Here is a 49,815-nt window from a genome sequence, read left to right as displayed (position 1 = left end):
CGGCACACCCGCGACACAAACGGTCACAGATCCAAACCCAACGGACAACAACCAAACCAAAAAATAAGGCCCACCAACAACGTAGCCGCAAAGGTCTCGCCCGCCGGGCGGGACGCGTAGTGCGGGGTGAGGAGGGAATCCAACTCCTCGTAGGTGAAGGCCTCCTTGGCCGTGTCGAACTTGGCCGACACCTTCGGCCGGTCCACGACCGCCACCATCCCGCCGTGCACGACGAGCAGTTGCCCGTTGACCCCGGATGCCGCCGGGGACGCCAGATAACCGACCAGCGGTGCCACGTGGTCCGGGGACAGCGGGTCGAGCTCCCCCTCCACCGGCTCCCCGAAGCCCGCGAAGACGTCCTCGGTCATCCGGGTCCTGGCCCGCGGGCAGATCGCGTTGACCCTCACCCCGTACCGGGCGAGCGCAGCCGCCGTCGAGGTCGTCAGGCCGACGATGCCGCCCTTCGCGGCCGCGTAGTTGGGCTGGCCCGCGGAGCCCGCGAGGAAGGCCTCCGAGGAGGTGTTGACGATCCGCCCGTAGACCTCGGGCTCCCCCGCCTTGGCTCGCCCCCGCCAGTGCACCGCTGCGAAGTGGATGGTGTTGAAGTGGCCCTTGAGGTGGACGCGCACGACCGAGTCCCACTCGTCCTCGCTCATCGAGAAGACCATCCGGTCGCGCAGGATGCCCGCGTTGTTGACCAGCACGTCGAGCTTCCCGAACTCGGTCACCGCCAGGTCGACCAGGGCCCGCGCCGTCTCGAAGTCGGAGACGTCGCCGAGGTGCGCCACCGCCCGGCCGCCCGCGGCCCGGATCTCCGCCGCGACCTCCTCGGCGGGCGCGGCGGAAGCCTCGCCCGAGCCGTCGCGGCCGGGCTGCCCGTAGTCGTTGACGACGACGGAAGCGCCCAGGCGGGCCAGTTCCAGGGCCTCGGCACGGCCGAGACCGCGCCCGGCACCGGTGACGATCGCGCTCAGTCCTTCGAGCGGACGGGACATCGCGGCTCTCCTCAGATCTCGATGCAGGTGCGGAGGGCGGCGCCCGTACGCATCTGCTCCAGGGCTTCGTTGATGCCCGACAGGGGCACCCGGTGGGTGATGAGCGACTCCAGGTCGATGCGGCCCGCCCGCCAGAGGGCGATGGCCCGCTCGTACGAGCGGAGCACGTCCCCGCCCCCGTACATGGACGGCAGGATCCGCTTCTCGTCGAAGAACAGCTCGAACATGTTCAGCTGGAGGAAGTCGTCGAGGGCGCCCGCGCCGACGACGCAGAGGGTGCCGCCGCGCCGGGTCGTCTCGTAGGCGGTGCGGGCGGTGGCGGACTTGCCGACGACTTCGAAGACGTAGTCGAAGCCCTCGCCGCCGGTGATCCGCTGCTTGGCGTCGGCGAGGGCGTCCGGGGCGACCGCCTCGGTGGCGCCGAAGCGGAGGGCTGCCTCACGTCGGGATTCCACCGGGTCGACGGCGACGATCTGGGCGGCGCCCTGGAGCCTGGCCCCCTGGATCGCGGAGATGCCGACGCCGCCGCAGCCGAGCACGACGACCGACGAACCCGCCTCCACCTTGGCCGTGTTGACGGCGGCGCCGAGTCCGGTCGTGACGCCGCAGCCGATGAGGGCGGCGATGTCGAAGGGCACGTCGTCGGGGATGGGGACGGCGCAGCCCGCGTCGACGACGACCTCCTCAGCGAAGGTGCCGGTGCCGGCGAAACCGAAGACGTCGCCGCCGGGGCGCTTGAAGTTGGGCGTGCCGGCGTTCATGAAGCCGGCGAGGCAGAGCTGGGTCTGGCCCCGCCTGCAGGCCGGGCAAGCACCACAGGCGGGCAGCCAACAGAGCAGCACCCGCTGCCCCGGGGCGAGGCCGGTGACCCCGTCGCCGACGTCGAGCACCTCGCCCGCGCCCTCGTGGCCGGGGACGAAGGGGGCGGGCTGCGGCAGGACGCCGCTCATCGCGGAGACGTCGGAGTGGCACAGACCGGTGGCCCTCACCCGGATCCGCACCTTGCCGGGGCCGAAGCCCACCGCCTCGACGTCGTCGAGCACTTCGAGCTTGTCCTGGCCGATCTCGTGCAGTACGGCTGCGCGCATGGTGCGGCTCCCTCCGGGACGGATGGACGGGATCTACGAGTGTTCGACGAGGGTGTCGGCGAGCACCGGGGCGTCGTCGCGCTCCACCACCGTCACCGCCACCTGGACACGGTCGTCCCCGGTCCACATCCGGATGCGCAGGGTCTCGCCGGGGAAGACCACTCCGGTGAAGCGGGTGCGGTACGAGCGGACCCGGGTGACGTCGCCGCCGAGCGCCGTGTCGACGACCGCCTTGAGGGTCATGCCGTACGAGCAGAGTCCGTGCAGGATCGGCCGGTCGAAGCCGGCGAGCTCGGCGAACTCCGGGTCGGCGTGGAGGGGGTTCCAGTCCCCGGAGAGCCGGTAGAGCAGCGCCTGCTCCTCGCGGATCGCCCGCTCGACGGTGACGTCGGGCTCCCGGTCCGGCAGTGCGAGGCGCTCGGAGGGGCCGCGGTCGCCGCCCCAACCGCCCTCCCCCCGCACGAAGATCGAGGCGTCGCTCGTCCACAGCGGGCCGTCCTCGTCGGCGGCCTCGGCACGCAGGACGAGCACGGCGGCCTTGCCCTTGTCGTAGACGGCGGCGACGCGGGAGGTGGAGACGGCCCGGCCACCGGCGGGGAGGGGACGGTGCAGGGTGATCGACTGGCCGCCGTGCAGCACGGCGGCGAGGTCGATGTCGATGCCGGGGGCGGAGAGTCCGCCGACCACCCCCATGCCGGCGCCGGCGACGGTGGCGAAGCTGGGCAGGACGTGGAGCCGGGACTCCAGGGTGTAGCGGAGCTCGTCGGGGTCGGTCGCGGGCACGCCGGCTCCGAGGCCCAGGTGGTAGAGCTGGACGTCCTTGTGGTTCCAGGAGATCTCGGCGCTCCGGGGTTCGGCCGCGACGGCCTTTGCGGGGTCGATGGGCATCGGGCTGCTGCTCCTCGTGGCGGTGGAGACCTCGGTGCGGCCGTCCGCACCGTCGGCCGCACCGAGGCCGTGCGGGAACCGTCCCGTACGCGGCCGTTCTAGAACGCGTTCTAGGTCGGTGGACCCCATGTATAGCCCAGCCGGAAAGAGTTGTGAACCCTCCGGGGGCCCGTACCTGACGATACGTCAGACAAGGGGGCCGGGACATTTGTCACGGCCAGGTCCGTACGTCCGCGCCTGCCGGACCAGGGCCCCGCTCCGTAGCGTCATGGCCATGAAGAACGAGACAGTGGTCGCCTGCACCGGAGTCACCCGCTCCTTCGGAACGGTCCGCGCCCTCGACGGCATCGACCTCACGCTCCGGCGCGGCGAGACCGTCGCCCTGCTCGGCCGCAACGGCGCCGGCAAGTCCACCACCATCGGCCTGCTGCTCGGCCTCGACGAGCCGGACGGCGGCGAGGTGCGGCTCTTCGGCGACGGCCCCGCCCGTGCCGTCGCCGCCGGCCGCATCGGCGCGATGCTCCAGGAGGGCCGCGCGGTCACCCGGGTCACCGTCCGCGAACTCGTCGCCTTCGTCGCCCGGACCTACCCCGCGCCGCTGCCGGTCGACGAGGCGCTGGCCCTCGCCGACCTGACCCCACTCGCGGACCGCCGGATCGACCGGCTCTCCGGCGGCCAGGTCCAGCGGGCCCGGTTCGCCGTCGCCCTCGTCGGGAACCCGGAGCTGCTCGTCCTGGACGAGCCGACGGCCGCCCTCGACGTCGAAGCCCGCCAGACGTTCTGGGACTCGATGCGCAGCTACGCCCGGCGCGGCAACACGATCCTCTTCTCCACGCACTACCTGGAGGAGGCCGATGCGAACGCCGACCGGATCGTCGTCATCGACTCGGGCCGCGTCGTCGCGGACGGGACCGGCGAGGAGCTCAAGCGCGCGGTCGGCGGCAGCCTCGTCTGCTTCGACCTGGCCGGCGCCCGCAGCGAGGACCTGTTGCGGCTCCCCGGGGTGACGTCCGTCGAGATCCGCGGCGACCGCGCCCGGCTCCGCAGCGACGACTCCGACGCGACCGTCCGCGCACTCGCCGCACGCGACGCGATCCGCTCCCTCGAAGTCGCCCCCGTCTCCCTCAACGACACCTTCCTCGCCCTCACCTCGCCCACCGCCCACCCCCTGGAGACGACCCGATGACCACCGAGTACGTGCGCCTCGAAGTCCGCCGCACCCTGCGCGACACCGGCTTCGCCCTCACCAGCATCGGCATCCCGGTGATGATGTACCTCCTCTTCACCAACCTCGGCGGTCAGGACGGGGCCGCCTGGAAGGCGACCGCCATGGTCGGGATGGCGGCCTACGGCGCGCTCGGCGCGGCCCTGTCGGTCGGCACCGGCGTCGCCGAGGACAAGTCGTCCGGCTGGCTGCGCCAACTGCGGATCACGCCGATGACCCCGCGCCAGGTCGTCACCGGCCGGGCCCTCACCGGCTCGGTGGTGGTGCTCCCCGCGATCGTCGCCGTGCTCCTCGCCGGCGGCCTGCTCAACGGGGTCCGGCTGGCGCCCTGGCAGTGGGCCGCGGTCGCCGGCGTGCTCTGGCTCGGCTCCTTCCCCTTCGCCCTCCTCGGCATCGGCAACGGCTACCGGCTCACCGCACAGACGACGGGCGTCGTGAACGTCGCCTGCAACCTGGGGCTCGCGGTGCTGGGCGGCCTGTGGTTCCCGGTCGAGCTCTTCCCCGACTGGCTGCGCTCCCTCTCCTCGTACACCCCGACCAACCGCTTCGCCGAGCTCGGCGTCTCGGTCTCCGGCGGACACGTCCCGGGCACGGCGGCGCTCCTGGTCCTCGCGGCCTGGGCGGCCCTGTTCGGCGGGTACGCGGCGATCTCGTACCGTCGTTCGGCACGGACCGCATAGGCAGGCAGGAACGGGGGCACGGGATGCAGGTCGTCCGGGGAGGAGCGGTGGCAGACGCGAGACGCTGCGCCGGGGAGCGGATCCGCTACCTGCGGCAACGGGGGCCGAGCGGTCTGAGCCTCATCCCCTGGGTGCTCATGAGCCTCGGTGCGCTCTCCCACCTCACCAGCGGCGCTGCCCCCCACCCCTGGCTGGGCTGGCTCGGTCTGCTCGCCTTCAACGCCCTCTACGTCGCGATCATCCTCCGCGCCTTCGACCAACGGCGGCGCGAGTCCCTCGCCACCCGGACGCTGCTGGTCGTCTTCGGGGGGCTGACCTTCGCCCTCGCCATCGGCTACGGCCGCGAATGGCTGCTCCTCTTCCCCCTCGTCGGCCTCGCGGTCGGTGCGGCGGTGCGGGGCCGGGAGCGGCTGCGGTTCATCGTCCCGCCCCTGGTCGTGGCCGTGGGCGTGGTGACCGTCTGGCGCGACGGCTGGGACTCCTTCAGCGTCGTGTACGGCACGCTCATCTCCGTCATGGTGACGTCGGCCATCATCTCCCTGGACGAAACGGTCCGGAAGCTGCGGGAGACGCGCGAGGAGCTGGCCCGCTCGGCGGTCGAGAAGGAACGGCTGCGCTTCTCGCGCGACCTGCACGACCTCCTCGGCCACACGATGTCGGTGATCGTGGTGAAGTCGGAGGCCGCCCGCCGGCTCGCCCCGCGCGACCTGGACGCGGCCCTGGTACAGGTCTCGGACATCGAGTCGGTGGGCCGACAGGCACTGGTCGAGATCAGGGAGGCGGTGACCGGCTACCGGGAGGGAAGCCTCGGCACCGAGCTGGACCGGGCCCGCGACGCACTGACCTCCGCGGGCATCGAACCGGTGGTGCGCCGCTCGGGCCCGCTACTGGAGCCGGGGACCGAGGCGCTGCTGAGCTGGGCGGTGCGGGAAGCCACGACCAACGCCGTACGACACAGCAGCGCGTCCTGCTGCGTGATCGACCTCTCCGGCTCCGCCGAGCGGGTCCGCCTCACAGTCACCGACGACGGTCGGGGTCCCGCGACGGGGCCGCCGGGGAGCGGTCTGCACGGTCTGCGCGAGCGACTCGCAGCCGCAGGGGGCACCCTGGACTCGGGACCGGCCCCGCGGGGCGGATTCCGGGTCACCGTGGAACTCCCCGCGGAGACCCCCGTACAGCACCAGGGGGAGCCCACGGAATGATCAGGCTGCTGCTCGCCGAGGACCAGGGCATGATGCGCGGGGCGCTGGCCCTGCTGCTCGGCATGGAGCACGACATGGAGGTCGTGGCACAGGTCGGGCGGGGGGACGGGATCGTGGACGCGGCGCTCGTCGCCCGCCCGGACGTGGCGCTGCTCGACATCGAACTGCCCGGCCGTTCGGGCCTGGACGCGGCGGCGGAGCTGCGGACCGAGGTCCCGGAGTGCCGGGTGCTGATCCTCACGACCTTCGGCCGACCGGGGTACCTGAGGCGGGCGATGGAGGCGGGCGCGGCGGGCTTCCTGGTGAAGGACGGTCCCGTGGAGGAACTGGCCGAGGCGGTCCGCCAGGTGCTGCGGGGCGAGACCGTCATCGACCCGGCCCTCGCCGCGGCTGCCCTCAGCGCCGGCCCGAACCCGCTGACGGGCCGGGAACGGGACGCCCTGGCGGCCTCGGTGGACGGCGCGACGATCGCGGACATCGCCGCCGCCCTGCACCTCTCGGAGTCCACCGTCCGCAACTACCTGTCCTCCGCGATCGGCAAGACCGGCACCCGCAACCGGATGGAGGCGGTGCGGGCGGCGCGGCAACAGGGGTGGCTCTAGGACTTCCGCAGCAGCGTCACCACGGCCGCCCCGCCCAGGCCGATGTTGTGGGCCAGCCCCACCCGGGCCCCGGCCACCTGGCGGGCCCCCGCCTCTCCGCGCAGTTGCCAGACCAGTTCGGCCGCCTGGGCGAGGCCGGTCGCACCGAGCGGATGGCCCTTGGAGATGAGGCCGCCGGAAGGGTTCACCACCCAGCGCCCGCCATGGGTGGTGGCGCCCGACTCGACGAGCTTCCCGGAAGCACCCTCCGCGCACATGCCGAGCGCCTCGTAGGTGAGCAGCTCGTTGATCGAGAAGCAGTCGTGGAGTTCGATGACGTCGACGTCCTCGATGCCGAGGCCGGAGCGTTCGTAGGCCAGCCGGGCGGCGGCCCGGGACATCGGACGGCCGACGGCGTCGATGCAGGAACCGGAGGCGAAGGACTCCTCGGTGTCGGTGGTCATCGCCTGACCGGCGATCTCCACGGCCCTCCCCCGCAGTCCGTGTTCGTCGACGAAGCGTTCGGAGACGACGACGGCGGCAGCCGCGCCGTCGGAGGTGGGTGAGCACTGGAGCTTGGTGAGCGGCCGGTGGACGGTCTTCGCGGCGAGGACCTCGTCGACCGTGTGGACGTCCTGGAACTGGGCGTTGGGGTTGTTCGCCGAGTGCTGGTGGTTCTTGGCGCCGACGGCCGCGAGCTGGACCTCGGTCGTCCCGTACCGCTCCATGTGTTCGCGGGCGGCGTTGCCGAAGATCTGGGCGGTGGGCGGGGACGCCTCGAAGCCGTGGGCGGCGGCCATGACACCGTAGTGGCGGGCGACGGGGGAGGTCCTGAAGTCACCGGCCCCGGCTCCGCCGCCGAGCGCGCCCCGCGTCATCTTCTCGAAGCCGAGGGCGAGGACGCAGTCGGCGGTGCCGCCCTCGACGAACTGTCGGGCGGTCATGAGGGCGGTGGAGCCGGTGGCGCAGTTGTTGTTGAGGTTGTAGACGGGGATGCCGGTGAGGCCGAGTTCGTAGACGGCGCGCTGGCCGGCGGTGGAGGGCTGGAAGCAGTAACCGACGGCGGCCTGTTCCACGCGCGCGTAGGGGACGCCCGCGTCGGCGAGTGCGGCCGTGCCCGCCTCGCGGGCCATGTCCCAGTACTGCCAGTCCCGGGTCTCGGGCTTCTCGAACGCCGTCATGCCGACGCCGATGATGTACGCCTTGGTGGTCATCGCGAGTATCCCTCGGTCTCTCGGTCTCAGTCTTTCGGCAGGCCGAGCAGGCGCTCGGCCACGACGTTGAGCTGGACTTGCGTGGTGCCGCCCGCGATGGTGAGGCAGCGGGACATGAGGAGTCCGTGGACGGCCCGCTCGGCGGGTCCTTCGCGCACGGCGCCTTCGGGGCCGTGCAGTTCGAGGCCGAGCTCGGCGAGCTTCTGCTGGTGGACCGTCTGGACGAGTTTGCGGACGCTGGCGCCTGCGCCGGGTTCGAGCCCGGACACCTGGAGCAGGGTGGTGCGCAGGCCGATGCACGCGAGCGCGTGCGCCTCGGCGAGGAGCGCCCCGATCCGCGCGCGCACGGAGTCGTCCTGCGGCCCGGACGCCTCGATGAGCGCTTCGAGGCCGGTGTCGAAGGCGACCTGGTCGGCCATGTGGACGCGCTCGTTGCCGAGGGTGTTGCGGGCGACCCGCCAGCCGTCGTCGACCTCGCCGACGACGGCGTCGGCAGGCAGGATCGCATCGTCGAACCAGACCTCGTTGAAGAGGGAGTCCCCGGTGATCTCCTTGAGCGGTCGGATCTCGATCCCGGGGGTGTTCCGCATGTCGACGAGGAAGTAGGTGAGCCCCCGGTGTTTGGGGGCGGCGGGGTCGGTGCGGGCGAGCAGGATGCCGTGGTGGGCCCATTGGGCGGCGCTCGTCCACACCTTCTGTCCGTTGATCCGCCAGCGTCCGTCCTCCGTGCGCTCGGCGCGGGTGCGGAGGGAGGCGAGGTCGGAGCCGGCGCCCGGTTCGGAGAAGAGCTGACACCAGAGGCGTTCGCCCCGCAGGGTGGGGCCGAGGTGCTCGGCCTGTTGCTCGGGGCTGCCGTGGGCGAGCAGCGAGGGGACGACCCAGGTGGCGATGCCGAGTCCGGCGACGGTGATCCCGGCCTCGTCCAGCTCTCTCTGGACGGCGAGCTGTTGGAGCGGGCCCGCGCCGAGCCCGTACGGCTCCGGGAGGTGTGGGGCCGCGTAGCCGGTGGGGGCGAGGGCGCGCCGGGCGGCGGCCGGGTCGAGTCCGACGGCGGGGGCGACGGCCGCGCGGGCCGCCCTCCGGTACGCAGTGGCCTCGGGGGGCAGGTCCATCCGGAGGCCGCGCCGGACGCCGTCGGCGGCGTACCGGAGGGCGGCGAGCCGGTAATGATCGCCGGTGCCGAGGAGTTGGCGGGCGACGAGGGCCCGGCGGAGCAGCAGATGGGCGTGGTGTTCCCAGGTGAATCCGGTGCCGCCGAGGATCTGGATGCAGTCCTTGGCACAGCCGTAGGCGCTGTCGAGGGCGGTGGCGGCGGCGAGCGCGGCGGTGAGGGAGCGGGCCTCGTCGTGGCTGGCGCGGACGGCGTCCCAGGTGAGGGCGCGGGACTGTTCGAGCCGTACGAGCATGTCGGCGCAGAGGTGCTTGACGCCTTGGAAGCGGCCGATGGGGCGACCGAACTGCTCCCGGGTGCGGGCGTGTTCGGCGGCGGTCTCGACGGCGCGGGCCGCCGTGCCACAGGCGTCGGCGGCGAAGAGGACGGCGGCCAGGTCCCGGATCATGGCGGTGGAGGAGGCGCCGGCGGCGGTCAGTTCGCGTTCTGCCGGAACGTGGACGGCGCGGGCGGTGATCCCGGCGGTGGGCCGGGTCGGGTCGACGCTCTCGTGGGGCCGGACGGCGAGCGTCTCGGCGTCGACGGCGAGCCAGACGGAACCGCCGGCGGTGGCGGCGCGGAGGAGCAGCAGGTCGGCCTGGGCTCCGCCGAGGACGGGGGGCGCGGCGCCGTCGAGCAGGTACCCGCCCGCGGTGCGGACGGCGGTGAGGTCGCCGGTGCCGCCGAGCGCGACGGCTCCGATCCGCTCGCCCGACGCGAGCGCGGACGCCGACTCGTGCTGCCCGACCCGGTGGAGGACCTCGGCGGCGAGCACGGAGGGGAGGTAAGGCCCTGGGAGCAGGGCCCGCGCCGCCTCTTCCACCACGACGGCGAGGTCTCCGAGGTCGCCGCCACCACCACCGTGCTCCTCGGGCAGGTGCAGCCCGAGGAGCCCCTGCTCGGCGGCTGCGTCCCAGTAGGCGGGGCGACCGGTGGCGGTGTCGGGGACGTCCAGGTGCTTGCGGACTTCCTCGGGGGGTACGGCGCGGCCGAGCCAGCCTCGAACGGATCGGGCCAGCTCCCGCTGTTCGTGCGTGATGGCGATGCCCATGACCCGCAGACTAGAACACGTTCCATTCTGACGGAAGGTCAGAAACCTCGGGAAAGCCTGAGCGGCGCAGAAGGTTCCCCCGGAGGCGGAAAGAGGGCTCGCCCCTGGGGCCGGAAGCCGAAGACGGGAGGCGGAACCTCCTCCGACCGGCTGCGCCGAGGGCTGCGTCCAGATCCTCGGCAGCACCCGAGCCGCCCGGGAACGCCACGCCCGTCCGCCGCTCCGCCGGGCCCTCGTCGCCCGCCGACTCCTCTCCCAGCCGCCGGGACGGCCGGCGGGGGCAGCGACCGGAGCAGCGCCGCTCCCCTCCGGGCCGGGGCGTTGTCAGAGGCTGCTGTCAGGCTGTCGGTACGAGGGGGCGCCCTGCACCGGCGCACGGAGCCCCCGCACGACCGACGCACGGGGAGAGCGAGTACCTCATGGGCACGTGGGACATCGGACACTTCGACAACGACACCGCCGCCGACTTCTCGGCCGCACTGGACGGGACGCCGACCGAGAAGCGCGCCGACGTCCTGCTCGCGTCCTTCCTGACGGTCACCGGGGTCGGCGAGGAGTACCTCGACTCGGACGAGGCCGTGAAAGCGGTCGCCGCGGCTGCCCTCGTCGCGGCGCAGTGCCCGGACGGAGACCCGGTGACGAGCGCGTACGGGCCGAAGGAGCCGCTGCCCGCCCTCCCCGTGGAACTGCGCCCGGTGGCGGTGGAGGCCCTCGACCGGATCCTCACCGAACCCTCGGAGCTGCTGGAGCTGTGGGGCGAGACCCATGCGGTGGGCGAGTGGCAGGCGAGCGTACAGCGACTGCGCGCGGTGCTTTCGGGCGCATAGCCCCGCGGGAGCGCCCCGGAGGGAGGACGGTGTGGTTCCGGTGCGGGGGGTAGGGCACGATGGGCGCCCGTACCCGCGTACCCGCCAGTAGGAGGAACCGCCATGCCCGCCGAACCCACTCCCGAGGTCCTTGCCGCCTTCGAGGCGGCCAAGGGCTTCATGCCCGTCGTGGAGGGGCTCGCGCTGTACGACGCGGCCACCGAGGCCGCCCGGCTGGGCCTGCCCCTCCTGGAGGTCGGCACCTACTGCGGACGGTCCACGATCCTGCTGGCCGACGCCGCCCGACGGGCGGGGACGGTCGCGGTGACCGTGGACCACCACCGGGGCAGCGAAGAACAGCAGCCGGGCTGGGAGTACCACGACCCGACCGTGGTGGATCCCGAGGTGGGGCTCATGGACACCCTGCCCACCTTCCGCCGGACGCTTCACGGTGCGGGCCTGGAGGAGCACGTCATCGCGATCGTGGGCCGCTCGCCGCTGGTCGCGAAGACCTGGGGCGGGCAGCTGGGTCTGGTGTTCGTCGACGGCGGGCACACCGACGAGCACGCCACCAGTGACTACGAGGGCTGGACACCGAAGGTCGCCCCCGGGGGACTGCTCGTCATCCACGACGTCTTCCCCGACCCGGAGGACGGCGGTCAGGCCCCCTACCGGATCTACCTCCGCGCCCTGGAGTCGGGCGACTTCGAGGAGGTCTCGATCACCGACTCCTTGCGGGTCCTGCGCCGCCGCTGACGCCCGCGGTGCGGGTCGCCGTTCCAGAACGGTGACGGACCTGCGACGCACCCCTGCGACGTTTCGCCCCGTACAGGGCCTAAAGTCGCGGGGTGCCGTACCACCACGGGAACACCTCCCGCCGCGCCCTCGCCCTCGCGCTCGCCGCCACGGGCTGCTGCGCCGCACTCGCCGGCTGCGCGACCTCCCGGGCCTCCGCACCCCCGGACGGGAAGTCCGAGACCTCCCTCCAGTCATCGGGCGCGGATCCGGCGCCCCGGACCGAGAGCGGGACGCAGTCCCGGCCGCCCCTCCCCGCCGGCGCCACCACCGACACCCCGTCGAGCCGTCCCCTGGCCGGACGGACCGTCGTCATCGACCCCGGTCACAATTCCGGCAATTTCCAGCACACCAAGGAAATCAACCAGAAGGTCGACATCGGCACGAACCGCAAGGAGTGCGACACCACCGGCACCTCCACCGGAACGGGCTACACCGAAGCCTCCTTCACCCTCGACGTCTCCCACCGCCTGCGGGACCTCCTCGCCGCACGCGGCGCCGAGGTGGTGCTCACCCACGACGGCGACCGCCCGTGGGGCCCCTGCATCGACGAACGGGCCAGGATCGGCAATGCGGCCCGCGCCGACGCCGTCGTCTCCGTCCACGCGGACGGATCGGCCGTCGGGAACCGCGGATTCCATGTGATCCTGCCCGCACGGGTGCGAGGCGGCTCCGCCGACACGGAGGAGATCGTCGCCCCCTCACGCGCGCTCGGCGAGCAGATCGTCAGCCGCTTCGCCCTCGCCACGGACACCTCGCCCGCCAACTACATCGGTTCCGGTACGGGGTTGGACGTCCGCGACGATCTCGGCGGACTCAACCTCTCGACCGTCCCGAAGGTCTTCCTGGAGTGCGGCAACATGCGCGACCCGAAGGACGCACAGCTCCTCTCTTCACCGACATGGCGACAGAAGGCCGCCCAAGGGCTGGCCGACGGCATCGCCGCCTACCTGAAGGGGTAGGACCGGCGGGCGACAGATTCGCTCCGTACCATGGGGCCGCCCCCGTGCCGCGAACCGAGCGCACTCCGACGCGACGACCGACGACCCTACGAAGGACTCTTACGTGAATATCCGCTCCCTCACCCGAGGCGATGGCGTGCTGATCGGTGCAGCGGTGGTGCTGTTCATCGCCTCGTTCCTCGACATCGCCGGCTGCAGCGCCACGGCCGACATCTGCAGCAAGATCGACACCCCGAGCTCCTGGGAGTTCGCGTACCTCGGCTGGGGCTCCTTCTTCCTCGGCATCGTCGGTGCCGCACTGATCGTCGCCTCCCACGCCCTGCCGGAGCAGCGCAAGGTGGCCGGCCTCGAGCTGGGCCAGGTGGGCACCTCGTTCACCATCGCCTCCGCCTGGACCCTGCTCATGTGGATCTTCGAGGCGGACAACGCCGGCGCCGGCCTGATCCTCGGCCTGATCGCCGCACTGATCGCCGCCGGTGCGGCCGTCGCGGGCCCGCTGGTCCCCGCCCTCAAGGTCCCGCTCATCGGCGCCCCCAAGCCGCAGGCCCCGCAGCCGTACGGCATGCAGTCCGGCCAGCCGGGTCAGCCGGGCGTTCCCGGCGGCTACGGCTACCCGGGCGCGCAGCAGCCTCAGTACGGCGGCCCGCAGAGCCCCTCGCAGGGCGCGGGCCAGCCGTTCGGCGGGCAGGCCGCCACCCCGCAGCCGCAGGCGGCGCAGCAGCCCGAGCCGCAGGCAGCCGCCCCGGCCCCGCAGCCGGCCTCCGACTTCGCGCCGTTCTGGTTCGCGGTACCGGTCGCGCGCCCGCTGTACGCAGAGGACGGCTCTCAGGCTCAGATCGCCGAACTCGCCCCAGGCACCTGGTACTTGGCGGTCGACCAGCGCGGCTCCGCCCTGGTGGCCCAGACCCAGGACGGCCGCCGTGGCGTCCTGCAGGACACGAGCGGCATCCAGCGCGGCTGAGGGTCGCCCCGCGATCCCTCCGGTCGGACCGAGCTCCCCCGGAACGCACCTCCAGGCGCCTCCGCGCCCCCGCCCGCACGGCCCCCCGCCCGGAATCCCTTCCGGGCGGGGGGCCGTTGCCGTACAGTCCCCGCCATGTGACTGACGGTCCGTCAGAAGGGACGTGGGGCATGCGGCTCGGACTCGCCCTCGGCTACTGGGGCCGCGGCCCCTCACCCGCCCACCTCGACCTCGCCCGTGAGGCCGAGCGGCTCGGCTACCACTCCGTGTGGACGGCCGAAGCCTGGGGCTCCGACGCCTTCACCACGCTGACCTGGATCGCCGCGCACACCACCCGGATCAAACTGGGGACCGCCGTCGCGCAGATGGCAGCCCGCCCACCCACCACCACCGCCATGCACGCGCTCACCCTCGACCACCTCTCCGGCGGCCGCGTGCTGCTGGGGCTGGGCCTGTCCGGTCCGCAGGTCGTCGAGGGCTGGTACGGGCGCCCCTTCCCCCGCTCCCCCCTGACGGCGACCCGCGAGTACGTGGACGTGGTCCGCCAGGTCCTCCGCCGCGAGGCCCCGGTCAGCCTGCACGGGCGCCACCACTCCCACCCGTACGACGGCCCGGACGGCACCGGCCTCGGCAAGCCCCTGAAGCCGATCACCCACCCCCTGCGGGCCGACGTCCCCGTCCTGCTCGGGGCCGAGGGGCCCAAGAACGTCGCACAGACCCTGACCGTGGCCGACGGCTGGCTGCCGCTCTACTGGGCTCCGGAGCGCTGGGCCTCGGTGTACGAGCTGCCGGCCCGGTTCCCCGAGGGCTTCGTCGTCGCCCCGATGGTCCGGGCCCGGCTCTGCGGGGACGTGGCGGCCGGGCTCCTTCCGGTCAAGGCGATGCTGGGGTTCTACATCGGCGGCATGGGGCACGCGGCCCGCAACTTCCACGCCGACCTGATGGGGCGGATGGGGTACGGGGAGGAGGCCCGTCGCATCCAAGAACTCTTCGCGGCCGGCCGCCGCGAGGAGGCCGTGCTCGCCGTCCCGGACGCCTTCGCGGACGAGATCGCGCTCGTCGGCCCGCGGAAGCGGATCGCCGCCCGCCTCGACGCGTGGCGGCGGGGACCGGTGACGGACCTGCTCGTCACCGCACCGGACCTCGACACCCTCCGCACCCTCGCGGAACTCAACACATAGCTTCAGCCGCCGAGTTGTGTAGTGCTGGGCACCTTGTCGACCACTTCTGCGCCGGCACTCCTGCCCGCGTCCTTGACGCTGTTGATGACGTCCTCGAAGGCACCGACGTCCGCATCGCCGACCTCGCCCTTGCGGAGCTTCGTGCCCAGGTCCTTGAGGGACTCGATGCCGGCGGAGAGCGGTGCCACCACCCGGGAGAGGAGCGGATCGCCCTTGGCGTTGTCCACCGCCGCCTTGAGCCGGTTGTACGTGAAGGCACCCGCGAGCCCCGCCTTCACCAGCGCGAAGGTGCGACCGTCCGCCCCCTTCTGGAACGTGCCCGCGCGGTACGGCTTCACGATCCACTGGTAGGCCGCACCCGCGGCGAGGCCCGCATTGGCCACGAACCGCGCCTTCGCCAGTTTCTGCCGCTCGAAGCCGGCGGAGGCCGTCGGGGTCGCAGCCGTGCCCTGCGCGTCACCGTCGCCGCAGGCGGCGGTGGTCAGGAGCAGGGCACAGGACAGCAACAGCGCCACGACTCCGCGCGGAACGCTTCTGGGCAAGGCGGCACCTCCCTGACGACGATGGCGCCAGCCTCGCCCGGGCCCGACCCGTCCGCCACCGGGGCGGCGCCGGACGGGTAGCTCCGGGAGCGCGGGTCGGGCGCGCACCCGGAAGAGGCTTTCGAAACCCGGCCTAGTCGCAACAGTCGGGGTCGAGGCCCGAGGGGAGGCGGGCGCCGCCGAAGACGGCGACGGTGGCCTCCTCGCCCCCGAGGGCCGCGACCGCGAGCAGGAGGGAACCGGCCGTCCAACTGGTCTGCTCCTCGGGCCACACGGCCCGGTCGTCCTCGGTCTCGCCCTCGAAGACGTACCCCGTCCAGTACATGCCGTTCTCGGCGCGCAGGTGCTGGATGTCCTGGAGGATCGTGAGGGCCCGGTCCGACTCCCCCGTCGCCCACAGGGCGAGGGCGAGTTCGCAGCTCTCCCCGCCGGTGACCCACGGGTTCGGGACGACGCAGCGCACTCCGAGGCCGGGGACGACGAACCGGTCCCACTCGGCCTCGAAGCGGGCCGCCGCATCGGCTCCGGTGACCGCGCCGCCGAGGACCGGGTAGTACCAGTCCATCGAGTAGCGGGACTTGTCGAGGAAGCGTTCGGGGTGCCGGCGGATCGCGTGGCCGAGGGCGCCGGCGGCCAGCTCCCAGTCGGGCTGGGCCTCTTCGCGGACCTCGGCGATGGCGAGGGCGCAGCGCAGCGCGTGGTGGATCGACGAGCTCCCGGTCAACAGGGCGTCGTTCACCGGTGCGTCGCCGGGTTCGCGCTTCCACCCGATCTGGCCGCCGGGCTGCTGGAGCCCGAGGACGAACTCGACGGCCGCGTAGACGACGGGCCACATGCGGTCGAGGAAGCCGTCGTCGCCGGTGGAGAGGTAGTGGTGCCAGACGCCGACCGCGACGTACGCGACGAAGTTGGACTCGCGGGTCCGGTCGGTGACCTGCTGGTGGTCTCCGTCGTGGTAGGCCGCGTACCAGGAGCCGTCGGCGTTCTGGTGCCGGGCGAGCCAGGCGTAGGCGCGGGCGGCGGCGGCGTGCTCGCCGGCCACGTCCAGGGCCATGGCGGCCTCGGTGTGGTCCCAGGGGTCCAGGTGGTGACCGCGGAACCAGGGTATGGCGCCGTCCTCGCGCTGCACGGCGAGTATCCCGGCCACGGTCTCGGCCGCCTGCTCCGCGGTGAGCACCCCGGGCAGGACGAGGTGCTCGGCGATCCGTTCGGGAGAGGTCACCGGGCGTCAGCCTTCGGGTGGAGGTGTCCCCCGCGGAGCGAGGGGGAGTGGGGCTTGGTCGCGTACGCCACGAAGCTCTTGCCGACGACCGGGTTGAGCAGCTGCTCGGCGACCCGGGTGAGGGCGGGCTTCTTCATGATGTCCCAGACCAGGAGCTTGTGGTAGGCGCGGACCGGCAGCGCCTTGTCGTTGTCGACGCCGAAGGCGCACTTCAGCCACCAGTACGGCGCGTGCAGGGCGTGTGCGTGGTGGGTGCCGTACGGCTTGAGGCCGGCCTGCCGGATCTTGGCGAGGAGCTCGTCGGCCTTGTAGATGCGGATGTGGCCGCCCTCGACCTCGTGGTACGCGTCGGAGAGCGCCCAGCAGACCTTCTCGGGCCCGTAGCGGGGCACGGTGACGGCGATGCGGCCGCCCGGCTTGAGGACGCGGACCATCTCGGCGAGCACGCCCTTGTCGTCGGGGATGTGCTCCATCACCTCGGAGATGATGACGACGTCGAAGGACTCGTCGGGGAAGGGCAGGTTGAGGGCGTCGCCCTCCATCGCCGTGGCGGTCGCGCCGGCGGGGGCCTCCCCGGCCTCCTTCATGGCCGCGAACCACTTGGCGACCTCCCGGATCTCCTCGGCGTTCTGGTCGAGGGCCACGACCTGGGCGCCGCGCCGGTAGCACTCGAAGGCGTGCCGGCCCGCACCGCAGCCCAGATCGAGCACTCGATCGCCGGGGGCGAGCGGGAAGCGGGTGAAGTCGACGGTCAGCACGAGGTCCTGCTTTCGCTGGTGACGGAGGGTGGGGGGCAGGCGTTTCGTGGGGAGTGCTCCCGGGACGGGCCCCGGCGAAGGGGAACGGGGGGCACGACCCGTCCGCCGGCCCGCGGCCGGTGAACGGGGCGAGCCGTCACCGTGCGCCTCCGCGCCCCCGGGCACCCTGCGCGGCCACCGCCTCGCGGTACAGCTCGGCCGTGCCCTGTGCGGCACGGGCCCAGGTGAACCGGTCCAGGACCCGGGCACGGCCCGCGGCACCGAGCCGGGCCCGCAGCGCGGAATCGCCCAGCACCCGCCCCAGCGCGGCGGCCAGTGCGCCCGCGTCGCCCGGCGGGACCGCCAGACAGGTCTCGCCGTCGGCCCCGGCGACCTCGGGGATCGCGCCGCCGGTGGTGGCGACGAGCGCCGTGCCGGTGGCCATGGCCTCGGCGGCGGGCAGGGAGAACCCTTCGTACAGCGAGGGCACGCAGGAGACCTGGGCCGAGCGCACGAGGTCGACGAGCTCGGCGTCGCTGATGCCCTTGACGAACTCGACGGCGCCGTCGAGTCCGTACCGCTCCATGGCCTGGGCGACCGGGCCGTCCTCGGCCCGCTTGCCGACGACGACGAGGTGGGCGTCGGGGTTCTCGGTGCGGAGCTTGGCGAGCGCCTCGATCAGGTGGACGAGGCCCTTCAGGGGTACGTCGGCGCTGGAGGTGGTGACGATCCGGCCGGGGACCTCGGCGACGGACGGGTCCGGGGACCAGAGGTCGGTGTCCGCACCGATGTGGACGACCCGGATGCGGTCCTCCCGGACGCCGAGGTGGTCGACGATCTCCTGGCGGGAGGTGCCGGAGACGGTGAGCACGGACGGCAGTCGGCGGGCGACCCGCTTCTGCATGCCGGTGAAGGCGTACCAGCGGCGGACGGAGGCGCGGCGCTTCCAGTCGGCGGCGGCGTCGAGTTCGAGCTGCCGGTCGACGGTGATGGGGTGGTGAATCGTGGTGACGAGGGGGGCTCCGATGGCCCGGGGGCCGCCGAGGAGTCCGTAGCCGAGGGTCTGGTTGTCGTGGACGACGTCGAAGTCGCCGCGGCGGGCGGCGAGCATGCGCCGGGCCCGCAGTGAGAAGGTGAGCGGCTCGGGGAAGCCGCCGGTCCACATGGTGGCGACTTCGAGGGCGTCGATCCAGTCCCGGTACTCCTCGCGCTTCGGGGTCCGGAAGGGATCCGGCGAGCGGTAGAGGTCGAGGCTGGCGATCTCGGTGAGGCTGAGCCCGGCGAGGTCGTCGCCCTCGTCGAGCACGGGGTACGGCTGGGAGCCGATGACCTCGACGGTGTGGCCGAGTCGGGCGAGTTCACGGGAGAGGTGCCGGACGTAGACCCCCTGCCCACCGCAGAAGGGGTTTCCCTTGTACGTGAGGAGAGCGATCCGCAACGGACAGTCACCGGCCGCGGCGGCGCCCTGTCGGGGGCTTGCCTCTATGGCCTCAGCGGTCATGCGCGACCCCCTTCGAGCGTGCGTTTCGCGGGAGCGTAACCGCTCGCGCTAATCTAGAACAAGTTACAGACTTGATCGTTCTGGATCTTCTTGCCCGTCTTCTTGATCCTTCGAGGAGGACAGAATCTACCGGCAGGTAGCTCCGCGTTGAGAGCCGGAGCAGGTGATTCGCGCCACGACGGCCGCACCGCCATACTGTCGCTCCCCACCGCACGGAACGGGACCCCATGACCGCAGACAACAGGTCGGACCACAGACCCGCGGCGCCGCCCCTCACGGAACGCCAGGAGGCGCGCCGCCGCCGCATCCTGGACGCCAGCGCCCGCCTCGCGGCACGCGGCGGCTTCGACGCCGTGCAGATGAGGGAGGTGGCCGAGGCCGCCGGAGTGGCCCTGGGCACGCTCTACCGCTACTTCCCGTCCAAGATCCACCTGCTGGTCGCGACCATGCAGGACCAGCTCCAGCACCTGCACGGCACGCTGCGGAAGCGACCGCCCGCCGGCACGGACCCGGCCGAGCGGGTCGCCGAGACCCTGATGCGCGCCTTCCGGGCACTGCAGCGGGAGCCACAGCTGGCCGACGCGATGGTGCGGGCGCTGACCTTCGCCGACCGCAGCGTGAGCCCCGAGGTCGACACGGTCTCCCGGCTGACGACCGCGATCATCCTCGACGCGATGGGGACCGAGCACCCGACGCCGAGCCAGCTCTCGGCCGTCCGGGTGATCGAGCACACCTGGCACTCGGCACTGATCACCTGGCTGTCCGGGCGCGCCTCGATCGCCCAGGTGAAGATCGACATCGAGACGGTCTGCCGACTGATCGACCTGACGGCGCCGGAGCCGACGGCCTGACGGCGCGGTCGGGCCGCCCCGCGCCGAGGCCTCCCGACCGGCTGCGCCCGACCGACTGCGCCCCGGCCGCCACCGCGCCAGCGGGCGAAAGCACCCGCCGGCCCCGCCCCGCCGGGCAGCGCGCCTCAGGGCTCCACGGGGAACACCGGATCGCCGCCGTCCGCCAGGGTGATCAGGATGGCCTCCACCGGGCAGCCCTCGGCCGCCGCGAGGAGCCGCTCGCCCGCATCGGTCTCCACCGCACGCGGGTGGGACTGTCGGGCCGGGTCGAGCCGGAAGCCTTCCGGCGCGTGGTGGACGCACATGCCGGAGCCGATGCAGACGCTCCGGTCGACCTCGACGTGCCAGCGGTCCCCCATCACGCCTCCCCGTATCCGGCCGGCAGGTGGATCATCTTGTGCTCCAGGTACTCGCCGAAGCCCTCGGGCCCGAACTCCCGCCCCAGACCCGAGTTCTTGTAGCCGCCGAAGGGGCCGAGCATGTCGAGGCTGAAGGTGTTGACGTTGAAGGTGCCCGTGCGGACCCGACGGGCGAAGTCGACGCCGTGCTCCACGTCCCCGGTCCACACGCTGCCGCTGAGCCCGAAGTCGGAGTCGTTCGCGATCCGCAGCGCCTCGGCCTCTTCGCCGTACGGAAGGAGGCAGATGACCGGGCCGAAGATCTCCTCGCGGGCGATCCGCATGGAGTTGTCGACGTCGCCGAAGAGGGTCGGTTCCACGTACCAGCCGCGGTCGAGCCCGGCGGGGCGACCGCCGCCCGAGAGGACCTTGGCGCCCTCCTGTTGTCCGATGCCGATGTAGTCGAGGGAGCGCTGCTGTTGGCGCCGGGCGACGAGCGGGCCGACCTGGGTCGCCGGGTCGAGCGGGTCGCCGACGACGAGCGCGCCGGCCGCCGCCGCGAGCGCCTCGGCGACCTCCTCGTACCGCGAGCGGGGGGCGAGGACCCTGGTCTGCGCCACGCACGCCTGGCCGTTGTTCATCCAGGCCGCCGGGGCGATCCCGGCGACCGCGGTCGCCACGTCGGCGTCCGGCAGGACCACGGCGGCCGACTTCCCGCCCAGTTCGAGGGTGACGCGGGTCAGGTTGCGGGAGGCCACTTCCATCACCCGCTTGCCGGCGGCGACCGAACCGGTGAAGGAGACCTTGTCGACGCCGGGGTGGCCGACCAGGTACTCGCTGACCTCGCGGTCGGCGGGCAGGATGCTCAGCACCCCCTCGGGCAGCCCGGCCTCGGCGGCGATCTCGCCGAGGAGATAGGAGTCGAGGGGCGACTCCGGCGAGGGTTTGAGGACCACCGTGCAGCCGGCGAGCAGTGCGGGACCCAGTTTGGCGGCGGCGGTGAACTGGGGCACGTTCCACGGGACGACGGCCGCGACCACGCCCACCGGTTCGCGCCGCACGAGCAGCGGCCCGAGGACGCCGGCGCGCCGTTCCTCGTAGTCGAAGTCCCGGGCGACGGTGATCGCCGCGTCCCAGACCATCATGGCGCCGAGCGCCTGGGCGAGGACGGACCAGGAATACGGGGAGCCGTTCTGCGCGCTGATGGAGCGGGCGATCTCCTCGTGCCGCACGGCGATCGCGTCCTTGATGCGGGTGACGACGGCGATCCGTTCCGCGAGCGTCGCCCGGGGCCACGGCCCGTCGTCGAAGGCCCGACGGGCGACGGCGACGGCCCGGTCGACATCGGCCCGCGAGGCGTGCGGAACGCGGCCGATGACCTGCTCGGTGTGGGGCGAGATCACCTCGATGACCCCGTCGCCGAGCGGATCGGCCAACTCCCCGCCGATGAACAGCTTTCCGTGCTCCACAAGCTCGGTCATGACCGCTGCCTCCCGAGGGGTGGGATTGCCTGGGCGTCCTGACGGTGCAACTTCCTGACGATGCTTCAGAACTGATACCAGTTCTAGTTACCATGGGCAACGGTCGAGCAGGCTCCGCAGCGAAGAGACGAGGACCCGCCCATGACGCAGGTGACCCAGGTGACCGAGCACGGCGGTGGCGTCTGGTCGCTGCGGGTGCCCATCCCGGACAACCCCCTCGGTCACACCCTGGTCCACGTCCTCGACACCGACCGGGGACCGGTACTGATCGACACCGGTTGGGACGATCCGGATTCCTGGTCCGAACTCACCAGTGGACTCGACGCGTTGGGACTGTCCGTCCAGGAGGTCCACGGGGTGCTCATCACCCACCACCACCCCGATCACCACGGCCTCTCCGGTCGGGTCCGCGAGGAGTCCGGGGCCTGGATCGCGATGCACGCCGCCGATGCCGCCGTCGTGCGCCGCACCCGCGAAGTCGACCCGGGCACCTGGTTCGACTACCTCGCCCGCAAGCTCGCCGTCGTCGGCGCCCCCGAGGACCACATCGCCCCGCTGCGGGCCGCCCGCGCATCGGGCCGGATGCGGACCATGCCCGGCCTCCGCTCCGCCCTGCCCGACCGCGAAATCGTCCCCGGCGAACTCCTCGACCTCGCCGGACGGCGGCTGCGGGCCGTCTGGACCCCCGGCCACACCCCCGGGCACGTCTGCCTCCACCTGGAGGAAGAGCACCCCTCCCGGCTGCCCGGCCACGGCCGGCTCTTCTCCGGCGACCACCTGCTGCCCGGGATCTCCCCGCACATCGGGCTGTACGAAGACCCCGAAGACCACTCCCCCTCCTCGCACCGGTCCGCGCAGGAGGGACCCCGCCCCGCGGGCCTCCCGCTCCGTTCGAGCGGAGGGGACCCGCTCGGCGACTACCTGGACTCCCTCGAACGGATCGCCCGCCTCGGCGTCGCCGAGGTCCTCCCCGCCCATCAACACGCCTTCACCGACGCTTCCGGCCGGGTCCGCGAGCTCCTCGACCACCACGAAGAGCGCCTCGCCGGCCTCCTCGGCCTCCTGGGCACCCCGCTCACCCCCTGGCAGCTCGCCGAGCGCATGGAGTGGAACCGTCCCTGGGACCGGATCCCCTACGGCTCGCGCACCATCGCCGTCAGCGAGGCCGAGGCGCACGTCCGCCACCTGGTGAAACGCGGCCGTGCGGAACCGGTGGCGGGCACCGACCCGGTCAGGTACGTCGCGGTGTGAGGCGGCCCGCACCCACCGGGGCGGTGGCCGTACGGGCCGGTACAGTGGGCGCGTCGTCATCATGCCCGTACGGGGGAATCCGGTGGAGAGCCGGTGCTGGCCCCGTCCCCGAGCCCCCGGCTTCGCTGGAGCGGGGGACCCCCATCCGTGAGCCGCTCCGCCGGAGCGGCGAGTCGGAACGCCCCGCCCGGGACGTGACCGCCGGCACCGTCGAGGAACACGGAGCCGGAGCCTGGTGCCCCCGAAGCGTGCCGGAGCCCGGCCGCAGGAGAGGGACCCATGAACACCGTCCGTCGCGGCGCCGCCGCGCTCGCCGCCGCCGCCATCGTGCTCGGCACCGCAGCAGCCGGCGCGGCCTCCGCCGCACCGTCGCCGTCCTCCTCCGCCGTCACGGTCCCGCCCGGCCTGTACGGCACGAAGGACCCGACGTACGACGGCGTCTGGCGCCAGTCGCTCGCCTTCCTCGCCCAGCGCAGCACCGGCTACCAGCCCGCGGACCAGTCCGTGGACTGGCTGCTCGGCCAGCAGTGCGCCGACGGCTCCTTCCCCTCGTACCGCGCGGACGCCACCCAGCCGTGTGACGCCCAGCTGATGCGGGACACCAACGCCACCGCCGTCGCCGTCCAGGCGCTCCGCGCCGTGCGCGGCAAGGCGGCCTCCCCGGAGAAGGTCGACACGGCCGTCAAGACCGGTTCCGCCTGGCTGCGGACCGTGCAGAACGAGGACGGCGGCTGGGGGTACGGCGCCGGCAGCGCCAGCGACGCCAACTCCACCTCCGTCGTCATCGGCGCCCTCGCGGCGATCGGCGTGCGGCCCGGCTCGTTCACCTCCGCCGAGGGCCGCACCCCGTACGACGCGCTCCTCACCTTCGCCCTGCCCTGCTCGGCCGGGGAGGGCGCCGGGGCGTTCGCGTACCAGCCGGACAAGACCGGCACGCTCCTCGCCAACGCCGATGCGACCGCGGCGGCCACCCTCGCCGGGCTCGGCAAGAGCGTCGTCGCCACCAAGGCCTCCCCCGAGCAGCCGCCGACCTGCACCGACCCGTCGGAGCCGTCCGTCGAGCGGGCCGCCCTGAACGGCGCCTCCTATCTCGCACGGGCCCTCGCGAAGACCGGCCACCTCACCCTGCCGCCGATGCCCGGCGCCACCGACACCACCGAGCAGCCCGACATCGGCAACACCGCCGACGCCGTGATCGCGCTGGCCGCCGCCGGCGCTTCGCAGGCGGCCGGGCCGGCCCTGGAGTGGCTGGAGAAGAACTCCGCCGCCTGGGCCGAGGAGAGCGGTCCCGCCGCGTACGCCCAGCTGGTCCTGGCGGCCCGCGCGACGGACACCGACCCGCGCGAGTTCGGCATGGTGGACCTGGTCGAGCGGCTCAACGCCAGCGGCCCCGCGCCCAAGGCCCCGGACACCTCCGCCGCCTCCGCCGGTGACGAGGAGGAATCGGGCTTCGACGTCTGGTGGATCATCGGCATCGGCATGGTCGTCGGCGTCGGCATCGGCTTCCTCGTGAGCGGCCGCAAGAAGTGAGCGCACGGACGGGGGCGTCCCCGGCCCGAAGGCGGTCCCGGGCGGGTGGCAGGGCGGCGGCGACCGGCGGGGCCCTGCTGGTGCTCGCCGGGTTCGCGGCGGCCCCGGCGCAGGCGGCCGGCTACCGCTACTGGTCGTTCTGGGAGAGCGACGGCGGGAGGCCCTGGACGTACGCCACCCAGGGCCCGGCAACCGCCCGGCCCGCCGACGGCGACGCCATCGGCTTCCGCTTCGCCGTCAGCAACGGCACGGAGGACACCTCCCTGCCCTCCGCCGCCCCCGACTTCACGGCGATCTGCGGGGACACGGCGCCGGAGGACGGCAGCAAGCGGATCGCGGTCGTCGTCGACTTCGGCGGTCCGCAGGACGCGCCGTCCGGCGAAGGCCCGCCGGAGGAACCGGTCCGGGTCGGCTGTGCACGGGTCCGCGAGGACGCGACGGGCGCGGAGGCGCTGGCCGCGGTGGTGAAGCCGCTGCGGTACGACGGCTCGGCCATGCTGTGCGGAATCGCCGGCTACCCGGCGCGGGGCTGCGGCGAGCAGGTGGCGGAGGACGCCACGGCTCCGGTCGCGCCCAGCGCACCGGCCCCGTCGAACGCCTCCGAGGGGACCGGCGGCGGCCCGTCGTTCGGCGTGCTCGCCGGCGGGGCGGCCGTGCTGCTCCTCGGCGGGGCGGCGGTCTGGAAGGCCCGTCGGCGCGGATGAGTGCGGCCCGCGGCCCCAGCGCCTTCACGGCCCCCGAGGCGAACCGGGCCAACGCCCTGCACGCGGGCGCCTGGTGGCTGTGGGCGCTCGGCCTGGCCGTTGCCGCCTCCCGGACCACGAACCCGCTGCTGCTCGGCCTGCTCATCGGGGTGTCCGGTTACGTCGTGGCGGCCCGTCGCACCGACGCGCCCTGGGCCCGCTCGTACGGCGCGTTCGTGAAGCTGGGGCTGTTCGTCGTCGCCCTGCGGGTGGTCTTCTCGCTGTTGTTGGGCTCCCCCGTGCCCGGTGTGCACGTCCTGGTCACGCTGCCCGAAGCACCCCTGCCCGACTGGGCACAGGGGGTGCGGATCGGGGGCCGGGTGACGGCCGAGCAGGTGGTGTTCGCGCTGTACGACGGCGTGAAGCTGGCGACCCTGTTGATCTGCGTGGGCGCGGCGAACGCCCTCGCCAACCCGTCACGGCTGCTGAAGTCACTGCCGGGGGCGCTCTACGAGGCGGGGGTCGCCGTCGTCGTGGCGATGACCTTCGCCCCCCACATGGTCGCCGACGTGGCGCGGCTGCGGACCGCCCGCCGCCTGCGGGGCCGGCCCACCGGCGGGGTGCGGGCCGTGCTCCAGATCGGCCTGCCGGTCCTGGAGGGGGCGCTGGAGCGGTCGATCGCGGTCGCCGCGTCGATGGACGCACGCGGGTACGGGCGGACCGCCCGGGTCCCGGTCGCCGTGCGGCGCACCACGAACGTCCTGACCCTGGGCGGTCTCCTCGGTGTCTGTGCCGGTTCCTACGGGTTGCTCGCCGCGGAAGGCGCCGGCTACGGCCTTCCGCTGCTCGGCGCCGGGCTGGTCGCCGCGACGGCCGGGCTCCGGCTCGGCGGTCGCCGGACGGTCCGCACCCGCTACCGGCCCGACCGCTGGGGCGTGCGGTCCTGGCTGGTCACGGGCTCCGGGGCGGTGGTCGCCGTCCTGATGATCTGGGCGAACGCCTACGCCCCGGAGGCGCTGCACCCCGGCGTCGTCCCCCTGGTGGCGCCGGAGCTTCCGCTCTGGCCCGCGGCCTCGGTCCTGGTGGGCCTGGTCCCGGCGTTCGTGGCCCCCGCCCCCTCGCGGAAGGAGAAGAACGCGTGATCCGCTTCGAGAACGTCTCGGTGAGGTACCGGGAGGACACCGAGCCGACGCTGCGGAACGTGGACCTCACCGTCCCCGAGGGGGAGCTCGTGCTCCTCGTGGGCCCCTCGGGCGTCGGCAAGTCGACCCTCCTCGGCGCGGTCTCGGGCCTCGTTCCCCACTTCACGGGCGGCACCCTCACCGGACGGGTGACGGTCGACGGCCGGGACACCCGGACCCACCCGCCGCGCGAGCTCGCGGACCTGGTGGGGACGGTGGGTCAGGACCCGTCCGCGCACTTCGTCACCGACACCGTCGAAGACGAGCTCGCCTACGGGATGGAGTCCCTGGGGCTCGCGCCCGGCGTCATGCGGCGGCGGGTCGAGGAGACGCTCGACCTGCTCGGCCTCGCCGAACTCCGGGACCGGCCGATCGCCACGCTCTCCGGCGGCCAGCGCCAACGGGTCGCGATCGGCTCCGTCCTCACCCCGCACCCGAAGGTCCTCGTCCTGGACGAGCCGACGTCCGCGCTGGACCCGTCGGCGGCGGAGGACGTCCTCGCGGTGCTCCAGCGCCTGGTGCAGGACCTCGGCACGACGGTGCTGCTGGCGGAGCACCGCCTGGAACGCGTCGTCCAGTACGCGGACCGGGTCCTGCTCCTGCCGCAGGCCGTGATGGGTCCTCCGGCCGAGATCATGTCCGTCTCTCCGGTACACCCGCCGGTGGTGTCCCTGGGGCGCCTGGCGGGCTGGAGCCCGCTGCCCCTGACGGTCCGGGACGCGCGGCGCAGAGCCGCCCCGCTGAAGGCACGCCTGGAGGGCCGGACCCCCACGGGCCCGTCCTCCCCGCACGCCGGGGCCGGAACCGGGGACGCCTTCCCGGCCCCCGCGACGGCCCCCGCCCCGGCGCGGGGACGCCCGGGGCGGACCGGAAGGGGCTTCCCGTTCCTGCGGCGGCGCGCGGAAGCCGCGATCACGACCGCCCCGCTGCTGCACGCCGAGAGCCTCGGCGTGCGTCGTGGGCGCGTGGAAGCCCTCCGCCGCGTCGACCTGCGGGTCGCCCCGGGTGAGACCGTGGCGCTCATGGGACGGAACGGCGCCGGGAAGTCCACGCTGCTCTCCACCTTCGTGGGCATGATCGAGCCGACGGCCGGCCGGGTCCTGGTCGCCGGGCGGGCGCCGCACCGCACCGCCCCCGGCGAGCTGATCCGCCAGGTCGGCCTGGTGCCGCAGGAGCCGCGCGACCTGCTCTACGCGGACACGGTGGCCGCCGAGTGCACGGCTGCCGACGCGGACGCCGGCATGCCGCCCGGGACCTGTCGGGCGCTGGTGGAGGAGCTGCTGCCGGGGGTGGCGGACGACACCCATCCGCGCGACCTGTCCGAGGGGCAGCGGCTCGCCCTCGCCCTGGCCGTGGTCCTGACCGGCCGCCCGCCGCTGCTCCTGCTGGACGAGCCGACCCGCGGCCTGGACTACGCGGCCAAGGCCCGTCTGGTCGCCCTGCTGCGGGGCCTCGCGACGGACGGGCACGCCATCGTGCTGGCCACCCACGACGTGGAGCTGGCGGCCGAGCTGGCGCACCGGGTGGTGATCCTCGCGGAGGGCGAGGTGGTCGCGGACGGCCCGACGGCGGAGGTGGTGGTGTCCTCGCCGGCGTTCTCACCGCAGGTGGCGAAGATCCTCGCGCCGCAGCCGTGGCTCACGGTCGAGCAGGTGGAGGCGGCCCTGTGAGCACGCCGCGCACGGCCCGCCCCGTCCGCCTCGGCCCCCGTTCGGTCGCCGCGCTCGTCCTCGTCTCCCTCGTCGGGGTCGCCGCCTTCAGCTGGCCGCTGTTCGCGGACGCCGAATCGGCCATGACCTCGCACGCCGGGGACGCACCGTGGCTGTTCGCCGCGCTGCTGCCGCTCCTGGTCGCGGTGGTGGTGGCGACCATCGCGGACTGCGGGATGGACGCGAAGGCGGTGGCGATGTTGGGCGTGCTCGCCGCCGTGGGCGCGGCGCTCCGTCCGCTGGGGGCGGGGACGACCGGCCTGGAGCCGATGTTCTTCCTGATGGTGCTGAGCGGTCGGGTGCTCGGGCCGGGCTTCGGCTTCGTCCTGGGCTCCGTGACGATGTTCGCGTCGGCGCTGCTGACCGGCGGCGTGGGGCCGTGGATGCCGTTCCAGATGCTGTCGATGGGGTGGTTCACGATGGGCGCCGGGCTGTTGCCGGGCGCGGACCGGCTGCGGGGGCGGGGGGAGCTGCTGGTGCTGTCCGCGTACGGGTTCCTGGCGTCCTTCGCGTACGGCACGGTCATGAACCTGCAGGGGTGGGTGCTGCTCCAGGGCCAGGGCAGCGGCATCTCCTTCGTTCCGGGGGCCCCGCTCCACGAGAACCTGGTCCGCTTCTCCGCGTATGTGCTCGCCACTTCCCTCGGCTGGGACCTCGGCCGGGCCGTCCTCACCGTGGTGCTGACCGTGACCGTCGGCGGCACGCTCCTGCGGGCGCTCCGGAGGGCCACGCGACGGGCGAACTTCGAGGCGCAGGTCACGTTCGGGGGGTCGGAAGGGCCGTCTCCGGGTGAGGCGCCCCACAGGACCCACGTCACGTACGAGCCGGAATAGTAGACCGACACAGTAGGTCAAATCACCACAGACTGGTTCATGACCTGCGGAAATCTCCCACACCCGCCACCCCCTCGGGTCGCCCGGGTCCGAACCTCCCTCGTACCGGGGGTCATTGCATCCGCGTTCCGCCCCTGCTTCTCTGGTGGACGTCGCCAGGCAGCCGGCGCTCAGCGCAGCGCCTCGGACAGCCGGTTCCCGCCAGTTCCCGGACCCCCGGGCCCTGGTTCCGGCTTGCCGAAAACGCCCGGCACGCCCCTTGCCCCCGACGTTAGGTCGATGTCTTGATCCGCTCGCTCACCACTCGTGTCTCCGCCCGCAACAAGAAGATCGCCGTTTCCGCAGCCGTGCTGCTGGGTGCGTCGGGTGCGGTGCTGGGCACGACGGGCTCGGCTTCGGCCGCCAGCCCGCAGGAGCTCGCCCGTCAGATCGTCCCCGCTTCGCAGTTCGCTTCGTTCAGCAAGATCGTCGAGCACGAGTCGCACTGGAACCACACCGCGACCAACTCCTCCAGCGGCGCCTACGGCCTGGTCCAGGCCCTGCCGGCCTCCAAGATGGCCTCGGCCGGCGCCGACTGGAAGACCAACCCGGCCACCCAGATCAAGTGGGGCCTCACGTACATGAACGAGCGCTACGGCTCCCCGAACGCCGCCTGGGCGTTCTGGCAGGCCAACGGCTGGTACTGAGCCACCCCCTGCCGCACGCGCACCCGCAAGGCCCCGCCCTCCTCACGGAGGGGCGGGGCCTGCGGCGTTTCCGTCCCGTTTATTTTAGTAGACCGGTCGTCTAGTCTCCTCTAGTGTTCGTGTCATCGGCGGGCCCCACCGGACGGATCCGCCGCGATCCCGGAGGAAGCCTTGTCCCGCTCAGCACGCCCCGCGCCCACCCCGGACACCACCACCCTCCCGCCCGGCCGTTTCGGCGAGCTCGTCGGCACCCCGCTCCCCGTCGTCCAGGGGCCCTTCGGCGGCGGCCTCTCCTCCGTCGAGCTGGCGGCGGCCGTCTCCGAGGGCGGTGGCCTGGGCTCGTACGGGGCGCACATCCACACCCCCGAGGAGATCACCGCGCTCGTCGCCCGGCTGCGCGCCGCGACCGACCGCCCGTTCGCGGTGAACCTGTGGGTGCCGCAGGAAGGCGAGCGGGACGAGCTCCCGGCCGCCGCGCTCGCCGCACACGTCGAACGGCTCCGCCCCTCCTACGAGGACCTGGGAGTGCGCCCGCCCACCGCGGACGACGTCCGCGCGTGGCCCGACTTCGACGCACAGCTGGACGCGCTCGTCGCAGCCGCCCCGCCGGTGATCAGCCTGGTCATGGGACCGCCGCCGGTTCGCCTGGTCACGGAGGCCCGCCGCCGCGGGATCGTGCTGGTCGGCACGGCGACGACGGTGGAGGAGGCAGTGACCCTGGAGGAAGCCGGGGTGGACGCGGTCGTCGCCTCCGGCAGCGACGCGGGCGGCCACCGGGGCGCCTTCCTGCGGCCGGTGCGGGAGTCCCTGGTCGGCACGTTCTCCCTGGTCCCGCAGGTGGCGGACGCGGTGTCGGTGCCGGTGGTCGCGGCCGGCGGGATCGCCGACGGGCGCGGGGTCGCCGCCGCGCTCGCGCTCGGCGCGGACGCCGTGCAGATCGGCACCGGCTTCCTGGCGGCCCGCGAGTCGGGGGCGAGCGCGGTGCACCGGCGGGTCCTGGGCACCCCGGAGGCCCGCACCACGGTGCTCACCCGCCTCTTCTCGGGACGCACCGCACGCGGCATCCCGAACGACTTCGTCCGGGACATGGCGGCCCACGAGGAGCACGTCCCCCCGTACCCCGTACAGAACGCCCTGATGGGCCCGCTGCGGCGGGCCGCGGCCGAGCAGGGCCGGCCCGAGTACGTGAACCTCTGGGCCGGCCAGGCCGCCGCGCTCGCCCAGGAGGCGCCGTCGGCCGCCGCGTACCTCACCGACCTCGTCGAAGGGGCGGTCAGAGCCGCTGGATGATGGTGCCGGTCGCGAGCGCCCCACCCGCACACATCGTGATGAGTGCGAACTCCTTGTCCGTGCGCTCCAGTTCGTGCAGGGCGGTGGTGATGAGACGGGCGCCGGTGGCACCGACGGGGTGACCCAGGGCAATGGCCCCGCCGTTGACGTTGACCTTCTCGAGGTCCTGGTCGAAGACCTGGGCCCAGCTCAACACCACCGAGGCGAAGGCCTCGTTGATCTCGACGAGGTCGATGTCCTTCACACTCATCCCCGCCTTGCCGAGCACCGCACGGGTCGCGTCGACCGGCCCGTCGAGGTGGTAGTGCGGGTCGGCGCCGACGAGCGCCTGGGCGACGATCCGGGCGCGCGGCCTGAGCTTGAGGGCGCGGGCCATCCGCTTGGAGGCCCACATGATCGCGGATGCGCCGTCGGAGATCTGGGAGGAGTTCCCCGCGGTGTGGACGGCGGTGGGCAGGACGGGCTTGAGGCCGGCCAGTCCCTCCATGGTGGTGTCGCGCAGCCCCTCGTCGCGGTCGACGAGCCGCCACATGCCCTGCCCCGCGAGTTGCTCGGCCTCCGTGGTGGGGACCTGGACGGCGAAGGTCTCGCGCTTGAAGCGCTCCTCCGACCAGGCGGTCGCGGCCCGTTCCTGGGAGAGCAGACCGAGGGAGTCCACGCGCTCCCGGCTGAGCCCGCGGCGGCGGGCGATGCGCTCGGCGGCCTCGAACTGGTTGGGCAGGTCGACGTTCCACTCGTCGGGGAAGGGCTTGCCGGGACCGTGCTTGGAACCGGAGCCGAGCGGGACGCGGGACATGGCCTCGACGCCGCAGGAGATGCCGACGTCGATGACGCCCGTCGCCACCATGTTGGCCACCAGATGACTCGCCTGCTGCGAGGAGCCGCACTGGCAGTCGACGGTGGTGGCGGCCGTCTCGTAGGGCAGACCCATGGCGAGCCAGGCGGTGCGGGCCGGATTCATGGACTGCTCACCGGCATGGGTGACCGTGCCGCCGATGATCTGCTCGACGCAGTCGGCGTGGATGCCGGTGCGCCCGAGGAGTTCGCGATAGGTCTCGCCCAGGAGGTAGGCGGGATGGAGGTTGGCGAGTGCGCCTCCGCGCTTGCCGATGGGGGTGCGTACGGCTTCGACGATGACGGGTTCCGCGGCCATGGGCTCGTCCTCTCCTCGACCGATCAGGGCGTCCCGGCACTCCGGTCGGTCGGCGTCACGGGGAACTAGTACGCGTTCTAGTTCTGTATGCAGTCTTATGACTGCTACCGCCGGTACGCAAGGGTCCGGGAAGCAACAGTTCGCGCCCTGCCCCTTGCTACTTGTAGAACTCGTTACTAACTTTCCCGGCAACTTCTGATGAGCCATCAGATATGGAGCGTGTTGCCGATGGCCTGCCCGCATCTCCCCGAGGGTCGCCTCCCCGACGGTCATCTCCCCGAAGGGTTCGACGCCACCGACCCCGATCTGCTGCGCGAGCGCATCCCCTTCCCGGAGTTCGCCCGGCTGCGGCAGACCGCCCCCGTGTGGTGGTGCCCCCAACCGGCCGGCGTCACCGGCTTCGAGGACGGCGGGTACTGGGCCGTCACCCGCCACGCAGACGTCAAGTACGTCTCCACTCACCCCGAGTTGTTCTCCTCGCACGAGAACACCGCGGTCATCCGCTTCAACGAGCACATCACCCGGGACCAGATCGAGGTCCAGAAACTGATCATGCTCAACATGGACCCGCCCGAGCACACCCGGGTCCGCCAGATCGTCCAGCGCGGCTTCACCCCCCGCGCGATCCGGAGCCTGGAGACCGCCCTGCGCGAGCGCGCCCGCGCCATCGTCGACGGGGCGAAGCACGGCACGGACGCCGACGGCACCTTCGACTTCGTCACCCGGGTCGCCGTCGAGCTGCCGCTCCAGGCCATCGCCGAACTCATCGGCGTCCCCCAGGAGGACCGCTCCCGGATCTTCGACTGGTCGAACAAGATGGTGGCCTACGACGACCCCGAGTACGCCATCACCGAAGAGATCGGCGCCGAAGCGGCCATGGAACTCATCGGCTACTCGATGAACATGGCCGCCGCCCGCAAGGAGTGCCCCGCCTCCGACATCGTCAGCCAACTCGTCGCCGCCGAAGGCCAGGGCAACCTCTCCTCCGACGAGTTCGGCTTCTTCGTGCTGCTCCTCGCCGTCGCCGGCAACGAGACCACCCGCAACGCCATCAGCCACGGCATGCACGCCTTCCTCACCCACCCCGAGGAGTGGGAACTCTTCAAGCGGGAGCGCCCGGCGACCGCCGCCGAAGAGATCGTCCGCTGGGCGACCCCCGTCGTCTCCTTCCAGCGGACCGCGACCCAGGACACCGAGCTCGGCGGGCAGAAGATCCGCAAGGGCGACCGGGTCGGCCTCTTCTACTCCTCCGCCAACAACGACCCCGAGGTCTTCACCGACCCCGAACGCTTCGACATCACCCGGGACCCCAACCCCCACCTCGGCTTCGGCGGTGGCGGACCCCACTTCTGCCTGGGCAAATCGCTCGCGATCAAGGAGATCGAGCTGATCTTCCACGCGATCGCCGACGCCCTGCCGGACCTGACCCTGGTGGGAGAACCGCGCCGGCTGAGGGCGGCCTGGCTGAACGGGGTGAAGGAACTCCGGGTCCGCGCCTCGACCTGACCCTTCCCCGGACCGCCGACCGGGGGCGGCCGCCCCGCACCCCGCGGCGGGCCGCCACCGACCTTCCGACGGTCACACCGCCCCCGGACGACCGCGCCCGGTGTACGTTCGTCCGCGTGACGAACTCTCAGTGGACCGCAGTGGACGACTACTTCACCGACACGATCGCCCCCGCGGACGAGGTGCTCACCGCCGTGCTCGACGCCTCCAGGGACGCGGGCCTGCCGGAGATCGCCGTCGCCCCGCACCAGGGCAAGCTGCTCCACCTGCTCGCCGAGATGCAGGGGGCGCACAACATCCTGGAAATCGGGACCCTCGGCGGCTACAGCACCATCTGGCTGGCCCGCGCCCTCCCCGCGACCGGCCGTCTGGTCACCCTGGAGTACGACCCGACCCACGCCGACGTCGCCCGCGCCAACCTCGCCCGCGCCGGCCTCGACAAGCTCGTCGAGGTCCGGACGGGCGCGGCCCTGGACAGCCTGCCGCAGTTGGAGGCGGAGGGCGCGGGCCCCTTCGACCTGGTCTTCATCGACGCCGACAAGGCCAACAACCGCGCCTACGTCGAATGGGCCCTGAAGCTCTCGCGCCCCGGCACGGTGATCATCGTCGACAACGTGGTGCGGGAGGGCAGGGTCGCCACCGCGCACCCGGACGACCCGGCGATCACGGGCACGCGCGACATGTTCGACCTGATCGGCAACGAGCCGCGACTGGACGCGACGGCCCTGCAGACGGTCGGTACGAAGGGCTGGGACGGACTGCTGTTCGCCCGGGTGGTGGACTGAGCGGAGGAGTCTCCTCCCGGTGACGGGGAAGCGGGAGCTCCAGCAGAAAGGACCCGGCGGGCTGCCCCTCGTGGGGGTCCTCGGTGAAGCACGGAGGGCCCGAACCCGAACCGCCTGCTCCGGCGCCCCGCAGGGGGTTCCGGAGCAGGCGGGTTCATGGGGAGCGCGGGGGCGGCGAGGTGGGGGCGGGCCGGGCGCTACGGCTGCGCCGGGCCCGCCCCGTGGTCACAGAGTGCGGGGCAGGCGGTCGGTGAGCAGCCGGGCGAAGCGGGCCGGATCGGGCAGGTCGCCCCCTTCGGCCAGCAGCGCGCTGCCATACACCAGCTCGGCGATCTCCGCCAGTGCGGGGTCGTCGGGGCCTGCGGCGTGCGCCGTGCGCAGGGCGGTGATCAGCGGGTGTGCGGGATTGAGTTCCAGGATCCTCTTGACGGTGGGCAACTGCTGCCCCATCGCCCGGTACATCTTCTCCAGGGTCGGCGTCACGTCGTGGGCGTCGCCGACGATGCATGCCGCCGAGGTCGTCAGGCGTGACGACAGGCGAACCTGCTTGACCTGCTCGGACAAGGTGGTGGTCAGCCACGGCAGCAGGGCGGCGAAGTCCTGCTCTCGCCGGGCCTTCTCCGGGTCGGCTTCCCGGTCGCCGTCAGCGGACTCGTCGAGGTCGACCTGGCCCTTGGCGATGGACTGCAGACGGTGGCCGTCGAAGGCCGGGACCCGGTCCACCCACACCTCGTCGATGGGGTCGGTGAGGATGAGCACCTCGTACCCCTTGGCGGCGAAGGCTTCCATGTGGGGGGAGTTCTCCACCATGGCGCGGGTCTCGCCGGTCAGGTAGTAGACGGCGTCCTGGCCGTCCTTCATCCGTGCGACGTACTCGCGCAGCGTGGTGGTCTTCTCCGGGTCGTGCGTGGAGGCGACCGACACCAGCTCAAGCAGGGCCTCGGTGTTGTCCGTGTCCTCGACCAGGCCTTCCTTGAGCACCCGGCCGAACTGCGTCCACACCTTCGCGTAACGCTCGGCGTCCTTGGACTGCATGTCCTTGAAGGCGCCGAGGACCTTCTTGACCAGACGCCGACGCACGCCGCGGATCTGTCGGTCGTGCTGGAGGATCTCGCGGGAGACGTTCAAGGACAGGTCGTGGGCGTCCACAACACCCTTCACGAAGCGCAGGTAGTGGGGCATGAGCGCTTCGCAGTCGTCCATGATGAACACGCGCTTGACGTACAGCTGCACGCCGGGCTTGGTCTCACGGGAAAACAGGTCGAAGGGTGCCTGCGAGGGGATGAACAGCAGCGCCTCGTACTCGAAGGTGCCTTCGGCGCGCATGTGGATCGTCTCGGCCGGGGGAAGCCAGTCGTGGCTGATCTGCTGGTAGAACTCGTTGTACTCGCCCTCGGTCACCTCGGTGCGCGACCGGGCCCACAGCGCCTTCATCGAGTTGAGCGTGTCGACCTCCCGGACGGTCTCGCCCTCGGCGTCGGTGCGTTCGGTGGCCATCCGGATGGGCCAGCGGATGAAGTCGGAGTAGCGCTTGACGATCTGACGGATCTTCGACTCGGAAAGGTAGTCGGCGAGCCCGTCCTCACTGTCGACGGGCTTGAGGTGCAGGGTGACCGAGGTGCCCACGGGCAGGCCGTCGACGGCATGGATGGTGTAGGTGCCCTCGCCGTCGGACTCCCACTGGACGCCGGAGTCGGTGCCGGCTCGCCGGGTGCGCAGGGTGACCCTGTCGGCGACCATGAACGCCGAATAGAAGCCGACGCCGAACTGCCCGATCAGGCTCTCGGCGGTGGCGGCGTCCTTGGACTCCTTGATCTTCTCCAGCAGGCCGGCGGTGCCGGACTTGGCAATCGTGCCGATCAGCTCCACGAGATCGTCCCGGGTCATGCCGATCCCGTTGTCACGGACGGTCAGCGTGCGGGCGTCCCCGTCGACCTCCAACGAGATCTGCAGGCCGGTGGTGTCGACCTCGGCGAGGCTGGCGTCGGTCAGCGACTCCAGCCTCAACTTGTCCAGGGCGTCTGAGGCATTGGAGATCAGCTCGCGCAGGAAGATGTCCTTGTTCGAGTAGATCGAATGAATCACCAGTCGGAGCAACTGGCGCGTCTCCGCCTGGAATTCCAACGTCTCGGCACTGCTACCCATGGGGGTTCCTTTCTGTGGGAACGTCATGAACGGACTTGGATCATGGCCCCGGCGGGCCGTTGTCCGCCGTCGGCTTCTTCGAGGCGGGGCCGGACCGCACCCGCATGATGCGGCCCTGCGGGGCGGGAGTCAGGCATCGTCGGCGACCGCCGTCGCGCGCCGGCCTTCGAGGGCGTCCAGGGATTCGACGAGGCCGGTGTGGCGCGCATCGAGGTGGGGGCGCATGTCAGCCAGGGGTGCGACGAGCTCGGCGGCGTCGGCAGCGCCGAGAGCGGCGTGCAGGGCGGCCTGGGCCGAGCGCGCTTCGGGCGCGAGGTGGGCGAGCCCGGCGATCTGTCCGGCCAGGCGGCGCAGGTCGGCGGCGTTTCCGCGGGCCCAGGTGGCGGTGGCGCGTTCGGCCGCCCTGGCCTGACGGGTGGCCGTCACGCGCTGCTCGCCGGTGGCGCCGACGGCGCCGGGACGGCCGCGCAGGTACCGGCGTTCGGCGGCCTGGCGGCTGGCCACGCCGAGGGGGCCGGCGAGATCCGCCCAGCTGGCTCCCGCGTCGCGTGCGGTTTCGATCAGGCCGGTCTCCCATCCGGCGAGCTGCTCGCGCACGTGGCGCAGCAGCATCAGCGAGGCCAGCGCCTGCTCGGGTCCGGGGCCGGCGGCGTCGGGCGTCTCGTGCCGGGCATCACGCAGGACGTCGTCGATGGCGGCGAGGGCCGCCGCCGCGGCGAGGAAGGACGCCGGACCGTGGGCGTCGGCGCTGCTCGTGGACGGCTGGTCGGCTGCGGTCACGGGCACCCCCTTCGGGCAGTCATCGGGTCGACGACATCGTGTTTGTCATCCATTGGATGACATGTTACAACGGTGTCAGTGCAGCGCATTGGCAGCAACTGCTCGAACCTGCTGGAGGTGTTTCACGATGTTGATGCGCACTGACCCCTTCCGTGAGCTGGACCGGATGGCGCAGCAGCTGATGGGCCCGGGCACCTGGTCGAAGCCGTCGGTGATGCCGATGGACGCCTACCGCGAGGGCGACGAGTACGTGGTGGCCTTCGACGTCCCCGGGGTGACCGCGGACGCGATCGACATCGACGTCGAGCGCAACATGCTGACCGTCAAGGCCGAGCGCCGGCCGGTGGCGAAGGCAGACGACGTGAAGATGGAGCTGTCCGAGCGGCCCCTGGGGGTCTTCTCCCGCCAGATCGTGCTCGCCGACACCCTGGACACCGAGCACATCCAAGCCGACTACGACGCCGGTGTGCTCACCCTGCGCATCCCGATCGCCGAGCGTGCCAAGCCCCGCAAGATCTCCATCGGCGTCGGCTCCGGCCGCAAGGAGATCTCCGGCTGACGCCGGCCCGGACCGGTGCGGAGGACGGACATCCGCATCTCCCCCCTCCCCGTCCTCCGCACGCCCGTGGACAGCCCGACGGCACACAGGGGTGGCGACCGATGGCCTCGCGACACGAAGCGTTCCTCGACCAGGTGAAGCACCGTGGCGCATACGACACCGCGGAGGAAGCCGAGCGCGCGATCCGCGTGGTGCTCGCCCTGCTCGGCGCGCACCTGGTCGGCCACGTCCGCGCCCAGCTCGCGGCACGCCTGCCAGAGGACTTCGCCCTCATCCTGCTCAACCCACTGCAGAGCGCCGAACCGCTGACCCCCGAACGGTTCGTCCGCGCGACCGCCGCCTGGATCGAGGGCTCCACCGAACAGACCGCGACCTGGGACGTCAGCGCCGTGCTGTCCACCGTCGCCGACACGGCGGGCGAGGACTTGATGGGGCAGATCCTGTTCCAGCTTCCCGTCGGCTACGACCTCCTCTTCGGCCGCCCCCAGCCCACCTGACCAAGACCGGGGTGTCGTGCCCGACGCCCCACGGCTCCGCGAAAGGCATTCACCACCGTGATCTCCGACGCGCGCGTACCGCTTGAGCAGCGGCCGTACTCGATGGCGTACGAGCAGATGCTGGAGAGGGTCCGCTACGAGGGCGCCTACCCCACCCGCGAGCGGGCCGACGAAGCCGTCCGCCTGGTCCTCGCCGGGCTCGGGCGCCAGCTGACCGGCGAGGAACGCGTCGACCTGGCCGCCTGTCTGCCCCTGGAGGCCGCACGTGCACTGACCACACAGGTCCCCGACCTCCAGCCACTGACCGGCTGGGCCTTCGTCAAGGACCTCGCCACCCGCTCCGGCACCTCCCTGGCCACCACCCGCTGGGACACGGGCTCCGTCTTCGCCGCCGTCACCGCCCATGCCGCCCCCGAGCTGATCGCCCGTATCCTCCACCGGCTCCCCACCGGCTGGGCCCTGCTGTTCGGCCAAGCCGAACTCACCCCCGCCGCGTAGCCGGCGCGCTGCGCTCTCGGGGCGGACGCGACGGCCTCCGCGTCACCGTCCACCTCGAAGCTCGGGTCCTACGCGGCGACCGCTGCCGCTCGCCCGGCCACCCGCAACGACGTGCTGGCGCATGCGGTCGAGCGCATCGGGTGCCACCACCACGAACCACGGCCTCCCGCCGCGGAAGACGGGCGGCACATCCGGCGAACGGTGTCGGCACCCATCCCGTCGGCCCGCGGCGCGGCCAGCTCGGCCAGCACCTCCGGCAGCGCCGGAGCATCGATCGCGGTGACGGGAAGGCGGGCGGCTTCGCGCTCCGGCAGGTGGGTCCGGTCGGCGCCGGCTCCCCGGCGGTCCGACCTCACGACCGTCGGCGGGATCCGGTGGATCCGCACGGGGGACTTCACGGCCCCCGCACCGGCGAGGTGGCGTTCGACCGCAGCCGTACACGGGTCGGTGGAGGGACAGGAAGGGCGCGGGCCGCTCCCCTTGCGCCACGGACGGCGCCCGGAACCCGTCCTCACGCCGCTTTGACCGGGGGATGTAGGAGACTGCACCCACGTGATCAAGGCTGGGCGCGGTGCCCGACCTGTGCTTCCCGAGAGGTGTCCTGTGCCCAGCGTGGTGAAGATCAACGTCCTGACCGTGCCCGCCGAACAGCGCGAGGTGTTGGAGAAGCGGTTCGCCTCGCGGGCCGGTGCCGTGGAGGGGGCCGACGGATTCGAGTGGTTCGAGCTGCTGCGCCCGCTGGAGGGAACCGACCAGTACCTGGTCTACACCCGCTGGCGCAGCGAGGAGGACTTCCAGGCCTGGATGAACGGCTCCATGAAGGCCGCCCACCAGGGCGGCGAGGGCGGCGAGCGTCCGAAGCCCGCCGCATCGGGCTCCACGCTGTGGTCGTTCGAGGTCGTCCAGCAGGCGGCGCCCCGGTAATTCAGCGGCGAGGCGGGTCATGCGGGTCGCAGAATGACCCGCATGACCTGGATCTTCTCCCCCGAACGCGTGGACACCCCGGACGCGACCTCGCTGCGCCGCGACTACTTCGGTGACGTCGCGGGCCGCTACTTCCAACGCGTCCTGGCGGAGGACGAGTACGACGAGGAGATGCTGAGCGAGGGGCTCGACCGGCTCGCCCCGCCCTCCGGGGGGTTCCTCGTCGGCCGCTACGGGGGAAAGGCCGCCGCATGCGGTGGAGTCATCCTGCTGGACGCCGAGCGGGCCGAGCTGACGCGGGTGTTCGTCCGGCACGCGTTCCGCGGGCTCGGCGGTGCCGACCTCCTGATGACCGGCCTGGAGGACGCGGCCAGGACCCTCGGCGCGCGTCGAACGGTCCTCAACACGCGCCTCGACCTGGTCGAGGCGCGCGCCCTGTACGCACGGCACGGGTATCAGGAGATACCGGCGTACTGCACCGGCCCCTACATGGAGATCTGGTACGGCAAGGAGCTCTGAGCCCCGGTGCCGGACCGGTCCGGCACCGGTCGGCGCCACCGGCTCAGGCACGGTGATCGCGGGGCGGCTCGGGCGCAGGGGGCCCCTCGCCGTCCGAGCCGCTCAGTTCGGCCGTCAACTCCTCCACCAGCTTCACCAGGTCGGTGGGCCGGTCGGGCCCCCACCAGTCCCCGAGCAGCTCGGCCAGGGAGTCCTCCCGGGCCTTGGCGAGCACCGTCGCCGTCCTGACGCCCTCCTCGGTGAGGATCAGCTGCACCCCCTCACGGGCCGCCAGTCGTCGCTCCTCCACCTGCTGGGACGCCTCCGCGATCACCTGGAGGGGCACGGGGGTGGTCTCGGCGAGCAGGGAGGGCTCGACGGTGCCGTGGCGGCGGATGCGCAACAGCAGCCAACTCGCGGCCGGCATCAGGTCCAGTCCGGCCCGGGCGGTGATCTTCTCGTAGATCTCCTTCCGTCCCTCTCGGGAACCGAGGACGGACAGGGCGCGGGCGCACTCGTCGTACGAGGAGCGCTCGACCGGGTTGGAGGCGAGGGTCTGGCTGGTGTCGGGGGCGGTGACGGAGCCGCGCAGCGGGTCCTCCGTGAGGAACCAGGCGATGACGAAGGCGGCGAGGACGACGGGGGCCGCGTAGAGGAAGACGTCGGTGATGGACGTGGCGTACGCGTGCAACACCTGGGGGCGCAGCTCGGGCGGCAGCGAGGCGATGGCGCGCGGGTCGGCGGCCACCCGTTCGGCTCCGGTGCCGGCCGGAAGGTCCGCGCCCGCACCCGTGAACACGGCGTCGAGCTCGTCGGTGAGCCGGTGAGTGAAGATCGTGCCGAAGACGGCGACGCCGAAGGAGGCCCCGATGGAGCGGAAGAAGGTGGCACCGGACGTGGCGACGCCGAGGTCCTCGTAGGAGACGGCGTTCTGCACGACCAGGACGAGGACCTGCATGACGAGCCCGAGCCCGGCGCCGAAGACGAAGAAGGCGACGCTCATCTCCCAGGTCGAGCTGGTCTCCGTCAGCCGGTGGAGGAGGAGCAGGCCCAGGCCGGTGAGGGCGGTGCCGGCGATCGGGAACACCTTCCAGCGGCCGGTCCGGGACACGATCTGGCCGGATCCGGTCGAGGTGATCAGCATGCCGAGGACCATCGGCAGCATGTGGACGCCCGACATGGTCGGGCTGACGCCCTGGACCACCTGGAGGAAGGTCGGCAGATAGGTCATCGCACCGAACATGGCGAAGCCGACGACGAAGCTGATGACCGAGACGAGGCTGAAGGTCCGGATCCGGAACAGCTTGAGCGGTAGCACGGGTTCGGCGGCCCTGCGTTCGACGGAGACGAACCACACCAGGAGCACGGCCCCGAGCACGGCGAGTCCGATGATCTGTGCCGACCCCCACGCCCAGGTGGTGCCGCCGAGGGAGGCCACGAGGACCAGGCAGGTGGCGACCGAGGCGATGAGGAAGGTCCCGAGGTAGTCGATGGTGTGCCGGGTGGAGCGCGCCGGTACGTGCAGCACCGCCGCGATCACGAAGAGCGCGACCACGCCGACCGGCAGGTTGACGTAGAAGACCCAGCGCCAGGAGAGGTGCTGGGTGAAGAGCCCGCCCAGGAGCGGGCCGAGGACGCTGGTGGCACCGAAGACGGCCCCGAAGAGCCCTTGGTACTTGCCGCGCTCCCGGGGCGAGACGAGATCGCCGACGATCGCCATCGACAGGACCATGAGTCCGCCGCCGCCGAGGCCCTGGAGCGCGCGGAAGGCGATGAGCTGGGGCATGTTCTGAGCGAGGCCACAGAGTGCGGAGCCGATGAGGAAGAGGACGATGGCGGCCTGGAAGAGCTTCTTGCGCCCGTACTGGTCTCCGAGCTTGCCCCACAGGGGCGTTCCGGCCGTGGACGCCAGCATGTAGGCGGTGACCACCCAGGAGAGGTGTTCCATGCCGCCGAGCTCGCTGACGATGGTCGGCAGGGCGGTGGAGACGATGGTCTGGTCGAGTGCCGCGAGCAGCATGCCGAGCAGGAGTGCGCCGATCGCGAGGAGCAGCGTGCGGCGGTTCCGTCCCTCCCCGGGCAGGGGGGTGTCACCGTCGCGCCGGGACGGGCGGGTGTCCTGGGCCATGGATTCTCCGTCTCCGTGTCGTGGCGGGCTTCTCCATCCTGGTGCGAATGTCCGGTTATGGCCTGTGGAAGAACACCACCGTTCTCCCACCCGACAGGGGCGGGCTGCATAATCGCTCGCAGTTGTATCGGGGAGGGGACCCATCATGACCGGACACGGCTGTCCTGAATGCGGTGTACACAGACCTGGCTGCGCCTGCGCCCGGACTGCGGAGACGGCTGCGGCCGGGGACTTCGACCCGCTGCGGATCAGGCCGTACGTCACCCTGGACGCGGCCGAGGGGCCGGCGGGCCCGTACGAGGCCGGAGCCGGGCCGGAGCCGGGCCACGGGGCCGGCGGCGACACGGACGGCCCGTACGCCGGCGGCGGCGCGAGCACGGCGCACCCGGTCGGCATGACGGGCTCCGGGGGGTCCGAGGGGGCCTTCGGACCCGAAGGGAACCCGGCGGTCGGCTGGCAGCAGCCCGCATCGTCGTCCGCGCACCCGACGGGGGACGCCCCGACCACCCAGCTGGCCGCCGTCCGCCCGACGGACGCCCCGACCACCCAGCTGGCCGCCGTCCGCCCGACGGACGCCCCCGTGGCGCCGCTCCCGGCGGAGGTACCGATCGGGGGGCAGCACGCCCCGTACCGGACGGACCCGGAGGCGTACCCGACCGCCCCGAGCCCGGGGCCGCACCCGGGTGCCGTCGGTCCGGCGCCGCACCCCGACGCCGGTGACGCCTCCGAGACGATGCCGCTGCTGCTGCGCGGGCTCGGCGAGGTCCCGCCGGGCCCCCGCGGCGGCCGGGCCAGGGGCCGCAAGCGCGGCGCGGCGGTCGCCTCGGTGGCCGCCGTCGCCGTGGCGGGCACAGCCGTCCTCGCGGCGGCCGTCCTCGGCGGCGCGAAGGAGACCGAAGACCGGGCGGCCGTGCCCGAGGTGACCACGAGCGCGTCCCTGAACGTCGCCGTCTCGGAGGCGCCCTCTCCCTCCTCCGAGACCCCGGAACCGACCGCTTCCTCCCCGTCCCCGGACGAGACGTCCGCCTCGCCGTCCCCCACCTCCTCCCCGAGCCCCACCACCGCGAGCCCCAGCGCGTCCGCCACCTCGGCGGCCCCTCCGACCGCCGCCCCCTCCACAGCCACGACGACCGCACCGTCGACGCCCCCGCCGTCCTCGCAGCCGCCCCAGCCGACCGAGGAGGCCTCGGTCACGTTGAGCATCGGCTCGTCGGGCGAGGAGGTGCTGGAGCTCCAGGCCCGACTGACGCTGGTGGGCGCGTACCGCGGCGCCGTGGACGGACGGTACGACCAGGAGGTCTGGCGCGCGGTGAAGACCTATCAGTCCTGGATGTACATCGAGGACGACCCGAGGGGCGTGTACGGCCCCCACACGCGCAAGGCACTGGAGCGGAGCACCTGGCTCTAGCCGGCCGCTGAAGGCCTCGCCCCTTGGTGCGGGGTTCGGTCGGCGTTCCCTCCCACGACCGCAGATGCGGCGGTCGCCCTCGGGGGTTCCCTGCCGGTGCCGTCGCCACCTCGGGAATCACCCCGTCCGAGGGCAGCACCCGAGGATGCTTGGTCCTGGTGGCGGTCGAGGTGGCATTCACCGTGGGAACGCCGTTGGTTCTCTGGTTGCTGGGCGACCGAAGGCGCGGGCAAAGGAGGACGGGCACGACCTCCACGTCCACTCGAACCCCCGGAAACGGGCGGACGGGCCATGGGCGCGGCCACTGGTGATCAGCCGCTCGGGTCACCGTCCACCCCGTCCGCCCCATCCGTGCAGGCCGCGCCGGAGGCGCGGCGGTGGACCATGGGCTCCCCGGCACCCTTGACCACACCGGGTCCGCGCCGCTGCGGCAAGGCGGCGAAGCGGAAGCGGCCTTCCGGCCCGGAAGGGCCCGGCCGGATCGGACGGGGATCGGGTCCGCCGCTTCACCCGGTGGTCGCGCCGGGCTTCCTGCCGACCACGCTCGCCCACGCCTTCGTCGCCGCGGCCCCTTCGACGCGTTCCCGTGCGGCCCGGGGCGGCGGATCGCGGACCGGTTGGCCAAGAGGGCTCCCGGTTTTGTATCGTGAAAGAACAAAGTGGCCCCGCCCGCACTCCCTGACCGGTGGGCGGGACCGCTTCGTTCTCCGCGCCACCCCTCCTGGAGACCCGATGGCCGCCACCACCCCGGCAACGCTGACCGCCCGCGCCCTCCTCCTCGACATGGACGGCACCCTCGTCAATTCGGACGCCGTCGTCGAGCGCTGCTGGCGGCGCTGGGCCGAGCGGCACGGCCTGGACGCGGCCGAGGCGCTCAAGGTGGTGCACGGCCGCCAGGGGTACGCAACCATGGCCCTGCTCCTACCGGACCGCCCCATGGCGGAGAACCACGCGGACAACCGGGTCATGCTGGCCGCGGAGACCGCCGACCTCGACGGGGTCGTGCCGGTCCCCGGCGCCCCCGCCTTCCTGGCCTCGCTCGCGGACCTCCCGCACGCCCTGGTGACCTCGGCGGACCGAAACCTCGCCGAGGCGCGGATGGGCGCAGCGGGCCTGCCCATACCGGAGGTCCGGATCACCGCCGAGAGCGTCGGAGCCAGCAAGCCGGACCCGGAGGGCTTCCTCAAGGGCGCGGCAGCACTGGGCTTCACCCCGGAGGACTGCGTGGTCTTCGAGGACTCGGAGGCCGGCATCCGGGCGGGCCGGGCGGCCGGCATGCGCATCGTGGGCGTGGGCCCGCGCGCGGCGGCCTTCGCGCCGGACGTACACGTGCCCGACCTCACCGACCTGAAGGTGGGGTCCACGGCGGACGGCTCGATCACGCTGACCGCCCTGCGGTAGCCACCCCTCCCCCTGGCGCGCGCCCGGACCTTCCGGTCGCGCGCATCCGCACGCCCGGGCGACTCGCCCCCGATGCGTCACCAACCGCTTAGCCATTGAAGAAATCTGCCGCTGCGTCAGATTGAACCCGCCCCTTGATGTGACGTGTCCATGACGTCACCCTGTTACCTGGCACACCCCCCACGGAAACCTGGCGCCGCCACGATGGCCGGGCCCACCCACGGGCGCCCACGGGGCGCACCGCCAGGACGCCTGCCACAGCAAGGGAGTTCACATGCCCGCCTGCAAGGTCTACGCGCGTCAACTCGTCTCACTCTCCGCCGCAGCCAGCCTCTCCGCCGCAGCCCTCCTGGCCGGCGCCCCGACGGCACAAGCCGCCATGCCGACCCCCGTCAGCGCCGCCACCGCGCGCACCTACCTGGCCGCACTCACGGTCAAGGCGGAGGGCTCCACCTCGGGATACAGCCGAAGCCTCTTCCCGCACTGGATCACTCAGTCCGGAACCTGCAACACCCGCGAGACCGTCCTCAAGCGCGACGGCGTCGACGTCGCCACCGATTCCAAGTGCGCCGCCATCAGCGGAAGTTGGTATTCGCCGTACGACGGAGCCACCTGGACCCTCGCCTCCGACGTCGACATCGACCACATGGTCCCGCTCGCCGAGGCGTGGCGCTCCGGCGCGAACTCCTGGACCACCTCACAGCGCCAGGCCTTCGCGAACGACCTCACCCGGCCGCAACTGATAGCCGTCACCGACAACGTCAACCAGGCGAAGGGCGACCGCGACCCGGCGGAGTGGCTGCCCCCGCGGACGGCCTACCGCTGCACCTACGTCCGGGCCTGGGTGCACGTGAAGTACCACTGGAAGCTCAGCGTCGACTCGGCGGAGAAGAGCGCCCTCCAATCCGTGCTCAACGGCTGCTGACCCCCCGTCCGCCGACCCCACGGCGACGACCAGCACCGAAGCGCACCCCGCCGCCCGCCACGATGGCCATATGTTGAACTTGCAAGTACTAGTAAGGAGTGCCTAACCTTACGACCTCATCGGTTTCCGTCCCCCACCCCGTCCCCCACGGACGGGGCCAGACCGAAGGAGTCCCCCCATGACCGACCAGAGCACCACCGGCACGAACCTCACGGGCCGCCTGCACCGGGCACAGCCCTACGCCCTCGGCCTCTTCCGCATCGTCACCGGGCTGCTCTTCGCCTGCCACGGAGCCGCCTCGCTCTTCGGCCTCTTCGACGGCGACGTCAAAACGGCCGGCAGTTGGCCCGGTTGGTACGCGGCCGTCATCCAACTCTGCACGGGCGTCCTGGTCATGACCGGGCTCGGCACCCGCAGCGCCGCCCTCCTCGCCTCGGGCTCCATGGCGTACGCGTACTTCACGGTCCACCAGCCGGAGTCCCTCTTCCCGCTCCAGAACGGCGGCGAAAGCGCGGCGATGTTCTGCTGGGCCTTCGTGCTCCTCGTCTTCACCGGTCCGGGCGCCCTGGCCCTGGACGGCCTCTTCGGTTCCGGCCGCCCCACGGCACCGGAGCCCAGGGAAGAACGGGGCACCCCGGTCGCGGCCTGACCTCGCCCGGGCCTGCCCTCCTCACGAGGGCGGGCCCGGGCCACCGGAAGGAGCGGGGCCCACACGGGCCTGGACTGTTGGGGGAAGGAGCCCGTCCTCGGCCCTGTCCCTTCGCTCCCGCCCCTTCGGCCCGCGCTCCGGCTCCCGCACCCTCGGCCCGCGCCCCTTCGCTCCCGGCGGGTGGGGGCGCACAACGTCGCCCCCACCCCACGGCGGTCGGCCCCCTGCCCCCGCGTAGGCTCTGGCCCTGTGAATCTGCTCGACGGCATGGACTCCCTGCAGTCGCTCACCGCCGGCCCGTGGATCTATCCGGTGGTGGCGGCGTCGATCCTGCTCGACGTCTTCCTTCCCGTGCTGCCGAGCGGCTTCTTGGTGATCACTGCCGCCACGGCGGCAACGGCGACGGCGACCGTGGTCTCCCCCGGCGTGCCCTCTCTCTTCCCCCTGCTCCTCTGCGCCGCCACCGCTTCGGTGCTCGGCGACTTCCTCGCGTACCGCCTGGCCCGGCGAGGCGGTGCCAGGCTGGACCGCGCCATCGCGCGCTCGCGCCGCCTCGCGCTGGCGCAGGAACGTCTCAGCACCGCGCTCGCCCGGGGTGGCGGACTGCTCGTGGTGCTCGCGCGCTTCGCCCCGGCCGGGCGCTCGGTGGTGTCCCTGGGCGCGGGCGCGGCGAAGCGACGGGTCAAGGAGTTCCTCCCGTGGTCGGTCGTGGCGGGGGTGACCTGGGCTTCGTACAGCGTGGGGCTCGGCTGGTTGGGCGGTCAGTGGCTCGGTGCGACCTGGTTCAGCGCGGGGGTGTCGACCCTGGCGCTCTTCCTGGCCGGCAGCCTCGCCGCGTACCTCATCCGCCGTCCGACCGCAGGTCCTGCACCTGCGTCCTGACGGTACCGGGGTGCGCCCCGCGCACCTCCAGGCCGTCGAGGAGCCTCGCCGTCGCCTCGGCGATCTCCTCCACGGCCCGCTCGAAGACCTCGCGGTTGTGGGCGGCCGGGGCACGGAACCCGGAAACCTTGCGGACGTACTGCAGGGCTGCGGCGCGGATGTCGTCCTCGGTCGCCTCCTCGGGCAGGACGGGCGGGCGGAGCGTCTTGATGCTGCGGCACATGCCCCCAGTGTGGCGCGCCCCACTGACATCGATGCCGGTACTCGTATTCCGGTGGTCGCGGCCCTACCACTGAGCGACGACCGTCGCGGGGACCGAGAACAGCGGCCGGGGGCCGGGGGCCGGGGGAAGACCGCCCCGGGCGATCCGGCGCCGCCGCACCGCGTCAGCCGCCGAGCCCCCTCCTGCTCCGTGCGTTGATCTCGGCGGTGCGGGCCCGCAGCTCGTGCAGGGGCGTGGCGGCCTGGACGTCGACCGGGTCGGCCTCCCACTCGGCACCGCCGTGGACGGCGCGGATCAGACAACGCCCGGAGACGCTCCGCACGTAGAAGCCGACCCGCCCCGTGGCGGTGTCGCGGACGAGGTCACCGACCTCGGGCAATGACTGCACGCATCTCCTCCGTCCCGTTACCTGAAGTCCGGGGACATTCAGGGAAGCGCGACGACCTCGCCCTGTCAACGTATCTCTAGAGATGTCCCCCGATGGATGGATCGACCGGGTGGGACGGCGCACACGTGTGCACCCGGGTCGGGAAGCGCGCCGTAGGGTGTCCCGCAGACGAAGGGAGTGGTCCACCCGTGACTGACCAGGACAGCGCTCGTCAGCCCAAGTACCAGCGCATCGCAGACGAGTTGAGAACCGCGATCCAGTCAGGCGACTTCGCCCCGGGCGACCGGCTCCCCGGCGAGAACGACCTCATGACGACCTACGACGTGGCGCGCATGACCGCCCGCCAGGCCCTCTCCGTCCTGCGCACGGAAGGACTCGCCGAAGCCCGCAAGGGCGCCGGCGTCTTCGTCCGCGCCTTCCGTCCGCTGCGCCGCCGAGGCATCCCGCGCCTGGCCGGGGAACGATGGGGCAACGGCCACTCGGTCTGGTCCACGGAGGTCGAGGACCGGGACCTCGTCGTCGACCGGGTGGAGGTGGGCGAGAAGCCCGCCGGGGACCGGATCGCACAGGTGCTGGACGTGGTGCCGGGCACCCCCCTCTGCGTACGGAGCCGACGCTTCGTCCTCGACGGAAGGCCGGTGCTGCTCTCCGTGTCGTACCTCTCCGCCGAACTCGTGAGCGGAACGCAGATCGCCGAACCCGATACGGGCCCCGGCGGCACCTACGCCCGGCTCGCCGAGCTGGGGCAGCGCCCGGTGCACTTCCGGGAGGAGATCCGCTGCCGGATGCCGACGGTGGACGAATCGGACCGCCTCGCCCTGGAGTTCGGCACGCCGGTGGTCCTCATCGAGCGCACGGCCTACACCGAGACCGGCAGGGCGGTGGAACTCAACGAGATGACCCTGGACTCCTCGTCGTACGTACTGGAGTACGGCTTCGACGCATGACGACCTCGCACCGCAGCCCGGGGATGGCATGGGCGGCGTCCCCGGGAAACTCGGCGGCGGCCTGAGCGACCGCATCGGCCGGCCCCGCCCCGGGGCCGACGCGGGTCACGAGGAGACGGTCGACGCCGGCCGCGGCAGCACTCCGCCCGGCCTGCGCCGCCGAGTGGTGACCGGGCACGTCACCGTCCGCCTCGCAAACGAACAGGTCGCATTCCCGGGCGAGTTCGACGAGGGCCGGACAGGGCTCACAGTCCCGAAATGGACGAGCGAACTCCCGTCCGCTTCCACCCGCAGGGCGAAGGCGGGAAGTCCGCCGTGCTCGACGGCGCGGGAGCGGAGGGTCAGCCCTCAGCCGTCGGGAGATAGGTGATGTCGCCGACCAGCTTGATCCCGGGACGCACGGCGTGGAAGTCGCGGCCGATCAGGTCCGGGGCCGGCCTCGCCTTCACGTCCGGCCGGGTCAGCGAGCGGCGCTTGCGGCGGGTGACGCCGCGGATGTCGCGCTCGCGCATGACGCGGGCGACGCGCTTGCGGTTCACCCGGTGCCCCAGACGTCGCAGCTCGGCGTGGATGCGCGGGACGCCGTAGGTGCGACGGGAGGCGATGTGGAGCACGGTGATCTCGTGGGCGAGCGCGTCGTCGGCCGCCCGGCGCTCTTGGCGGGCAGCCTCGCCCTCGCGCCAGGCGTAGGAGGAGGAGCGGGCCACCCGCAGCACCCGGCACAACAACACGATCGGGTAGTTCGCCTTCTCCGCATGGATCAACCGGTACAACATGGTCACCGGTCGCTCTCCTTCGCGAAGAAGGCGTGGTGAGGTCAATGGGTCGGTGCAACATCCCAGGTAGAACGGTTGCCGGAGGTGTTGCTGGGTGGCGAGGATCGGGCGTCCGGGGTTGTCGGACGA

50 protein-coding genes are annotated in these 49,815 nt (G+C 72.6%); 31 read left to right on the top strand and 19 right to left on the bottom strand.

Annotated elements, in window-relative coordinates; all coding sequences use genetic code 11:
• Positions 1-23: 23 nt before the first annotated feature.
• Genes ACFW2Y_RS11980 through ACFW2Y_RS11970 form a run of 3 tightly spaced genes read right to left on the bottom strand, consistent with a single transcriptional unit; the run spans position 24 to position 2,971 of the window.
• The gene (locus ACFW2Y_RS11980) at positions 24-995 is read right to left on the bottom strand and encodes a 3-oxoacyl-ACP reductase (protein ID WP_384876814.1); all 972 of its coding nucleotides are present in this window, start codon (positions 993-995) and stop codon (positions 24-26) included.
• Between the two features lie 11 nt (positions 996-1,006).
• Positions 1,007-2,083: a Zn-dependent alcohol dehydrogenase gene (locus tag ACFW2Y_RS11975; protein ID WP_384876812.1), complete on the bottom strand. Its 1,077-nt coding sequence runs from the start codon at positions 2,081-2,083 to the stop codon at positions 1,007-1,009.
• 33 nt (positions 2,084-2,116) lie between these two features.
• Entirely contained in the window at positions 2,117-2,971 is an 855-nt protein-coding gene (locus tag ACFW2Y_RS11970) for a MaoC/PaaZ C-terminal domain-containing protein (protein WP_384876810.1), read from the bottom strand.
• A 274-nt stretch (positions 2,972-3,245) separates the two neighbouring features.
• On the opposite strand from ACFW2Y_RS11970, the gene ACFW2Y_RS11965 reads away from it, so the two are divergent.
• Genes ACFW2Y_RS11965 through ACFW2Y_RS11950 form a run of 4 tightly spaced genes read left to right on the top strand, consistent with a single transcriptional unit; the run spans position 3,246 to position 6,680 of the window.
• On the top strand, positions 3,246-4,157 hold the full coding sequence (locus tag ACFW2Y_RS11965) for an ATP-binding cassette domain-containing protein (RefSeq protein WP_384876808.1): 912 nt from the start codon (positions 3,246-3,248) through the stop codon (positions 4,155-4,157).
• The gene (locus tag ACFW2Y_RS11960; RefSeq protein ID WP_384876806.1) at positions 4,154-4,876 is read left to right on the top strand and encodes an ABC transporter permease; all 723 of its coding nucleotides are present in this window, start codon (positions 4,154-4,156) and stop codon (positions 4,874-4,876) included. Before ACFW2Y_RS11965 ends, ACFW2Y_RS11960 begins: the two co-directional genes overlap by 4 nt.
• Before the next feature lie 47 nt (positions 4,877-4,923).
• On the top strand, positions 4,924-6,078 hold the full coding sequence (locus tag ACFW2Y_RS11955; protein ID WP_384876804.1) for a sensor histidine kinase: 1,155 nt from the start codon (positions 4,924-4,926) through the stop codon (positions 6,076-6,078).
• Positions 6,075-6,680: a response regulator gene (locus ACFW2Y_RS11950; RefSeq protein WP_384876802.1), complete on the top strand. Its 606-nt coding sequence runs from the start codon at positions 6,075-6,077 to the stop codon at positions 6,678-6,680. Before ACFW2Y_RS11955 ends, ACFW2Y_RS11950 begins: the two co-directional genes overlap by 4 nt.
• Here ACFW2Y_RS11950 and ACFW2Y_RS11945 read toward each other — a convergent pair.
• Together ACFW2Y_RS11945 and ACFW2Y_RS11940 are read right to left on the bottom strand one after the other, a co-directional pair.
• Positions 6,677-7,873: a lipid-transfer protein gene (locus ACFW2Y_RS11945; RefSeq protein ID WP_384876801.1), complete on the bottom strand. Its 1,197-nt coding sequence runs from the start codon at positions 7,871-7,873 to the stop codon at positions 6,677-6,679. The genes ACFW2Y_RS11950 and ACFW2Y_RS11945 overlap by 4 nt on opposite strands.
• A 26-nt stretch (positions 7,874-7,899) precedes the next feature.
• Entirely contained in the window at positions 7,900-10,074 is a 2,175-nt protein-coding gene (locus ACFW2Y_RS11940) for an acyl-CoA dehydrogenase (RefSeq protein WP_384876799.1), read from the bottom strand.
• A 419-nt stretch (positions 10,075-10,493) separates the two neighbouring features.
• Between ACFW2Y_RS11940 and ACFW2Y_RS11935 the strand changes: the two genes are divergently transcribed.
• The 5 genes from ACFW2Y_RS11935 (at position 10,494) to ACFW2Y_RS11915 (ending at position 14,779) form a co-directional block, all read left to right on the top strand.
• Positions 10,494-10,901, top strand: a complete 408-nt coding sequence (locus tag ACFW2Y_RS11935; protein WP_384876797.1) for a DUF4259 domain-containing protein — start codon at positions 10,494-10,496, stop codon at positions 10,899-10,901.
• A gap of 102 nt (positions 10,902-11,003) precedes the next feature.
• Complete coding sequence (locus tag ACFW2Y_RS11930) at positions 11,004-11,636, top strand: class I SAM-dependent methyltransferase (RefSeq protein WP_384876795.1); 633 nt, start codon at positions 11,004-11,006, stop codon at positions 11,634-11,636.
• A gap of 92 nt (positions 11,637-11,728) precedes the next feature.
• Positions 11,729-12,637: an N-acetylmuramoyl-L-alanine amidase gene (locus ACFW2Y_RS11925; protein ID WP_384876793.1), complete on the top strand. Its 909-nt coding sequence runs from the start codon at positions 11,729-11,731 to the stop codon at positions 12,635-12,637.
• Between the two features lie 103 nt (positions 12,638-12,740).
• Positions 12,741-13,598 (top strand): DUF5336 domain-containing protein, encoded by an 858-nt coding sequence (locus ACFW2Y_RS11920; protein WP_384876791.1) that lies wholly within the window; start codon positions 12,741-12,743, stop codon positions 13,596-13,598.
• A gap of 170 nt (positions 13,599-13,768) precedes the next feature.
• The gene (locus ACFW2Y_RS11915; RefSeq protein ID WP_384876789.1) at positions 13,769-14,779 is read left to right on the top strand and encodes an LLM class F420-dependent oxidoreductase; all 1,011 of its coding nucleotides are present in this window, start codon (positions 13,769-13,771) and stop codon (positions 14,777-14,779) included.
• A gap of 2 nt (positions 14,780-14,781) precedes the next feature.
• Here ACFW2Y_RS11915 and ACFW2Y_RS11910 read toward each other — a convergent pair whose 3' ends face one another.
• The 4 genes from ACFW2Y_RS11910 to ACFW2Y_RS11895 form a co-directional block, all read right to left on the bottom strand.
• Positions 14,782-15,321, bottom strand: coding sequence for a hypothetical protein (locus ACFW2Y_RS11910; RefSeq protein WP_384876787.1), 540 nt, complete (start codon positions 15,319-15,321; stop codon positions 14,782-14,784).
• Between the two features lie 133 nt (positions 15,322-15,454).
• Positions 15,455-16,543: a prenyltransferase gene (locus tag ACFW2Y_RS11905; protein ID WP_384876785.1), complete on the bottom strand. Its 1,089-nt coding sequence runs from the start codon at positions 16,541-16,543 to the stop codon at positions 15,455-15,457.
• Positions 16,540-17,340 carry a class I SAM-dependent methyltransferase gene (locus tag ACFW2Y_RS11900; protein ID WP_384876819.1) on the bottom strand — a complete coding sequence of 267 codons (801 nt, stop codon included), beginning with the start codon at positions 17,338-17,340 and terminating at the stop codon, positions 16,540-16,542. Before ACFW2Y_RS11900 ends, ACFW2Y_RS11905 begins: the two co-directional genes overlap by 4 nt.
• Before the next feature lie 97 nt (positions 17,341-17,437).
• Entirely contained in the window at positions 17,438-18,781 is a 1,344-nt protein-coding gene (locus ACFW2Y_RS11895) for a glycosyltransferase family 4 protein (protein ID WP_384876783.1), read from the bottom strand.
• A 227-nt stretch (positions 18,782-19,008) separates the two neighbouring features.
• On the opposite strand from ACFW2Y_RS11895, the gene ACFW2Y_RS11890 reads away from it, so the two are divergent.
• On the top strand, positions 19,009-19,632 hold the full coding sequence (locus ACFW2Y_RS11890; protein ID WP_384876781.1) for a TetR family transcriptional regulator: 624 nt from the start codon (positions 19,009-19,011) through the stop codon (positions 19,630-19,632).
• A gap of 125 nt (positions 19,633-19,757) precedes the next feature.
• Here ACFW2Y_RS11890 and ACFW2Y_RS11885 read toward each other — a convergent pair whose 3' ends face one another.
• Positions 19,758-19,991: a ferredoxin gene (locus tag ACFW2Y_RS11885; protein WP_384876779.1), complete on the bottom strand. Its 234-nt coding sequence runs from the start codon at positions 19,989-19,991 to the stop codon at positions 19,758-19,760.
• Positions 19,991-21,451, bottom strand: coding sequence for an aldehyde dehydrogenase (locus ACFW2Y_RS11880; protein WP_384876777.1), 1,461 nt, complete (start codon positions 21,449-21,451; stop codon positions 19,991-19,993). Before ACFW2Y_RS11880 ends, ACFW2Y_RS11885 begins: the two co-directional genes overlap by 1 nt.
• Before the next feature lie 141 nt (positions 21,452-21,592).
• Between ACFW2Y_RS11880 and ACFW2Y_RS11875 the strand changes: the two genes are divergently transcribed.
• The 8 genes from ACFW2Y_RS11875 to ACFW2Y_RS11840 all read left to right on the top strand — a co-directional run bounded on the left by ACFW2Y_RS11875 (position 21,593) and on the right by ACFW2Y_RS11840 (position 30,614).
• Positions 21,593-22,702: an MBL fold metallo-hydrolase gene (locus ACFW2Y_RS11875; protein ID WP_384876775.1), complete on the top strand. Its 1,110-nt coding sequence runs from the start codon at positions 21,593-21,595 to the stop codon at positions 22,700-22,702.
• 279 nt (positions 22,703-22,981) lie between these two features.
• Positions 22,982-24,232: a prenyltransferase/squalene oxidase repeat-containing protein gene (locus tag ACFW2Y_RS11870; RefSeq protein ID WP_384876773.1), complete on the top strand. Its 1,251-nt coding sequence runs from the start codon at positions 22,982-22,984 to the stop codon at positions 24,230-24,232.
• Positions 24,229-24,936 carry an SCO2322 family protein gene (locus ACFW2Y_RS11865; RefSeq protein ID WP_384876771.1) on the top strand — a complete coding sequence of 236 codons (708 nt, stop codon included), beginning with the start codon at positions 24,229-24,231 and terminating at the stop codon, positions 24,934-24,936. Before ACFW2Y_RS11870 ends, ACFW2Y_RS11865 begins: the two co-directional genes overlap by 4 nt.
• Complete coding sequence (locus ACFW2Y_RS11860; protein WP_384876770.1) at positions 24,933-26,057, top strand: energy-coupling factor transporter transmembrane protein EcfT; 1,125 nt, start codon at positions 24,933-24,935, stop codon at positions 26,055-26,057. Before ACFW2Y_RS11865 ends, ACFW2Y_RS11860 begins: the two co-directional genes overlap by 4 nt.
• The gene (locus ACFW2Y_RS11855; protein WP_384876768.1) at positions 26,054-27,766 is read left to right on the top strand and encodes an ABC transporter ATP-binding protein; all 1,713 of its coding nucleotides are present in this window, start codon (positions 26,054-26,056) and stop codon (positions 27,764-27,766) included. Before ACFW2Y_RS11860 ends, ACFW2Y_RS11855 begins: the two co-directional genes overlap by 4 nt.
• Positions 27,763-28,638, top strand: a complete 876-nt coding sequence (locus ACFW2Y_RS11850; RefSeq protein ID WP_384876766.1) for an ECF transporter S component — start codon at positions 27,763-27,765, stop codon at positions 28,636-28,638. The genes ACFW2Y_RS11855 and ACFW2Y_RS11850 overlap by 4 nt, the downstream gene beginning before the upstream one ends.
• Before the next feature lie 284 nt (positions 28,639-28,922).
• Positions 28,923-29,324 (top strand): transglycosylase SLT domain-containing protein, encoded by a 402-nt coding sequence (locus ACFW2Y_RS11845; protein WP_384876764.1) that lies wholly within the window; start codon positions 28,923-28,925, stop codon positions 29,322-29,324.
• 171 nt (positions 29,325-29,495) lie between these two features.
• Positions 29,496-30,614 (top strand): NAD(P)H-dependent flavin oxidoreductase, encoded by a 1,119-nt coding sequence (locus tag ACFW2Y_RS11840; RefSeq protein WP_384876762.1) that lies wholly within the window; start codon positions 29,496-29,498, stop codon positions 30,612-30,614.
• Here the strand turns inward: ACFW2Y_RS11840 and ACFW2Y_RS11835 are convergent.
• The gene (locus tag ACFW2Y_RS11835; protein ID WP_384876760.1) at positions 30,598-31,767 is read right to left on the bottom strand and encodes a steroid 3-ketoacyl-CoA thiolase; all 1,170 of its coding nucleotides are present in this window, start codon (positions 31,765-31,767) and stop codon (positions 30,598-30,600) included. The two genes, ACFW2Y_RS11840 and ACFW2Y_RS11835, sit on opposite strands and share 17 nt — an antisense overlap.
• A 228-nt stretch (positions 31,768-31,995) precedes the next feature.
• Between ACFW2Y_RS11835 and ACFW2Y_RS11830 the strand changes: the two genes are divergently transcribed.
• A complete protein-coding gene (locus tag ACFW2Y_RS11830) occupies positions 31,996-33,273 on the top strand; it encodes a cytochrome P450 (RefSeq protein ID WP_384876758.1) in 1,278 nt (425 codons plus the stop codon).
• 116 nt (positions 33,274-33,389) lie between these two features.
• Positions 33,390-34,058, top strand: a complete 669-nt coding sequence (locus tag ACFW2Y_RS11825) for an O-methyltransferase (protein ID WP_384876756.1) — start codon at positions 33,390-33,392, stop codon at positions 34,056-34,058.
• A 225-nt stretch (positions 34,059-34,283) separates the two neighbouring features.
• Here the strand turns inward: ACFW2Y_RS11825 and htpG are convergent, their stop codons facing one another.
• The gene (gene htpG / locus ACFW2Y_RS11820) at positions 34,284-36,203 is read right to left on the bottom strand and encodes a molecular chaperone HtpG (RefSeq protein ID WP_384876754.1); all 1,920 of its coding nucleotides are present in this window, start codon (positions 36,201-36,203) and stop codon (positions 34,284-34,286) included.
• A 129-nt stretch (positions 36,204-36,332) separates the two neighbouring features.
• Positions 36,333-36,983, bottom strand: a complete 651-nt coding sequence (locus tag ACFW2Y_RS11815; protein ID WP_384876752.1) for a type III effector protein — start codon at positions 36,981-36,983, stop codon at positions 36,333-36,335.
• Positions 36,984-37,110: 127 nt separating this feature from the next.
• Here ACFW2Y_RS11815 and ACFW2Y_RS11810 point away from each other — a divergent pair, with 127 nt between their 5' ends.
• From ACFW2Y_RS11810 to ACFW2Y_RS11800, 3 genes are all read left to right on the top strand, one after another.
• A complete protein-coding gene (locus ACFW2Y_RS11810) occupies positions 37,111-37,542 on the top strand; it encodes an Hsp20/alpha crystallin family protein (RefSeq protein WP_384876750.1) in 432 nt (143 codons plus the stop codon).
• Positions 37,543-37,643: 101 nt separating this feature from the next.
• Positions 37,644-38,039 (top strand): DUF2267 domain-containing protein, encoded by a 396-nt coding sequence (locus ACFW2Y_RS11805; RefSeq protein WP_384876749.1) that lies wholly within the window; start codon positions 37,644-37,646, stop codon positions 38,037-38,039.
• A gap of 57 nt (positions 38,040-38,096) precedes the next feature.
• The gene (locus ACFW2Y_RS11800) at positions 38,097-38,537 is read left to right on the top strand and encodes a DUF2267 domain-containing protein (protein ID WP_384876747.1); all 441 of its coding nucleotides are present in this window, start codon (positions 38,097-38,099) and stop codon (positions 38,535-38,537) included.
• Positions 38,538-38,605: 68 nt separating this feature from the next.
• Here ACFW2Y_RS11800 and ACFW2Y_RS11795 read toward each other — a convergent pair whose 3' ends face one another.
• Positions 38,606-38,935 (bottom strand): hypothetical protein, encoded by a 330-nt coding sequence (locus ACFW2Y_RS11795; protein ID WP_384876745.1) that lies wholly within the window; start codon positions 38,933-38,935, stop codon positions 38,606-38,608.
• Positions 38,936-39,140: 205 nt separating this feature from the next.
• On the opposite strand from ACFW2Y_RS11795, the gene ACFW2Y_RS11790 reads away from it, so the two are divergent.
• Complete coding sequence (locus tag ACFW2Y_RS11790) at positions 39,141-39,461, top strand: antibiotic biosynthesis monooxygenase family protein (protein WP_384876743.1); 321 nt, start codon at positions 39,141-39,143, stop codon at positions 39,459-39,461.
• A 33-nt stretch (positions 39,462-39,494) separates the two neighbouring features.
• Entirely contained in the window at positions 39,495-39,980 is a 486-nt protein-coding gene (locus tag ACFW2Y_RS11785; protein WP_384876741.1) for a GNAT family N-acetyltransferase, read from the top strand.
• Between the two features lie 43 nt (positions 39,981-40,023).
• Here ACFW2Y_RS11785 and ACFW2Y_RS11780 read toward each other — a convergent pair whose 3' ends face one another.
• On the bottom strand, positions 40,024-42,087 hold the full coding sequence (locus ACFW2Y_RS11780) for an MDR family MFS transporter (RefSeq protein ID WP_384876739.1): 2,064 nt from the start codon (positions 42,085-42,087) through the stop codon (positions 40,024-40,026).
• Positions 42,088-42,232: 145 nt separating this feature from the next.
• On the opposite strand from ACFW2Y_RS11780, the gene ACFW2Y_RS11775 reads away from it, so the two are divergent.
• From ACFW2Y_RS11775 to ACFW2Y_RS11755, 5 genes are all read left to right on the top strand, one after another.
• Positions 42,233-43,495, top strand: a complete 1,263-nt coding sequence (locus ACFW2Y_RS11775; RefSeq protein WP_384876737.1) for a peptidoglycan-binding protein — start codon at positions 42,233-42,235, stop codon at positions 43,493-43,495.
• A gap of 732 nt (positions 43,496-44,227) precedes the next feature.
• A complete protein-coding gene (locus ACFW2Y_RS11770; protein ID WP_384876735.1) occupies positions 44,228-44,896 on the top strand; it encodes an HAD family hydrolase in 669 nt (222 codons plus the stop codon).
• A 274-nt stretch (positions 44,897-45,170) separates the two neighbouring features.
• A complete protein-coding gene (locus tag ACFW2Y_RS11765) occupies positions 45,171-45,821 on the top strand; it encodes an HNH endonuclease family protein (protein WP_384876733.1) in 651 nt (216 codons plus the stop codon).
• Between the two features lie 178 nt (positions 45,822-45,999).
• Positions 46,000-46,470 carry a DoxX family protein gene (locus ACFW2Y_RS11760; protein WP_384876732.1) on the top strand — a complete coding sequence of 157 codons (471 nt, stop codon included), beginning with the start codon at positions 46,000-46,002 and terminating at the stop codon, positions 46,468-46,470.
• Between the two features lie 267 nt (positions 46,471-46,737).
• Entirely contained in the window at positions 46,738-47,352 is a 615-nt protein-coding gene (locus ACFW2Y_RS11755) for a DedA family protein (RefSeq protein WP_384876817.1), read from the top strand.
• Here ACFW2Y_RS11755 and ACFW2Y_RS11750 read toward each other — a convergent pair.
• On the bottom strand, positions 47,312-47,575 hold the full coding sequence (locus ACFW2Y_RS11750) for a DUF2277 domain-containing protein (protein WP_384876730.1): 264 nt from the start codon (positions 47,573-47,575) through the stop codon (positions 47,312-47,314). The two genes, ACFW2Y_RS11755 and ACFW2Y_RS11750, sit on opposite strands and share 41 nt — an antisense overlap.
• 163 nt (positions 47,576-47,738) lie before the next feature.
• On the bottom strand, positions 47,739-47,963 hold the full coding sequence (locus tag ACFW2Y_RS11745) for a hypothetical protein (protein WP_384876728.1): 225 nt from the start codon (positions 47,961-47,963) through the stop codon (positions 47,739-47,741).
• Between the two features lie 188 nt (positions 47,964-48,151).
• Between ACFW2Y_RS11745 and ACFW2Y_RS11740 the strand changes: the two genes are divergently transcribed.
• A complete protein-coding gene (locus ACFW2Y_RS11740; RefSeq protein ID WP_384876726.1) occupies positions 48,152-48,910 on the top strand; it encodes a GntR family transcriptional regulator in 759 nt (252 codons plus the stop codon).
• Between the two features lie 341 nt (positions 48,911-49,251).
• Here ACFW2Y_RS11740 and ACFW2Y_RS11735 read toward each other — a convergent pair whose 3' ends face one another.
• Complete coding sequence (locus ACFW2Y_RS11735; protein WP_384876815.1) at positions 49,252-49,686, bottom strand: IS3 family transposase; 435 nt, start codon at positions 49,684-49,686, stop codon at positions 49,252-49,254.
• Positions 49,687-49,815: the final 129 nt, after the last annotated feature.

Origin of the sequence: Streptomyces sp. NPDC058877, from assembly GCF_042742855.1 — a bacterium.
Lineage (GTDB): Bacteria > Actinomycetota > Actinomycetes > Streptomycetales > Streptomycetaceae > Streptomyces.
Note: the sequence above shows the minus strand (reverse complement) of the source record. Positions and strands in the feature narration are given on the sequence as shown.

Coding starts and splice junctions, on each gene's coding strand:
- ACFW2Y_RS11945 (WP_384876801.1), bottom strand. CDS start 7,873: ATGACCACCAAGGCGTACATCATCGGCGTCGGCATGACGGCGTTCGAG.
- ACFW2Y_RS11960 (WP_384876806.1), top strand. CDS start 4,154: ATGACCACCGAGTACGTGCGCCTCGAAGTCCGCCGCACCCTGCGCGAC.
- ACFW2Y_RS11810 (WP_384876750.1), top strand. CDS start 37,111: ATGTTGATGCGCACTGACCCCTTCCGTGAGCTGGACCGGATGGCGCAG.
- ACFW2Y_RS11930 (WP_384876795.1), top strand. CDS start 11,004: ATGCCCGCCGAACCCACTCCCGAGGTCCTTGCCGCCTTCGAGGCGGCC.
- ACFW2Y_RS11980 (WP_384876814.1), bottom strand. CDS start 995: ATGTCCCGTCCGCTCGAAGGACTGAGCGCGATCGTCACCGGTGCCGGG.
- ACFW2Y_RS11785 (WP_384876741.1), top strand. CDS start 39,495: ATGACCCGCATGACCTGGATCTTCTCCCCCGAACGCGTGGACACCCCG.
- ACFW2Y_RS11875 (WP_384876775.1), top strand. CDS start 21,593: ATGACGCAGGTGACCCAGGTGACCGAGCACGGCGGTGGCGTCTGGTCG.
- ACFW2Y_RS11970 (WP_384876810.1), bottom strand. CDS start 2,971: ATGCCCATCGACCCCGCAAAGGCCGTCGCGGCCGAACCCCGGAGCGCC.
- ACFW2Y_RS11775 (WP_384876737.1), top strand. CDS start 42,233: ATGACCGGACACGGCTGTCCTGAATGCGGTGTACACAGACCTGGCTGC.
- ACFW2Y_RS11975 (WP_384876812.1), bottom strand. CDS start 2,083: ATGCGCGCAGCCGTACTGCACGAGATCGGCCAGGACAAGCTCGAAGTG.
- ACFW2Y_RS11830 (WP_384876758.1), top strand. CDS start 31,996: ATGGCCTGCCCGCATCTCCCCGAGGGTCGCCTCCCCGACGGTCATCTC.
- ACFW2Y_RS11915 (WP_384876789.1), top strand. CDS start 13,769: ATGCGGCTCGGACTCGCCCTCGGCTACTGGGGCCGCGGCCCCTCACCC.
- ACFW2Y_RS11780 (WP_384876739.1), bottom strand. CDS start 42,087: ATGGCCCAGGACACCCGCCCGTCCCGGCGCGACGGTGACACCCCCCTG.
- ACFW2Y_RS11735 (WP_384876815.1), bottom strand. CDS start 49,686: ATGTTGTACCGGTTGATCCATGCGGAGAAGGCGAACTACCCGATCGTG.
- ACFW2Y_RS11965 (WP_384876808.1), top strand. CDS start 3,246: ATGAAGAACGAGACAGTGGTCGCCTGCACCGGAGTCACCCGCTCCTTC.
- ACFW2Y_RS11860 (WP_384876770.1), top strand. CDS start 24,933: ATGAGTGCGGCCCGCGGCCCCAGCGCCTTCACGGCCCCCGAGGCGAAC.
- ACFW2Y_RS11765 (WP_384876733.1), top strand. CDS start 45,171: ATGCCCGCCTGCAAGGTCTACGCGCGTCAACTCGTCTCACTCTCCGCC.
- ACFW2Y_RS11895 (WP_384876783.1), bottom strand. CDS start 18,781: ATGACCGCTGAGGCCATAGAGGCAAGCCCCCGACAGGGCGCCGCCGCG.
- htpG (WP_384876754.1), bottom strand. CDS start 36,203: ATGGGTAGCAGTGCCGAGACGTTGGAATTCCAGGCGGAGACGCGCCAG.
- ACFW2Y_RS11835 (WP_384876760.1), bottom strand. CDS start 31,767: ATGGCCGCGGAACCCGTCATCGTCGAAGCCGTACGCACCCCCATCGGC.
- ACFW2Y_RS11890 (WP_384876781.1), top strand. CDS start 19,009: ATGACCGCAGACAACAGGTCGGACCACAGACCCGCGGCGCCGCCCCTC.
- ACFW2Y_RS11770 (WP_384876735.1), top strand. CDS start 44,228: ATGGCCGCCACCACCCCGGCAACGCTGACCGCCCGCGCCCTCCTCCTC.
- ACFW2Y_RS11755 (WP_384876817.1), top strand. CDS start 46,738: ATGGACTCCCTGCAGTCGCTCACCGCCGGCCCGTGGATCTATCCGGTG.
- ACFW2Y_RS11870 (WP_384876773.1), top strand. CDS start 22,982: ATGAACACCGTCCGTCGCGGCGCCGCCGCGCTCGCCGCCGCCGCCATC.
- ACFW2Y_RS11805 (WP_384876749.1), top strand. CDS start 37,644: ATGGCCTCGCGACACGAAGCGTTCCTCGACCAGGTGAAGCACCGTGGC.
- ACFW2Y_RS11950 (WP_384876802.1), top strand. CDS start 6,075: ATGATCAGGCTGCTGCTCGCCGAGGACCAGGGCATGATGCGCGGGGCG.
- ACFW2Y_RS11880 (WP_384876777.1), bottom strand. CDS start 21,451: ATGACCGAGCTTGTGGAGCACGGAAAGCTGTTCATCGGCGGGGAGTTG.
- ACFW2Y_RS11935 (WP_384876797.1), top strand. CDS start 10,494: ATGGGCACGTGGGACATCGGACACTTCGACAACGACACCGCCGCCGAC.
- ACFW2Y_RS11760 (WP_384876732.1), top strand. CDS start 46,000: ATGACCGACCAGAGCACCACCGGCACGAACCTCACGGGCCGCCTGCAC.
- ACFW2Y_RS11940 (WP_384876799.1), bottom strand. CDS start 10,074: ATGGGCATCGCCATCACGCACGAACAGCGGGAGCTGGCCCGATCCGTT.
- ACFW2Y_RS11885 (WP_384876779.1), bottom strand. CDS start 19,991: ATGGGGGACCGCTGGCACGTCGAGGTCGACCGGAGCGTCTGCATCGGC.
- ACFW2Y_RS11750 (WP_384876730.1), bottom strand. CDS start 47,575: ATGTGCCGCAGCATCAAGACGCTCCGCCCGCCCGTCCTGCCCGAGGAG.